Source organism: Pseudomonas sp. GW822-FHT03F08, from assembly GCF_058801265.1.
The window spans coordinates 1-57,671 of the sequence record NZ_JBXANC010000011.1; the positions used below are offsets into that span (position 1 = coordinate 1).

At 60.8% G+C, this 57,671-nt stretch carries 47 protein-coding genes (1 of these 47 running past the window's edge); 33 read left to right on the forward strand and 14 right to left on the reverse strand.

The window, feature by feature from the left end; genetic code table 11:
* The first annotated feature begins 231 nt into the window (after positions 1-231).
* Complete coding sequence (mrdA, locus tag AC1RME_RS24705; protein WP_096822118.1) at positions 232-2,124, forward strand: penicillin-binding protein 2; 1,893 nt, start codon at positions 232-234, stop codon at positions 2,122-2,124.
* 12 nt (positions 2,125-2,136) lie between these two features.
* Here mrdA and AC1RME_RS24710 read toward each other — a convergent pair whose 3' ends face one another.
* Entirely contained in the window at positions 2,137-3,096 is a 960-nt protein-coding gene (locus tag AC1RME_RS24710; protein ID WP_096822117.1) for a LysR family transcriptional regulator, read from the reverse strand.
* A 144-nt stretch (positions 3,097-3,240) separates the two neighbouring features.
* Between AC1RME_RS24710 and AC1RME_RS24715 the strand changes: the two genes are divergently transcribed.
* From AC1RME_RS24715 to AC1RME_RS24725, 3 genes are read left to right on the forward strand one after another with little or no spacing between them, the layout of a single operon-like run.
* On the forward strand, positions 3,241-4,542 hold the full coding sequence (locus tag AC1RME_RS24715; RefSeq protein WP_096822116.1) for an MFS transporter: 1,302 nt from the start codon (positions 3,241-3,243) through the stop codon (positions 4,540-4,542).
* Positions 4,539-5,294: a class II aldolase/adducin family protein gene (locus AC1RME_RS24720; RefSeq protein WP_096822115.1), complete on the forward strand. Its 756-nt coding sequence runs from the start codon at positions 4,539-4,541 to the stop codon at positions 5,292-5,294. Before AC1RME_RS24715 ends, AC1RME_RS24720 begins: the two co-directional genes overlap by 4 nt.
* Positions 5,291-6,220 (forward strand): 2-hydroxyacid dehydrogenase, encoded by a 930-nt coding sequence (locus AC1RME_RS24725; protein WP_096822114.1) that lies wholly within the window; start codon positions 5,291-5,293, stop codon positions 6,218-6,220. The genes AC1RME_RS24720 and AC1RME_RS24725 overlap by 4 nt, the downstream gene beginning before the upstream one ends.
* On the opposite strand, the gene AC1RME_RS24730 is transcribed toward AC1RME_RS24725, so the two are convergent.
* Positions 6,214-7,149: a LysR family transcriptional regulator gene (locus AC1RME_RS24730; RefSeq protein WP_064381135.1), complete on the reverse strand. Its 936-nt coding sequence runs from the start codon at positions 7,147-7,149 to the stop codon at positions 6,214-6,216. The genes AC1RME_RS24725 and AC1RME_RS24730 overlap by 7 nt on opposite strands.
* Positions 7,150-7,311: 162 nt before the next feature.
* On the opposite strand from AC1RME_RS24730, the gene AC1RME_RS24735 reads away from it, so the two are divergent.
* The 7 genes from AC1RME_RS24735 to qhpG all read left to right on the forward strand — a co-directional run bounded on the left by AC1RME_RS24735 (position 7,312) and on the right by qhpG (position 16,611).
* Positions 7,312-8,622 (forward strand): MFS transporter, encoded by a 1,311-nt coding sequence (locus AC1RME_RS24735; protein ID WP_096822113.1) that lies wholly within the window; start codon positions 7,312-7,314, stop codon positions 8,620-8,622.
* A gap of 22 nt (positions 8,623-8,644) precedes the next feature.
* Positions 8,645-9,883 (forward strand): Zn-dependent hydrolase, encoded by a 1,239-nt coding sequence (locus AC1RME_RS24740; protein WP_096822112.1) that lies wholly within the window; start codon positions 8,645-8,647, stop codon positions 9,881-9,883.
* Between the two features lie 3 nt (positions 9,884-9,886).
* Positions 9,887-10,912, forward strand: coding sequence for a histone deacetylase family protein (locus AC1RME_RS24745; RefSeq protein ID WP_096822111.1), 1,026 nt, complete (start codon positions 9,887-9,889; stop codon positions 10,910-10,912).
* 117 nt (positions 10,913-11,029) lie between these two features.
* Positions 11,030-12,934, forward strand: coding sequence for a sigma-54-dependent Fis family transcriptional regulator (locus tag AC1RME_RS24750; protein ID WP_096822110.1), 1,905 nt, complete (start codon positions 11,030-11,032; stop codon positions 12,932-12,934).
* The gene (locus tag AC1RME_RS24755) at positions 12,934-14,652 is read left to right on the forward strand and encodes an ABC transporter ATP-binding protein (RefSeq protein ID WP_096822109.1); all 1,719 of its coding nucleotides are present in this window, start codon (positions 12,934-12,936) and stop codon (positions 14,650-14,652) included. The genes AC1RME_RS24750 and AC1RME_RS24755 overlap by 1 nt, the downstream gene beginning before the upstream one ends.
* The gene (gene qhpE / locus AC1RME_RS24760) at positions 14,642-15,319 is read left to right on the forward strand and encodes a subtilisin-like serine protease QhpE (RefSeq protein WP_096822108.1); all 678 of its coding nucleotides are present in this window, start codon (positions 14,642-14,644) and stop codon (positions 15,317-15,319) included. Before AC1RME_RS24755 ends, qhpE begins: the two co-directional genes overlap by 11 nt.
* Positions 15,316-16,611, forward strand: coding sequence for a flavin-dependent monooxygenase QhpG (qhpG, locus tag AC1RME_RS24765; protein ID WP_096822107.1), 1,296 nt, complete (start codon positions 15,316-15,318; stop codon positions 16,609-16,611). Before qhpE ends, qhpG begins: the two co-directional genes overlap by 4 nt.
* 16 nt (positions 16,612-16,627) lie before the next feature.
* Here the strand turns inward: qhpG and AC1RME_RS24770 are convergent, their stop codons facing one another.
* Positions 16,628-18,118, reverse strand: a complete 1,491-nt coding sequence (locus AC1RME_RS24770) for an aldehyde dehydrogenase family protein (RefSeq protein ID WP_493091880.1) — start codon at positions 18,116-18,118, stop codon at positions 16,628-16,630.
* Positions 18,119-18,415: 297 nt separating this feature from the next.
* Here AC1RME_RS24770 and AC1RME_RS24775 point away from each other — a divergent pair, with 297 nt between their 5' ends.
* Positions 18,416-18,832 (forward strand): hypothetical protein, encoded by a 417-nt coding sequence (locus AC1RME_RS24775; protein WP_134827587.1) that lies wholly within the window; start codon positions 18,416-18,418, stop codon positions 18,830-18,832.
* A 49-nt stretch (positions 18,833-18,881) separates the two neighbouring features.
* On the opposite strand, the gene AC1RME_RS24780 is transcribed toward AC1RME_RS24775, so the two are convergent.
* A complete protein-coding gene (locus tag AC1RME_RS24780; RefSeq protein ID WP_096822105.1) occupies positions 18,882-20,822 on the reverse strand; it encodes an amidohydrolase in 1,941 nt (646 codons plus the stop codon).
* 371 nt (positions 20,823-21,193) lie between these two features.
* Here AC1RME_RS24780 and peaA point away from each other — a divergent pair, with 371 nt between their 5' ends.
* From peaA to peaD, 4 genes are all read left to right on the forward strand, one after another.
* The gene (gene peaA, locus AC1RME_RS24785) at positions 21,194-22,774 is read left to right on the forward strand and encodes a quinohemoprotein amine dehydrogenase subunit alpha (protein WP_096822104.1); all 1,581 of its coding nucleotides are present in this window, start codon (positions 21,194-21,196) and stop codon (positions 22,772-22,774) included.
* 95 nt (positions 22,775-22,869) lie between these two features.
* Positions 22,870-24,300 (forward strand): quinohemoprotein amine dehydrogenase maturation protein, encoded by a 1,431-nt coding sequence (gene peaB / locus AC1RME_RS24790; protein WP_096822103.1) that lies wholly within the window; start codon positions 22,870-22,872, stop codon positions 24,298-24,300.
* Position 24,301: 1 nt separating this feature from the next.
* On the forward strand, positions 24,302-24,625 hold the full coding sequence (gene qhpC / locus AC1RME_RS24795) for a quinohemoprotein amine dehydrogenase subunit gamma (RefSeq protein WP_008016081.1): 324 nt from the start codon (positions 24,302-24,304) through the stop codon (positions 24,623-24,625).
* 23 nt (positions 24,626-24,648) lie between these two features.
* On the forward strand, positions 24,649-25,770 hold the full coding sequence (peaD, locus tag AC1RME_RS24800; protein ID WP_096822102.1) for a quinohemoprotein amine dehydrogenase subunit beta: 1,122 nt from the start codon (positions 24,649-24,651) through the stop codon (positions 25,768-25,770).
* A 49-nt stretch (positions 25,771-25,819) separates the two neighbouring features.
* Here peaD and AC1RME_RS24805 read toward each other — a convergent pair whose 3' ends face one another.
* Together AC1RME_RS24805 and AC1RME_RS24810 are read right to left on the reverse strand one after the other, a co-directional pair.
* A complete protein-coding gene (locus AC1RME_RS24805) occupies positions 25,820-26,224 on the reverse strand; it encodes a lysozyme inhibitor LprI family protein (RefSeq protein WP_096822101.1) in 405 nt (134 codons plus the stop codon).
* A gap of 58 nt (positions 26,225-26,282) precedes the next feature.
* The gene (locus tag AC1RME_RS24810; RefSeq protein ID WP_096822100.1) at positions 26,283-27,200 is read right to left on the reverse strand and encodes an ADP-ribosylglycohydrolase family protein; all 918 of its coding nucleotides are present in this window, start codon (positions 27,198-27,200) and stop codon (positions 26,283-26,285) included.
* A 196-nt stretch (positions 27,201-27,396) separates the two neighbouring features.
* Between AC1RME_RS24810 and AC1RME_RS24815 the strand changes: the two genes are divergently transcribed.
* Complete coding sequence (locus tag AC1RME_RS24815; RefSeq protein ID WP_085713126.1) at positions 27,397-27,885, forward strand: SRPBCC family protein; 489 nt, start codon at positions 27,397-27,399, stop codon at positions 27,883-27,885.
* Positions 27,872-28,693: an aminoglycoside phosphotransferase family protein gene (locus AC1RME_RS24820; RefSeq protein WP_176504890.1), complete on the forward strand. Its 822-nt coding sequence runs from the start codon at positions 27,872-27,874 to the stop codon at positions 28,691-28,693. Before AC1RME_RS24815 ends, AC1RME_RS24820 begins: the two co-directional genes overlap by 14 nt.
* A gap of 289 nt (positions 28,694-28,982) precedes the next feature.
* On the opposite strand, the gene acnA is transcribed toward AC1RME_RS24820, so the two are convergent.
* Positions 28,983-31,724, reverse strand: a complete 2,742-nt coding sequence (acnA, locus tag AC1RME_RS24825; protein WP_096822099.1) for an aconitate hydratase AcnA — start codon at positions 31,722-31,724, stop codon at positions 28,983-28,985.
* Positions 31,725-32,088: 364 nt separating this feature from the next.
* Here acnA and rlmM point away from each other — a divergent pair, with 364 nt between their 5' ends.
* Complete coding sequence (gene rlmM, locus AC1RME_RS24830; RefSeq protein WP_096822098.1) at positions 32,089-33,162, forward strand: 23S rRNA (cytidine(2498)-2'-O)-methyltransferase RlmM; 1,074 nt, start codon at positions 32,089-32,091, stop codon at positions 33,160-33,162.
* Between the two features lie 65 nt (positions 33,163-33,227).
* Positions 33,228-33,479 (forward strand): sulfurtransferase TusA, encoded by a 252-nt coding sequence (gene tusA, locus AC1RME_RS24835; protein WP_007953079.1) that lies wholly within the window; start codon positions 33,228-33,230, stop codon positions 33,477-33,479.
* Positions 33,480-33,529: 50 nt separating this feature from the next.
* Here tusA and AC1RME_RS24840 read toward each other — a convergent pair whose 3' ends face one another.
* Entirely contained in the window at positions 33,530-34,939 is a 1,410-nt protein-coding gene (locus AC1RME_RS24840; protein ID WP_096822097.1) for an MATE family efflux transporter, read from the reverse strand.
* Between the two features lie 178 nt (positions 34,940-35,117).
* On the opposite strand from AC1RME_RS24840, the gene pdxB reads away from it, so the two are divergent.
* Positions 35,118-36,260 carry a 4-phosphoerythronate dehydrogenase PdxB gene (pdxB, locus tag AC1RME_RS24845; protein ID WP_096822096.1) on the forward strand — a complete coding sequence of 381 codons (1,143 nt, stop codon included), beginning with the start codon at positions 35,118-35,120 and terminating at the stop codon, positions 36,258-36,260.
* Between the two features lie 57 nt (positions 36,261-36,317).
* On the opposite strand, the gene AC1RME_RS24850 is transcribed toward pdxB, so the two are convergent.
* Positions 36,318-36,497, reverse strand: coding sequence for a PA1571 family protein (locus AC1RME_RS24850; protein ID WP_065260694.1), 180 nt, complete (start codon positions 36,495-36,497; stop codon positions 36,318-36,320).
* Positions 36,498-36,755: 258 nt separating this feature from the next.
* Here AC1RME_RS24850 and AC1RME_RS24855 point away from each other — a divergent pair, with 258 nt between their 5' ends.
* Positions 36,756-38,549 (forward strand): ABC transporter transmembrane domain-containing protein, encoded by a 1,794-nt coding sequence (locus tag AC1RME_RS24855; RefSeq protein ID WP_176504889.1) that lies wholly within the window; start codon positions 36,756-36,758, stop codon positions 38,547-38,549.
* An 81-nt stretch (positions 38,550-38,630) separates the two neighbouring features.
* Here the strand turns inward: AC1RME_RS24855 and AC1RME_RS24860 are convergent, their stop codons facing one another.
* Positions 38,631-40,559 (reverse strand): transglycosylase SLT domain-containing protein, encoded by a 1,929-nt coding sequence (locus tag AC1RME_RS24860; RefSeq protein WP_096822095.1) that lies wholly within the window; start codon positions 40,557-40,559, stop codon positions 38,631-38,633.
* 213 nt (positions 40,560-40,772) lie between these two features.
* On the opposite strand from AC1RME_RS24860, the gene AC1RME_RS24865 reads away from it, so the two are divergent.
* Positions 40,773-42,695, forward strand: coding sequence for an ATP-binding cassette domain-containing protein (locus AC1RME_RS24865; protein ID WP_096822094.1), 1,923 nt, complete (start codon positions 40,773-40,775; stop codon positions 42,693-42,695).
* 76 nt (positions 42,696-42,771) lie between these two features.
* Here the strand turns inward: AC1RME_RS24865 and AC1RME_RS24870 are convergent, their stop codons facing one another.
* Positions 42,772-43,209, reverse strand: coding sequence for a universal stress protein (locus tag AC1RME_RS24870; protein ID WP_047295289.1), 438 nt, complete (start codon positions 43,207-43,209; stop codon positions 42,772-42,774).
* A gap of 103 nt (positions 43,210-43,312) precedes the next feature.
* Here AC1RME_RS24870 and AC1RME_RS24875 point away from each other — a divergent pair, with 103 nt between their 5' ends.
* From AC1RME_RS24875 to AC1RME_RS24905, 7 genes are all read left to right on the forward strand, one after another.
* Positions 43,313-43,750, forward strand: a complete 438-nt coding sequence (locus tag AC1RME_RS24875; RefSeq protein WP_096822093.1) for a hypothetical protein — start codon at positions 43,313-43,315, stop codon at positions 43,748-43,750.
* 540 nt (positions 43,751-44,290) lie between these two features.
* Positions 44,291-46,438 carry a fatty acid oxidation complex subunit alpha FadB gene (gene fadB / locus AC1RME_RS24880; protein ID WP_096822092.1) on the forward strand — a complete coding sequence of 716 codons (2,148 nt, stop codon included), beginning with the start codon at positions 44,291-44,293 and terminating at the stop codon, positions 46,436-46,438.
* A 32-nt stretch (positions 46,439-46,470) separates the two neighbouring features.
* Positions 46,471-47,646 (forward strand): acetyl-CoA C-acyltransferase FadA, encoded by a 1,176-nt coding sequence (gene fadA, locus AC1RME_RS24885; protein ID WP_085608206.1) that lies wholly within the window; start codon positions 46,471-46,473, stop codon positions 47,644-47,646.
* 99 nt (positions 47,647-47,745) lie between these two features.
* Positions 47,746-47,982, forward strand: coding sequence for a DUF1653 domain-containing protein (locus tag AC1RME_RS24890; RefSeq protein ID WP_007953059.1), 237 nt, complete (start codon positions 47,746-47,748; stop codon positions 47,980-47,982).
* A 114-nt stretch (positions 47,983-48,096) separates the two neighbouring features.
* Entirely contained in the window at positions 48,097-50,727 is a 2,631-nt protein-coding gene (topA, locus tag AC1RME_RS24895) for a type I DNA topoisomerase (protein WP_096822091.1), read from the forward strand.
* A gap of 171 nt (positions 50,728-50,898) precedes the next feature.
* Positions 50,899-51,423 (forward strand): DUF6586 family protein, encoded by a 525-nt coding sequence (locus tag AC1RME_RS24900; RefSeq protein ID WP_085733483.1) that lies wholly within the window; start codon positions 50,899-50,901, stop codon positions 51,421-51,423.
* Between the two features lie 106 nt (positions 51,424-51,529).
* Complete coding sequence (locus AC1RME_RS24905) at positions 51,530-51,763, forward strand: hypothetical protein (RefSeq protein WP_003226592.1); 234 nt, start codon at positions 51,530-51,532, stop codon at positions 51,761-51,763.
* A 79-nt stretch (positions 51,764-51,842) separates the two neighbouring features.
* Here the strand turns inward: AC1RME_RS24905 and sulA are convergent, their stop codons facing one another.
* Together sulA and lexA are read right to left on the reverse strand one after the other, a co-directional pair.
* Complete coding sequence (sulA, locus tag AC1RME_RS24910; protein ID WP_096822090.1) at positions 51,843-52,316, reverse strand: SOS-induced cell division inhibitor SulA; 474 nt, start codon at positions 52,314-52,316, stop codon at positions 51,843-51,845.
* A gap of 10 nt (positions 52,317-52,326) precedes the next feature.
* Positions 52,327-52,935, reverse strand: a complete 609-nt coding sequence (gene lexA / locus AC1RME_RS24915) for a transcriptional repressor LexA (protein WP_096822089.1) — start codon at positions 52,933-52,935, stop codon at positions 52,327-52,329.
* Between the two features lie 230 nt (positions 52,936-53,165).
* Here lexA and AC1RME_RS24920 point away from each other — a divergent pair, with 230 nt between their 5' ends.
* The 3 genes from AC1RME_RS24920 to AC1RME_RS24930 all read left to right on the forward strand — a co-directional run bounded on the left by AC1RME_RS24920 (position 53,166) and on the right by AC1RME_RS24930 (position 55,792).
* The gene (locus tag AC1RME_RS24920) at positions 53,166-53,873 is read left to right on the forward strand and encodes a TetR/AcrR family transcriptional regulator (protein WP_085686822.1); all 708 of its coding nucleotides are present in this window, start codon (positions 53,166-53,168) and stop codon (positions 53,871-53,873) included.
* A 158-nt stretch (positions 53,874-54,031) separates the two neighbouring features.
* Positions 54,032-55,042 carry a beta-N-acetylhexosaminidase gene (gene nagZ, locus AC1RME_RS24925; protein WP_096822088.1) on the forward strand — a complete coding sequence of 337 codons (1,011 nt, stop codon included), beginning with the start codon at positions 54,032-54,034 and terminating at the stop codon, positions 55,040-55,042.
* A 12-nt stretch (positions 55,043-55,054) separates the two neighbouring features.
* Positions 55,055-55,792: an S-methyl-5'-thioinosine phosphorylase gene (locus tag AC1RME_RS24930; protein ID WP_085733486.1), complete on the forward strand. Its 738-nt coding sequence runs from the start codon at positions 55,055-55,057 to the stop codon at positions 55,790-55,792.
* Positions 55,793-55,834: 42 nt separating this feature from the next.
* Here AC1RME_RS24930 and AC1RME_RS24935 read toward each other — a convergent pair whose 3' ends face one another.
* Positions 55,835-57,671, reverse strand: partial view of a DEAD/DEAH box helicase gene (locus tag AC1RME_RS24935; RefSeq protein ID WP_096822087.1) — the 3' portion only. It continues 854 nt past the right edge of the window; the window shows 1,837 of its 2,691 coding nt (coding positions 855-2,691); the start codon falls outside the window, past its right edge; its stop codon occupies positions 55,835-55,837.

A 57,671-nucleotide genomic window follows, 5' to 3' on the forward strand; every position in this document is an offset into this window, starting at 1 on the left:
GTAGGTCATCGTCAAGATTAAATTCCGAAACCCCAATTGCGAAAGCAGTTGGGGTTTTGTTTTGCCCGCAGGAAAGTGCTCAAAGGGCTTTCGACCGTCGCGATGGCAACCATTGGGGAAATCCTTCTGAAATGACCGCTCGGTTTTTGGTATGGTGCAGCTCGTTTTTTAACGGACTGATGTCACGCCCAAGGATCGGCGCTCATTTTTTGTCAACGAGTTGCTGCAGAAATGCCTGAACCAATCCCCATCAAGGATCACGAAAAAGAGACGCGTCTGGTCAACAAACGGCTGGTCGCCTGTGCCTTGTTCGTCTTCGCGATCAGCTGTGCCCTGGTGGTGCGCCTGTACATCCTGCAAGTGGTTGAATTCGACTACCACTCGACCATCTCCGAAAACAACCGTGTCCACGTCCTGCCAATCCCGCCAACTCGCGGGTTGATTTACGACCGCAATGGCGTGCTGCTGGCCGACAACCGTCCCAGTTACAACCTGATCATCACCCGCGAACGTGCTACCGATGTGAATCAGGAACTGAACGAAGTCATCAGCCTCCTGCACCTGCCAGCCGAAGATCGCACGGTGTTCGACAAGGCGATGAAGCAGTCGCGCCACCCGTTTACACCAGTAACGCTGTTCTATGAGTTGACCGAAGAACAGATCGCCGTACTCGCAGTCAACGAGTTCCGCCTGCCGGGCCTGGATGTCGAACCGCAGTTCGTCCGTAACTACCCGCTCGGGGCGCACTTCGCACACTCGATCGGCTACGTCGGACGCATCAACGAAAAAGAATCCAAGACCCTCGACTCGGTCGAATACCGTGGCACGCAGTCCATCGGCAAGACCGGCATCGAACGTTTCTACGAACCGCAACTGCACGGTCACGTCGGATACGAAGAAGTGGAGACCAACGCTCAGGGCCGTGTATTGCGGGTCCTGAAACACACCGATCCGATTCCTGGCAAAAACATTGTCCTGAGCCTCGACATCAAGCTCCAGGAAGCCGCCGAAGCCGCATTGGGTGATCGTCGTGGTTCGGTGGTTGCACTGGATCCATCGACCGGCGAAGTGCTGGCCATGGTCAGCAACCCGAGCTTCGACCCCAACCTGTTCGTGACCGGTATCAGCTCCAAGGAATACTCGGCGCTGCGTGACTCCATCGACCGGCCGCTGTTCAACCGCGTACTGCGCGGTTTGTACGCGCCCGGTTCGACGATCAAGCCTGAGGTGGCGATTGCCGGACTCGACGCAGGCGTGGTTACGCCTCAGACCCGCGTCTTCGACCCTGGCTACTACCAACTGCCGGACTTCGACCACAAGTACCGCAACTGGAACCACAGTGGCGACGGCTGGGTGGACATGGATGCGGCGATCATGCGTTCCAACGACACCTACTTCTACGACCTGGCGCACAAGCTCGGCATCGATCGCCTGCACGACTACATGGCGATGTTCGGCCTCGGCGAGAAAGTCTCGCTGGACATGTTCGAAGAGTCTCCCGGCCTGATGCCTTCCCAGGCCTGGAAGCGCGCCACCCGACGTCAGGCCTGGTTCCCCGGTGAGACGGTGATCCTCGGCATCGGCCAGGGCTACATGCAGGTCACGCCGCTGCAACTTGCTCAGGCCACGGCACTGATCGCCAACAAGGGGGTATGGAATCGTCCGCACCTGGCCAAGACTGTCGACGGTGTACCGCCGGTGGACGAGCACCCGATGCCGAACATCCTGCTCAAGGACCCCCGCGACTGGGAGCAGGTCAACCACGGCATGCAGATGGTGATGCATGATGCTCGGGGTATCGCCCGGGCAGCGGCGGCCGGCGCTCAGTACCGCATCGCCGGCAAGAGTGGTACCGCGCAGGTGGTGGCGATCAAGCAGGGCGAGCGTTACAACCGCGAGAAAACCCTCGAGCGCCATCGTGACAACGCCTTGTTCGTCGGTTTTGCCCCGGCCGAACATCCGAAGATCGCCATCTCGGTGATGATCGAAAACGGCGAGGCCGGTGGCCGAGTCGCAGGTCCCGTGGTGCGGCAGATCATGGACGCCTGGCTACTCGACCAGGACGGTCACCTCAAGCCGCAATACGCGGCGCCGACCAAGGCACCGGGCGATCCTCACGTGTAATCCGCCACAGCTTCACAGCACAGGCTCACGCAGGCTGAGCATGTGCTGGAAGCTGTCGAGGAACACCGTTTCAGCCTGAGTCATCTTCTGTTCGCGATTCCACAGCAGCTGGATATCGAAATCCACCACCCCTTCCTCCGGCGGCAAGCGCCACAGCAAGCCCTGTTCGACATCTCGTCGAACCAGGTGAGTTGGCAAGCAACCAATCCCGAACCCCGCACAGATCAGACGGTATATTTCTTCGAAACTGGTGGAAGAAGCGACGATCTTGCCGGTAAACCCCTGCTGGTCGCGAAACAGCGTCAACGGCGAAAGATTACCGCCAAGCTGATCGCTGGTGAAGCTGACAAAGTTCTCAGCTGCCAACTGCTCCAGCGTCAGATTCTGCTGCCCGAACAGTCGATGCCGTTGCCCGCAAAAGTACGCGTAGCGCTCACGAAACAGTACCCGCTGCTCCAGCCGAGGCTGTGGCAGGCGACACAGTCCGACACCGACTGTGGCGGTCTTTTGCAGCAGTGAACTGATGATGTTGGAGCTGCCCATCACCTCGACTTCCAGCTCGATTTTCGGGTGGGTTTCGTGGAAATCCGCAAGAAATTCGTTGTAATGCCGCGCCTGCACACCACTGACGGTGAGGATGCGGATCTTGCCGACAACGTCGTCATGACGATTCTCGACCACGGTGCCCAAACGGGAAATATCGCCGTAGATATCCGCCGCAATCCGCAGCACTTCTTCCCCGGTTTCCGTCAGATCAAAGCGCCGTCCGCTGCGCGCAATCAACACACAATCCAGTTGTTCTTCGAGGCGTTTCAACGCCTGGCTGACCGCTGACTGGGTGATGTGCAGACGCGCAGCGGCGCGGCTCATGCTGCCTTCCTGACCGATCACCAGATACGTGCGCAGCAGGTTCCAGTCCAGCCGGTCATTGAGAAAACGCCGGCCGATCCAAGGATTCGAGGAAGAAATCATGCAGTAGCCACGCTAATAGTAAAGATAAGTTTTTGAAAATTGACTAATCCTGTCACGGAAGCGATAAAGCCCACAAGCGCCACAGAGCGCGACCGTCAGCCGCCTCGACACCTGCCCAAAACTATAAATACACAGGGTTCTTGCATGCACACCACCGCTCAGCCGCGTCGCGCCGCGGCCGCTGCCTTCATTGGCACGACCATCGAATTCTATGATTTCTACATCTACGCCACCGCCGCCGCACTGGTGCTCGGGCAAGTGTTCTTTCCCAGCAACGACCCGGTGACCAGCACGCTCGCCGCGTTCGGCAGTTTCGCCGTCGGCTTCATCGCCCGGCCGATGGCCGGCATGGTGTTCGGCCATTTGGGCGATCGCCTCGGTCGCAAGAAAATGCTGCTGGTGACCATGGCGCTGATGGGCCTGGCCACCGCTGGCATCGGTCTGCTGCCGAGTTATGCCAGCGTTGGCATCTGGGCGCCGATCGGGTTGATCGTATTGCGCCTGATCCAGGGCATCTCCGTCGGTGGCGAGTGGGGTGGGGCGGTGTTGATGGCCAGTGAACACGCGCCGGCCAAACGCAAGACCTTCTATGCCTCGTTCGCCCAACTCGGCAGCCCGGCGGGTTTGCTGCTGGCGTTGATCGCCTTCCGTCTGGTGACATCGCTGTCGCCGGAAGACTTCCTCGCCTGGGGCTGGCGTCTGCCGTTTCTCGCCAGCGGTGTGCTGATGATGGTCGGCTTGATGATCCGTTCCGGTGTGCATGAATCGCCGGAGTTCGCCAAAGCCAGGGACAACAACGAAACCGCCCAATATCCAGTGAAGGATGTGATCCGCCAGTGCTGGCGACAGATCCTGTTCGCTGCCGCCGCCGTGACCATCGGTTCGGCCGGATTCTTTTTCACCAACACCTTCATGATCACCTACGTCACCCAATATCAGGGCATCCCGCGGGCGACCATTCTCGACTGCCTGTTTCTGGTGACGGTCATTCAATTGCTCTCGCAACCGCTGTCGGCGCTGCTCGCCGAGCGCATCGGCGAAGGGCGGTTCCTGATGCTGGTGGCGTTGCTGTGCATGGTCACGCCGTACCCGATGTTCCTGTTGGTCGGCACCCAGAACATTCTGCTGATGACCCTTGGCATCGCGGTCGCGGTGGTGATCCTGTCGGCGCTGTACGCGGTGATCGCCGGGTACATGACCCAGGCCTTCCCGGTGCACCTGCGCTACTCGGGCATTTCCATCGCCTACCAGTTGAGCTGCGCCTTGGCCGGCGGCACCACGCCGCTGATCGGCACGCTGCTCGCCAGCAAGTTTTCCGGGCAATGGCTGCCGTTGGCGGTGTTTTTCACGCTGCTGTCCGCCCTGTCGCTGATCGGTGTCTGTGGCCTCGCACGCCTGCGGGCCAGGCCGGTCGTCCTTCACACAAGCAAAGAGGTGTATTCGTGAGTAAACCCGCCCACATTGACCCGATCGAATGGCAAGCCCGCTGCGAGCTCGCCGCGCTGTACCGCTTGATCGCGCACTTTCGCATGACCGACCTGATCGACACCCACATCACCCTGCGGATTCCGGGGCCGGAGCATCATTTCCTGATCAACCGCTACGGGGTGATCTTCGACCGCATGCGTGCCTCCGATCTGGTGCGCATCGATCAGGACGGGCGCATTGTCGACCCTGAATACGCCGGGCATCGAGTCAACGCCGCCGGGTTCGTGATCCACTCGGCGATTCACATGGCGCGGCCGGATCTGAACTGCGTGATTCACACCCACACCGCTGCGGGTATGGCCGTCGCCGCGCAGAAGCAAGGTCTGCTGCCGATCAGTCAGCACGCGCTGAAGTTCTACGGAAAACTGGCATATCACACCTACGAAGGCATCGCGTTGTCGCTGGATGAGCGCGAGCGCTTGATCGCCGATCTCGGCCCGCATCGCGCGATGATCCTGCGTAATCACGGCTTGCTGGTCGGCGGTTCCGGCGTGGCCCAGGCGTTTCAGGAAATCCACTTTCTGGAGCGTGCCTGCCAGGCGCAAGTGCAAGCACTGGCCGGCGGTTGCGAGCTGCATTACCCGTCGCCGGAAGTCTGCGCCCACACCGCCGAGCAGTTTGACCGCGACGAGCAGGACAACATCATCGACCTGGCCTGGGAGGCCGCACTGACCCTCATCGAATCCCAGCGCGAGTCCTATCTGTCATGAACACCGTTGCACTGATGTCACGCGACACGCTGTTGCTCAAACAATTGCAGGAAGCCTTTGCCCGCCGCGCGCCGCAGCTCTCGGCGGTGCTGGCCGACGATCCCCAAGCGGCGAATGCGCAGATCGCGGCGTGCTGGTTTCCGCTGCCGGGCAGCCTTGCCGCGTTGCCCAATCTGCAAGTGATTCACTCGGTTGCCGCCGGCATCGATCATTTGGAGCACGATCCGTCGTGCCCCGATTTGCCGGTGTGCCGGGTGGTCGATCCCGGCCATCGCCAAGGCATGACCGAGTACGTGCGCTGGGCGGTGATTCACTATCATCGCGGCTTCGATCAGGTGCTTGAGCAACAGCGCCAACAGCATTGGGAGCGACCGCTGCAACGCCCGGCCAGTCAATTCAGGATCGGTGTGATGGGGCTCGGTTCACTCGGCAGCGCGATTGCCCAAGACCTGGCCACCGCCGGTTACGACGTACGTGGCTGGGCGCGCAGCAGCAAGGTTTTGCCGGGCGTGCAGACCTTCGCCGGCGCCGATGCCTTCAACGCGTTTCTCGAGGGCGTGGAGTTGCTGATCAACCTGTTGCCGCTGACTCACGAGACTCGCGGCATCCTCAATCGCCAGACCTTCGAACGGCTGGCCAACGGCGCGGCGCTGGTCAACGTCGGGCGCGGTGGGCATCTGAACATCGAAGATCTGCAACAGGCCCTGGCCCGTGGAAAACTGCGCGGTGCGCTGCTCGATGTCTTCGAGCAGGAACCGCTGCCCGCCGATCATCCTCTGTGGAAAACGCCGGGCGTGACCATCACCCCGCACATGGCTTCGGCGGCCTCCCACGATTGCATCGCCGAGCAGATTGCCGAGAACTTCCGTCGATTGAATGCCGGTGAGCCATTGCTCAACAGCGCGGATCGACTGCTCGGTTATTGATCCGCCAGGCAAGCCTGCAAGCGTTCGATGAACAGCGTTTCGGCACGGCTCATGCGCTGTTCACGGTTCCACAACAGATGAATGTCGACATCGGCGATCCCCTCGTGGGGTGGCAGGCGCCAGAGCAATCCGGCCTCGACGTCCGCCGCCACCACGTGCTCCGGCAAACAACCGATACCGAACCCGGCGATCACCAGTCGCCGCACTTCTTCCAGGCTCGGCGATGACGCGACGATACGTCCGCTAAAGCCCTGTTGATCACGAAAAATTGTCAGCGGCGAGAGCATTCCGCCAATCTGGTCACTGGTAAAACTGACGAAATTCTCCCGCTGCAAATCGCCTTCGCCAATGTCCTGTCGACCGAACAGCGCGTGGTGCTTGCCACAGAAAAATGCATAGCGCTGACGCAGGAACAGGCGCTGTTCCAGACGCGGTTGCGGGCGGCGATTGAGGCTCAGGCCGAGGGTCGCGGTTTTCTCCTGAAGCGCGCTGACGATGTCCGAACTGCGCATTACATCGACCTCCAGATCGACCCGTGGATATTGCCGATGGAAGTCAGCGAGGAAGTCATCGAAGCGCTCGGAAAAGATCCGGCTGATGATCAGCAGCCGCACCTTGCCGATCACTTCGTCGGCCGGTTGCTCCAGCAGGCTGCTGACCTGGGACATCTGCCCGTAGATCTCGCCCGCCAGTTCGAAGATTTGCTCACCGACTTCGGTAAGGGCAAATCGCGGGCCGCGTCGGGCGATCAACTGGCGACCCAGTTGTTCCTCAAGACGCTTGAGCGCCTGGCTCACCGCCGGTTGGGTCAGGTGCAGGCGCGCGGCGGCGCGGCTGATGCTCAGCTCCTGGCCGATCACCCGAAAGGTGCGCAGCAGGTTCCAGTCGAGGCGGTCGTTGAGCAGGCGTTGCACATCACGTTCGGCCATGGCGGCTCTCGATTATAAGGTTTGGTAATAGTCGGAATAATAAATAGAAAATTGACTAATCATAGCCCCGGGACGATAAATCACCCCACGACAGGCGCCGTCAGAGCGCCTCGGATTGACCGTTTCCCTCCTGCCAGAAAAACAATCAAAGGAGCCCGACCCATGAAGCCTCACGCTTCGAACCAGCCGCGCCGTGCGGCCGCCGCTGCCTTCATCGGCACCATGATCGAGTGGTACGACTTTTACATTTACGCCACCGCCGCCGCACTGGTCTTCGGTGCGCTGTTCTTTCCTTCAGACGATCCACTGTTCAGCACCATGGCTGCGTTCGGCACCTTCGCCGTGGGCTTCTTTGCCCGGCCGTTGGGCGGGATCATCTTCGGTCATATCGGCGATCGCATCGGCCGCAAGAAATCGCTGATCATCACCTTGCTGATGATGGGCGTGGTCACGGTGTGCATCGGTCTGCTGCCGACCTACGCGCAGATCGGCGCGACGGCGCCGGTGCTGCTGATTCTGTTGCGCATCGTCCAGGGGATTGCCGTTGGTGGCGAGTGGGGCGGGGCGGTGTTGATGGCCGGCGAGCACGCGCCGAAGGGCCGGCGCAATTTCTTTGCCTCGTTCGCGCAACTGGGCAGCCCGGCGGGGTTGATCCTGTCGCTGTTGGCCTTCAGCGCCGTGACCCGTTTGCCGGAAGAGGATCTGATGAGCTGGGGCTGGCGCCTGCCGTTCCTCGCCAGTGCGTTGTTGCTGCTGGTGGGCCTGGCGATTCGTCTGGGCGTGAACGAGTCACCGGAATTCCTCGCCAGCCGCGAGCAGGCCAGCAAGCAAATCAAGAAAGAGCAGGCGCCGGTAATGGAAGTCCTGCGCACCGCGTGGCGTCCGCTGTTGCTGTGCATCGGTGCCAACACGCTGGGCATCGCCGGGGTGTATTTCACCAACACCTTCATGATCGCCTACACCACTCAGCAACTGGCGCTGCCGCGTTCGCTGATTCTCGAATGCCTGTTCTTCGTTGCGCTCATCCAGTTCTGCATTCAGCCGCTGGCCGCATGGACGGCGGAGAGGATCGGCGCCACGCGATTCCTGTGCCTGGTGTCGCTGCTGGCGATGGCTTCGCCATACCCGATGTTCGTGCTGGTCAGCTCGGCCCAGGCGCCGCTGATCATCCTCGGCATCGCGCTGGCGGTGGTGTGCATGGCCTCGTTCTATGCGGTGATCGCCGGTTACGTCAGCGGCATGTTCGAGACCCGCGTGCGCTACACCGCGATCTCGTTGGCCTATCAGATTTGCGGCGCGGTGGCCGGTGGGCTGACACCGCTGATCGGCACGCTGCTGGCGCACAGGTTCACCGGGCAATGGTGGCCGATGGCGGTGTTCTACAGCCTGATTGCTGGCATCTCGCTGATCTGCGTGCTGTCTCTCGCCCGTCGTCACGCCAGTGCCCATCGCGCGGAAATGGCCCGTGCCTAACCCGGAATTTCAGGAGAACCTCATGTTGAAAATCAATGGCGAACGCCTGTGGGCGAGCCTGATGGCCATGGCCGAAATCGGTGCGACAGCCCGAGGCGGTAGCTGCCGCCTGGCATTGAGCGACGAAGACAAGGCCGGCCGCGAACTGTTCGCCCACTGGTGCCGCGAAGCCGACATGACTCTGAGCGTGGACGCCATCGGCAACCTGTTCGCCCGTCGCGCCGGCACCGATCCGGATGCTGCGCCGGTGATGATGGGCAGCCACCTCGACACCCAACCCGAGGGCGGGCGTTTCGACGGCGTCTACGGCGTGCTCGCCGGCCTGGAAGTGGTGCGTTGCCTCAACGATCTGAATATCCGGACCCGCAAACCGCTGGAAGTGGCGGTGTGGACCAACGAAGAAGGCGCTCGCTTCACGCCGGCCATGTTTGGCTCGGCGGTGTTCACCGGAATCATGGATCTGAATGCCGCGCTGGCGGTGCGTGATGTCGATGGCGTCAGTGTTGCCGAGGCGTTGCAGCGTACCGGTTACGCCGGTGATCGTCCGTTGGGCGGTGCGGTGGATGCCTATTTTGAAGCGCATATCGAGCAAGGCCCGATCCTTGAAGACAATGCCAAGAGCATCGGCGTGGTCACGGGCGGTCAGGCGATCCGCTGGCTCGACGTGCGTGTCGAAGGCATGGCCGCTCATGCCGGCACCACGCCGATGCCTCTGCGCAAAGACGCCTTGTACGGCGTGGCGCGGATGATTCAGGCGATTGAAGGTCTGGCAGCAGATTTTGCCCCCGAAGGTCTGACCACCGTCGGTGAGTTGAGCATCAACAAATCCTCGCGCAACACCATTCCGGGGCTGGTGAATTTCACGGTCGATCTGCGTCATCACCGCGACGACGCCATTGCCGCCATGGAGCAACAAGTCCGCGCCCGCTTGCAGGCCATCGCCGATGGCCGAGGTCTGAACCTGACGATCACCCCGCACTGGATCAGCCCGGCCACGCCGTTCGACGCCGAATGTGTGGCGGCCGTGCAGGAGGCGGTGGATGCGCTGGGCTACGCTCAGCAGTCGATTGTCAGCGGCGCCGGGCATGACGCGATTCACCTGGCGCGCTACTGCCCGACGGCGATGGTGTTCATCCCGTGCGTCGGTGGCTTGAGCCATAACGAAGCCGAAGACGTGCTGCCCGAAGACGTGAAACAGGGCACCGACGTATTGCTGAACGCCGTGCTGGCCCGCGCCGGTCGAATCGAACAGGGAATCTGAACCATGCGCAGTTTTTTCCACCCCGAACAATTGCTCCATCATCCACGCAGCTATTACTCGCGCGGGCAGATGCGCACGCCGCAGGAAGTCCCGGAACGTGCGCAGCGCTTGGTGCAGGCGGTCCACGGTCTGGGCTTCAGTGTCGAGCAACCCGCCGACGCCGGCCTCGCACCGTTGCTGGCGGTGCATGGCGCGCCGTATCTGACCTTTCTTCAGGAAGCGCACGCACGCTGGAAAGAAATCCCGGAAGACTGGGGCGACGAGGTGATGTCGAACATCTTCGTTCGCGAGCCCAACGCTTTGCGCGGCATCCTCGCCCAGGCTGCGCGCTATCTGGCGGATGGCAGTTGCCCGGTCGGCGAACAGACCTGGCGCTCGGCTTATTGGTCGGCGCAAAGCGCGGTGGCCGGGGCTCAGGCGTTGATCGATGGTGAGCCGGCGGCCTACGCTTTGTGCCGTCCACCGGGGCACCATGCCCGGGCCGAAGCGGCGGGTGGTTTCTGCTACGTGAACAACGCGGCGGTGGCGGCTCAGGTGCTGCGCGACAAATTCGGCAAAGTCGCGGTGCTCGACACCGACATGCACCACGGCCAGGGCATTCAGGAGATTTTCTACGACCGTGATGACGTGCTTTACGTCTCGGTGCATGGCGATCCGACCAATTTCTATCCGGGTGTTGCCGGGTTTGCCGACGAGCGCGGCAGCGGCGCGGGGGAGGGCTTCAACCTCAACCTGCCGATGGCCCACGGTTCAAGCGAAGCGGACTTCCTCGGGCAACTGGACGTCGCATTGAACGCGGTGCGCGAGTTCGGCGCCGAGGTGCTGGTGCTGTCGCTGGGCTTCGATATCTATGAGCTGGACCCGCAAAGCAAAGTCGCCGTGACCCGGGAAGGCTTTGCGGCATTGGGTGAGCGGATCCGCAGCCTGGGCCTGCCATGCCTGATCGTGCAGGAAGGCGGCTATCACCTGGAAAGTCTCGAAGACAACGCCCGGGCGTTTTTCGTGAATGGCGAGGTGTGGCAGCGCTGAGACAATCCACCTGATGAAGTGCCCTGTGGTGCTTGCCATCGCCCTGACGTTAACGTAAACATTGGCGTCAGGGCGCTGAAGTAAAAAAGCGCAAAGCGGACCGCTCCGGAGCGCTTGATGACTCTAATAAAAACAACCGATCCCAAGTCTCACCACGAAGCCCGGCTGGCCCGGGAAAAACTCCATCTCGAAGGGCAGGTCCCGGATGGTGTGTTGCGTGCGGAGATCGATGCTTCGTGGCGGCGCAGCCTGAGCCACGGCGTGCATTTCAATGGCAAGCATGAGCTGGCGCTGGAATCGAGCGCGAGTCTCGATGTCTTGCTGGCGAGCAATCGCCTGCTGATCGATGCGGCGATACCGGCCATCGATTACCTGGCCGAGCGTCAGGGCAAGGAAGGCCTGATCATTCTCGCCAATTCCGACGCCACCATCCTCGCCGTCGAAGGGCGTGCCGATCGGCTCAAGGGCAGCGGTTTGCAAGACATCACCCTCGGCGCCTGCTGGAGCGAAGCCGCTCGTGGCACCAACGCCCTCGGTACGGCACTGGTGGAAGCGCGGCCGACGCTGATCGATTGCGGCGAACATTACCTCGATCGCCTCACGGATTTTTCCTGCACCTCGGTGCCGATCCATTGCCCTCAGGGCGAAATTCTCGGCGTCCTCGACCTGACCCGCGAAGGCCCTCTCGGCCGCGTCCATGACAGCACCGCGCTGCTGAGCATGGCGGTCAGCCAGATCGAGAGCCGGGTGTTCAACAACAGTTTTCCCGATCAGATTGTCCTCGCCTTCCACAGTCGCCGGCAGTATCTGGAATCGCCGTGGCAAGGCTTGTTGGCGGTCAGTCTCGGCGGGCAGATTCTGGCGGTCAGTGCCCAGGCCTGTCAGTTGCTGCGGGCCGAGCGTTCGGCATTGGTTGGCAAGCGCTGCGAAGAGTTTCTCGGGGTCGATGGCGTGCAATTGCTGACCCGCCTGCAACAGGGCGGCGTCGGCAGTGTGCAGACCGCCAAGGGCGAGTTTTTCTACAAGACCCTGCGGGCCCCGGCGCGCTCGGTCAACCTCGGCGGCCCGCCACGCAGCGTGGCGAAAACCGCCAAACCGCAACCGGATCTGGAAGCACTGGCCGGCAACAATGCTCGCTACGCCCGAGCCTTGCGCATGGCGCGACAGGGCCTGGCCAATGAGCTGCCGGTGCTGTTGCTCGGCGAAACCGGCACCGGTAAAGAAGTGATCGCCCGCGCGCTGCACCTGGCCGGCAGCCGTAGCGACAAACCCTTTGTGGCCGTGAACTGCGCGGCGATTCCCGAAGGCCTGATCGAGTCGGAACTGTTCGGCTACCGCGAAGGCGCGTTCACCGGATCGCGCCGTGGCGGCATGATCGGGCGCCTGCAACAGGCCCACGGCGGCACGTTGTTCCTCGATGAAATCGGCGACATGCCGCTGGCCTTGCAGGCGCGTTTGCTGCGAGTTTTGCAGGATCGCAAGGTCGCGCCGCTGGGTGCCGGGGAAGAGCAGGACATCGACGTCGCGCTCATCTGCGCCACCCACCGCGACCTCAAGCGTCAGGTCGAGGACAAGCAATTTCGCGAGGATCTGTTCTACCGGGTCAATGGCATCAGTGTGATGCTCCCGGCTTTGCGCGAGCGCGAGGACTTCAGTGCGCTGGTCGCTCGTCTGCTGTGCAAACTCGATGCGCCGAATGCTGTACTGCACGACGACCTCAATCGCTTGCTCGGCGCGTATCACTGGCCGGGCAACATTCGCCAACTGGAGATGGTCCTGCGCACCGCCCTGGCCATGCACGAGCCGGGGGAAACCGTGTTGACCCTCGACCACCTGCCCGACAGCATGCTCGACGAGCTCTCCGCCACCGAGAAACCCCAGACCGGCAGCATTCGCGAAAACGAACTGGAGATGATCCGCCAGTCCCTCGACACCCATCAGGGCAATGTCTCGGCCGCCGCCGACGCCCTCGGCATCAGCCGCGCGACCCTGTACCGCAAACTCAAACAGTTGCGCTCGTGATGCAGCGCCTGTTCGTGCGGCTGATCGACAGCCAGAACCCCGCCGCGCTGCAAGCGGCGCTGCGCTGGTTGTACGGTTTCGTGCGGCCGCAGCGGTTGGCGATTGCCGGCCTGCTCGGTCTGTCGGTGTGCGCGTCGCTGTTGGTGCTGGTGCAGCCGTGGTTGGTCAAGTTGTTGATCGACGATGGCTTGCTGGCGCGCAATTTCCCGATGCTGGTGCTGATTGCGGTGCTGATGATCATCGCCGGGTTGCTCGGCACGGCGCTGTCGGGGATCAACCGTTATCTGCACACGCGGCTATCGGGGCGGATCCTGTTTGCCCTGCGCGACGACCTTTACCGGCATCTGCAAAAACTGTCGCCGAGTTTCTACGGGCAGCGGCGGATCGGCGATCTGATGTCGCGGCTCGACGGCGATGTGGCAGAGATTCAGCGCTTTGCCGTGGACTCGTTGTTCTCGGCGGTATCGAGTGTGATTGGCCTGGTGGTCGCGATCGCGATGTTGTTCACGCTGTCGTGGAAACTGTCATTGCTGGCGCTGGTGCTGATTCCGCTCGACGTGCTGTGGCTGCGTTGGATGCGGCGCAAGGTCGAGCGTGATGTGCGGCAGTTGCGCGAGCGTTCGGCGGACATGTCGTCGTTCATGGTCGAGACCTTGCCGGTGATGAAATTCATCCAGTCCGCCGGCCAGCAGCAGCGTGAAGCACGGCGTCTGGAAAGCCTCGGGCAGGGCTACATGAACCAGTTGCTGCGCCTGCAGGTCACCGAATTTTTCACCCAGGCCGTGCCCGGCACGTTGACGTCGCTGTCCCGTGCCTGCGCGTTTTTGATCGGTGGTTATTGGGTGGTGCAGGGCACTTGGCAACTCGGTGCGCTGATCGCGTTTTCAACCTATCTGGGGATGGCGGTCGGGCCGGTGCAGAGCCTGTTGGGGTTGTACGTGGCGATCCAGCGCATGACCGTCAGCCTGGGGCGGGTCATGGAGTTGCGTGGTGAGGAACCCACGGTATTTTCGCCGGCCATGCCGAAGCCGTTTCCAACTTCGGGCGAACTGCGTTTCGACGCGGTGCACTTCAGCCATCCGGGTCGCCCAAGTACGTTGAGCGGCATCGAGGCGACGATTCCCTACGGTTTGAAAGTCGCCTTGAGCGGCGGATCCGGCGTCGGCAAATCAACGCTGATCGACCTGCTGCAACGGCATCACGATCCGCAATCCGGGCGAGTGCTGCTCGGTGAGGTGGACCTGCGTGAACTTGAACTGTTCGAGCTGCGCCGACGTATCGCCGTGGTCAGTCAGGACATCGTGCTGTTTCGCGGCAGCCTCGCCGACAACCTGGCTTACGCGGTGCCGGACGCCAGCCGCGAAGCCATCGCGGAGGTTGCACGGTTGGCGCAACTCGACAGCCTGATCGCATCGTTGCCCGAAGGCCTCGACAGCCCATTGGGCGAGCGCGGTCAGCAATTGTCCGGTGGGCAGAAACAGCGCATCGCGATTGCCCGGGCGCTGTTGCAGGATCCGTTGATTCTGGTGCTCGACGAAGCCACTTCGGCCGTCGACGAAGCGACCGAGCGCGAGGTGATCGAAGCCATCGACCGACTGTTTGCCGGGCGCACACGGATCCTCATCAGCCATCGTCCGTCGACCCTGGCCGATGCCGATCTGCGTTTCGAGTTGCTCGACGGTGTGCTCATTTCGAAAACGGTGCTGCATGAAGCCTGAATTGCGTATCGGTGTGGTCGACAGCGGGCACTCGGCGGCGCAACGGGTGCAGGTGATTGCCGGGCGGCGTTTCTCGTTGCTGGAGGACGGACTGGCGGAATCGGATCTGCGCGACGATCCCCTTGGCCATGGCAGTGCGGTGATCGAGGCGATCAGCCGCCGCGCACCCGCCGCGCAGATGTGTGTGGCCCAGGTGTTCGATCAGCGCGGCGTCACCAGTGCCTTGCAGATTTCTGCGGCCATCGATTGGCTGGTCGCGCAGGACGTACGACTGATCAATCTGAGCCTGGGTTTGCGTCAGGATCGCAGCCTGTTGCGCGAGGCCTGCGCAGCGGCGGTGGCCCGTGGTGTTCTGTTGTGTGCGTCGAGTCCGGCGCAGGGCGCAGCGGTGTTTCCGGCGAGTTATCCGCAAGTGCTGCGGGTGACCGGCGATGCCCGTTGCACCGATGAACAGTGGTCGTGGCTCGACAGTGCGCAAGCGGATTTTGCCGCGTGTGTGCATGGCACCTATCCGGGGCAGTCCGGGGCAAGCCTGGGCTGTGCAGCGTTGAGCGGTCACATCGCCGGCTATCTGCTGGAGCATCCGCAGGCGAGCAATGCCGAAGTGATCGATTGGCTGAAACAGCACGCTCGTTATCGCGGCCCTGAACGGCGTCTCGGCCCATGACTGCGATCCTGATTCTCGGTGCCGGGCCGGCTGGCGCGGCGGTGGCGTTGGGGCTGCGACGATTGGGTTACGCCGTGACGCTGGTCAGTGAATGGCGGCGGTTTGCGGCGCTCGAAGGCGTCTCGCAGCGAGTGCTGGAGGCGTTGCGCAGCGCGGGATTGAATCACGGGTTGGCGAATGCCACGTTGCCGTCCCAACGACAGGTTTCGTGGAACGGCCAGCAGCATGCGCAGAACATCGAGTGTCTGCTGGATCGCCCGGCCTTTGATCGCGGCTTGCGTGAAGATCTGCGGGTCGCCGGGGTCGAGGTGATTGAAGGGCGAATCCTGAATGTTCAGTCCTCGGCCGACGGGCATCGGGTTGAACTCGATGGCGGTCCGACGCTGACGGCGGATTTTCTGGTGGAAGCCCGGGGGCGGCAGGCGCCGGCGTCCGGCAAAGGCTTGCGCGGGCCAGAGACGGTCAGCCTGCTCAATCGCTGGCAGGGCGCGCCGGGTATGACTGCCAGTGCCGTGGAAAGCCTTGAAGACGGCTGGGCGTGGATGGCCCGACGGGACGACGGCCAATGTTATTGGCAATGGACCGTGGACGTGGCCAGCGCCGGGTTGCCAGGCAAGGCGCAGTTGCTCGATCACTGCCGCGCGCGGCGTCAGGCTTCGGATTTTGCTCAAGCGTTCTTTGCTGGCGGCGTGGAGACGGAGTTGCAACTGCACGCCCGCAGCAGCACGGCGATTCTCGCGCCACAGGTTTGCGGTGAAAACTGGATTCGCGTCGGCGATGCAGCGATGGCGGTGGACCCGCTGTCCGGCAACGGGATTTTTCAGTCGCTGTCCTCGGCGTTGCAGGCGCCGGTGGTGATCAACACGCTGTTGCGCAAACCGGAACGGGCAGCACTGGCTCAGCGTTTTCACTGTCAGCGAGTGGAGCAATTGTTCCTGCGCTTTGCGCGAATCGGTCGGGACTTTTATGCCGATGAACAGCGTTGGCTCGATCAACCGTTCTGGCAGGCGCGGCGGCAATGGCCGGACGCTGAAGCGGTCCATGCGTCAGCGGATTTTGCCGCGCTGCGCATCGAGCGGATGCCGGTGCTGCGTGACGGTTTTGTCGATGAGGCCGAGGTGGTGATCACGGCGGATCAGCCGCTGGGGATCTGGCATGTGCAAGGGGTTGAGCTGGCGCCCTTGGTGGTGCGGTTGCGCGATGAACCGGCGGACCGGGTGTTTGCGGGGCTGACGCTTGAGCAGGGACGAGCCGTTCGCGGGTGGCTGTTGGCTCAGGGGTTCAAGCCCTGAGCCGTGAGCGCAGTCATTACAACTTGATCAACACCGACTTCAACTCGGTGTAATGCTCGATCGCCGCATACCCCATCTCGCGTCCGACCCCGGACATCTTGTAGCCGCCAAACGGCAGCGCCGGATCCAGCGCGCTGTGGCAGTTGACCCACACCGACCCCGATTTGATCCGTGGAATCATCCGGTGCACCGCCGCCAGATCGTTTGACCAGATGCTCGCGCCCAAGCCGTAAGGGCTGTCATTGGCCATGCGCAGTGCATCGGCTTCGTCATCGAACGGAATCGCCACCAGCACCGGCCCGAAGATTTCCTCCTGCACCAGCGAATGCTGCTGATCGACATCGACAATCACCGTCGGTTTGACGAAGAACCCCGGCCCGAACTGCTCGCCGCCGCAGGCGATGGTCGCGCCGCTTTCGCGGCCCATTTCGATGTAGCGATAGACCCGTTCCTGCTGGCGCGCAGAAATCAGCGGGCCCATCTCCACGCTCGGGTCGAGGCCGTTGCCGAGTTTCATGGCATTGGCGATGTCGCTGATGTCGGCCACCACATTGTCGAAATGCTTGCGCTGCACATACAGCCTGGAGCCTGCGCAGCAGACCTGGCCCTGGTTGAAGAAAATCGCACTGGCCGCACCCGCCGCAGCGGTTTTCAGGTCGGCGTCGGCCATGACGATGGTCGGTGATTTGCCGCCCAGTTCCAGGGTGACACGGGTCATCGAGTCCATGGCGATCTTGCCGATGTGCTTGCCGACGGCGGTGGAGCCGGTGAAGGTCAGTTTGTCGACCAGCGGGTTGTGGGTCAGGGCGGAACCGGCCGTGATGCCGGTGCCGGTGACCACGTTGAACACGCCTTCCGGGTAACCCGCCTCCAGCACCAGCTCTGCCAGTTTCAGCGCGGTCAGCGGGGTTTCGTCGGCCGGTTTGAGCACCACGGTGCAACCGGTGGCCAGCGCCGGGCCGAGTTTCCAGCAGGCCAACAGCAGCGGAAAATTCCAGGCGACGATGGCGCCGACCACGCCCACCGCTTCGCGGCGAATGAAACTGTGGAACTGATCGCCGGGCATCAGCGGCAGCGACACCTCGACGCTGGAACCCTCGATCTTGGTCGCCCAGCCGGCCATGTAACGCAGGAAGTCGATGGCCAGCTGCACGTCCATCACTTGCGCCACCGCCGCGCTCTTGCCGTTGTTCAGGCATTCGAGTTGCGCCAGCTGTTCGGCGTCGCGCTGCATGAGGTCGGCGAGTTTCCACAACAGGTTCTGCCGCTCACGCGGGCGGGTGCGACTCCAGGCCGAATCATCGAAGGCTTGCCGGGCGGCGAGCACCGCGCGGTCGACATCTTCCGGGGTGGCGCGAGGCACCACGCACAACACTTCGCCAGTGGCCGGGTTGTGCAGCGGCATGGTCTGGCCGTCGGCGGCTTCGACCCAGTCGCCGCCGATCAGCATGCGCGGCGGGCGCTGGATGAAAGCCGAGGTGGCAGGAAGCAGATAGGGCAGGGGCATGGTGAAGACCTCTTGTTGTTCGTTGTCGTTGAACAGGTCTTGGCAATGGCTGTGCCAGATACTCGAACGTGCTGCACAGGCCCGCCGTGCAAGGAGATGGAGGGGGAAGAGGGGGCTTTGTGGAGTTCAGGTTGTCGCATTTCGCGACAGCGGCTGAGACTCAAGATACTGATTTCCAGTGGTTTGAGGCGCTGACTGACAGCAGCATCGGGCCTTCAATCAATGATGGCAAAGTGGAATTTCATCAAGGGATAGCGTATTTAATGCCGCTTTATTGAGAGGCCTGTGGGGGCATTGATGCGAGTTGGCAACATTTTACGTTCTGCGGCGCTTTTGCTGGCGGGATTGACGCTGTCGGGATGCATCCACTTCACCCATGAAAGTGCAGAAGGCAAGCCTGTTTCGGATATCGCCACGATCAATCAGATCAACCCGGCGTTAACGATCGTCAGAGTCGATGGTGAAGGCACCTGGTTCTGGTTGAGCCGGCAGTCCCAATACTTCATCGGCCCGGGCATCCATCGCATCGAGGTACGCAGAGAACTTTCCCAGCAAAGCTATACCGGGACGGTGGAAAGAACCGTGGAACTTGCAGCGGGCCGTACCTATGGGCTTGATGGCAAGACCGGATACGGTCGGTGGGATTTCGAGGTCCGCGATATCGAAACGGGACAGCGGGTTGACAAGCCTGTCCCGGAGACGGCTGCTCAGTAATTGAACTCGACCCTGCGGCCTGTTAACTGCAGGGTCGAGCGATCATCGGTCAGACGTCAGGGTTGTCGTAGACCTTGTGCCCACCTTTCCAGGTTTCGCAGACGACGATTTTGCGGATGTCGCTGGCCGGGTATTGTTCGTCGAGGGGGTTATTCTCGAGAATCACAAAATCGGCGAAATGCCCATCCTGCAACGAACCGGTAAAGGCATCCGCATGGCACTGCCACGCAGCGTCATAGGTGATGGCTTTCAGCGCTTGCTGACGGGTCAGGCACTGACTTTCGTTGAGTACCGGTTGTCGGGCTGCCTCTTTGACAAACGTACCGTCCTGGTTGCGTATGCCTTCCATCTTGCGGGTCACGGCCTGTTCCATTGAGCGCAACGGCCCCAGCGGGGTGACGGTGCAATCGCTGTGCAACGAGATGCGCAGGCCTCTGTCCAGGGCGTCCTGGCACAAGTCGAGCATCTTGCTGGCCTTTTTCTCGAAGATCGCCTGTTCGAACGCATACCCCCAATAGCCGACGTGACCGATCAGGAAGCTGGGAGAGATGCCCAGATCCTTCATTTGGTCGAGAGTGTCATTGGTCAGCATTGAGCAGTGTTCGATGCGATGGCGTTTTTCCAGGCCGCTCTGGCCGTTCAACGCATTTTTGTAGGCCTGCAAGGTGAATTCGATGGCGCGGTCACCGTTTGCGTGAATCATCAATGGCCAGCCAGTGCCGATGGCATTGTTCAGGGTGGTCTGATAAGCCGTCGGGAGTGTTGTCGGGTCCTGGGGGGCCGGGCTTGGGTCACAGAAGTTGAAGTTGCCTTTCGGCGATGTGGCCTCGCAGCAGTAATCGTCGATCTGATAACCCGTCAGCCCCTGGTTCGAGCCATCGGATATCAGTTTTACCGAGCCTTGATAAAACAGCCGGGCCGCTTCCTTGGTCACCGGTTTGTAGGGTTCGATTTTGCTGAAGTCCACACCATTGCAGGCCGCCGCATAACCGACGCGAACATTGCGCGGATGGGTCAGGCCGTAGGCTTCCAGAATCACCTTGGATACCGGGTCGACCATGGCGTCATACAGCAAGGTGATGCCTCGTTTGGAGGCGGTCTCGAAGTAGTCTTTCATGTACTTGAAGATGTTCACCACGTCCAGCGCCTGAGCCAGCGGTATCGAGAGCAGGGCTGGTGTGATGCCGGCCTCTTCCTGCAAGTTGCCCTGGGTCTCTTTAAGGAACGTGTCGAAACTCTTGTATTTGTCTCGCAGCTTCTGGCTGGCCGCGTTGTTGTGGTAGTACACGGCATTGCACGCGGGGGTATTCAGGTAAACGGTGTGCATGGAGGCGCTGATCAACAGCAACGGGTTTTTGCCGAGAATGCTGTCGAGGTTGCCGGTGTTGTCGGCATCCGGGTCGAAGTCACTATCGCAATAGAAACGGGTGAGCTTGTTTTTGCCGCCAGAGACCAGGGTGAATGGCATCAACGCTGGATCGACCATTCGCCCCAGAAACCAGCTCGAGTTGTTTTTGGGTTGCTTCAAGAGAATGTCGTGTTTCAACGTGGCCCAGTCATAGCGCTCGTTCAGTCTCTGAGTCTTTTCGTCGATCGGCCCCAGGTTCACCCATCCATCCATGACGCAGGACTGCACGATGTGCATGTGTGGTTCGATCAGACCCGGCAGCAGCGTTTTATCGCCCAGCGAACGCGTTGTGTATTTGATGCCCTTGGCCTTCATGCGCTCCTGCACATGGGCGAGGGTGCCCGAGGCAACCACATCACCGCCATGGATGCCCAGGGCTTCGACCTGTTCATCCATGTTGCCGTTTTTCAGGGGGTAGATGGTGCCGCCGGTGAAGATCAACGATTCGCTGCCGGGTTCCGGTAGCAGGCCGGCGACCTTGCCTGCGAAGGCTTTAAGGTCGACGGTGTGTCTGAGCGTATTCCATACCGGGTTTTCGCAGCCGCAATGGGTGCAGCCTTGACCCTGTCCATGTGATCCCATGATTCCATTCCTCAGGTTTTCGGTGGTTTGAGGCGTGACGCACGGAGTGTGCGAACAGCAAGCGTAGCAGGCACTTTGATATCGGACGGTCAGTCGTCGGCCACCCGGCTTTGGGCGCTGCAACTGTGCTTGTCTCAGACTGCAACAGCTGTCGCGAAATTGGACGCCGGGAGGCCACGCAAAGATTGGCGCGACACCTTGATGAACGCGTAACTGCTTGATTGAACAGCTTATCGGCAAGCTGGCACGCTCCGTGTATTGCTCACCTCAGACGTTTCGCTTGCCTCCGTTCGTGCATCGCCGCGAACGGCAGAAACCATAAAAACGATAAGCCACAACAATAAGAAAGCACCGTGCGAGGTTCGACGTTGATGAAGAGAAAACTCCGATCAGGCATGAGCGCCAGTCTGCTGGCCGTGGCCGCTTGCGTGGCCCTGCATTCACCCCACAGCCTGGCAGCCCGCGACGCCCAGACCATCCTCAAGGAAACCTGCCAGGGCTGTCACACCCCTGAAGCCGGCGACCAGTTGAGCCGCATCAGCCACCAGCGCAAGACCCCGGAAGGCTGGCTGATGAGTATTGCCCGCATGCAGACCATGCACGGTTTGCAGATCAGCGATGAAGACCGTCGTACGCTGGTCAAATACCTGGCCGACACCCAGGGCCTGGCGCCGAGCGAAACCGATGGCGTGCGTTACGCGCTGGAACGACGGCTGAACACCGTCGAGCAGTTCGACGAGAAAACCGCGCAGATGTGCGGCCGCTGCCACTCAGGTGCGCGGATCGCCCTGCAACGGCGTCCGGCTCAAGAATGGGAACGCCTGGTGAATTTCCACCTCGGCCAGTGGCCGTCGCTGGAGTATCAGGCGCTGGCTCGCGATCGCGACTGGTTCGATATCGCCCGCAAGGAAATGGTCCCGCTGCTGGCCAAGCGTTATCCGCTGGACAACCCGGCGTGGCAGGCCTGGGTCAAAACCAGACCGAAGGCTGAGGCACTGGTCGGCGACTGGAGCTTCAGCGGCCACTTGCCGGGCAAGGGTGAGCTGGCCGGCACCATGACCGTCACGGCCGATGGCAGCGACACCTTCAAGGTTGCCGTCAAAGGTCAGTACGCCGATGGCAGCCCGTTCAACGGTGACGGCAACGCGATCCTCTACAGCGGCTACGAATGGCGCGGCAACGTGACCGTCGATGGCGTGACCATGCGTCAGGTGTTCGCCGCACAGGGCAACGCCATGCAAGGCCGGATGTTCGAGGCCGAGCACGATGAGCGCGGCCTCGACTTCGTTGCCGCCAAACAGGGTTCCCAGCGCTTGCTGGCGGTGCAGCCGGGTTATGTGAAGGCCGGCAGCGAAACCGAAGTGACGCTGGTCGGTAGCGGTCTGAGCGGCAAACCGGACTTCGGCAAAGGCGTGGACGTGGTCGAAGTGGTCGAGCAGAACGCCGACCGGATCAAAGTCAAAGTCAAAGCCGCGGCCAATGCCCAGCCGGGCTTGCGCGCGGTCAGCGTCGGCAACCTGAAAGGCCCGAGCCTGTCGGTGTACAGCACGATTGCCTCGGTCAAAGTGGTGCCGGAATTCTCGGTGGCACGGATCGGCGAGGGCGGCGGTTCGACGCCGAAAGTCCAGGGTCGCTTCGATGCCGAAGCCTGGGGCAAGGGCGCCGACGGCAAGCCGTATCGCATCGGCGTGTTCCCGGCGCAATGGAAAGTCGAAGCCTTCGACGAGCGCGCCAAAGAGGATGAAGACGTCAAGTTCGCCGGCACCATGCAGGCCGACGCGGGCGTGTTCACCCCGGGCGATGCCGGGCCGAATCCGGCACGCAAGATGTCCACCAACAATGCCGGCAACCTCAAGGTGATCGCCGCCGTCGACGACGCCGGGAAATTCCTGACCGGTGAAGGCCATCTGATCGTCACCGTGCAACGCTGGAACAATCCACCCATTCCCTGATGTTGAAACGTGAGTTGTCCTGGGCCACAGCGATTCAGACACTTTTCGGAATGACCGCAAGTCCCGCCAGGCGGGGCTTGCACAGGAGGTTTGCAATGGGCGCTATCTTGAATCTGGTCGAACGCAACCTGCACGAAGTGCACGTCGACGCCGACCGCATGCTGTTCCATATCCCCAGCAGTTCGCTGTTCGCCAGCGATGAACTGACGGGCACCATCATCGATGCGTTGCGCGGGCCCGGCTGTTCCTCGGAAGACTTGATCCAGCGCCTCGGCGCGCGGTTCAACGGCGAGGAAATCAACGAGACCCTGCGCGAGCTGATCTCTCTGGAACTGGTCAGCGACGGCTCGCCGCTGACCCCGGACATCGCGGTCAAACGCGTCGAGCGCACCGCGATCAACACGGTGGTGCTCAACGTCAACACCGGCTGCAACCTGAGCTGCACCTACTGCTACAAGGAAGACCTCGACAAGCCGTCCGCCGGCAAGAAAATGGACGTCGAAACCGCCATCGCGTCAGTGGAAATGCTACTGCGTGAATCCCCCGACGAAGAACGCTTCACCGTGGTGTTTTTCGGCGGCGAGCCGCTGAGCAATCGCAAGCTGATCGAGTACATGGTCGATTACTGCGAGAAGCGGTTTGCCGAGGCCGGCAAGTTCGTCGAATTCGTGATGACCACCAACGCCACGCTGCTCACCGAAGAAACCGTGGACTACCTGAATGCTCACCGCTTCGGGCTGTCAGTGAGCATCGACGGACCGAAAACCGTGCACGACCGCAATCGCATCACGGTGGGCGGGCAGGGCACTTATGACGTGGTGCGGCGCAAGGCCGAGATGCTGCTGTCGCGCTACAACAGCCGCCCGGTCGGTGCGCGAGTGACCCTGACTACCGGCGTCACCGACGTTGAAACCATCTGGGATCACCTGTTCAACGAGTTGGGGTTTGCCGAAGTCGGGTTTGCCCCGGTGACGTCCGGCGATATCAGTAGCTTCAACCTTTCCAGCGACGAGTTGATCGAAGTGTTCGCCAGCATGAAGCGCCTGGGTCGGCGTTATCTGGAAGCCGCGCTGGAGCACCGCAACATCGGGTTCTCCAACCTGCATCAACTGATCACCGACATCCACGAAGGCCACAAAAAGGCCCTGCCGTGCGGTGCCGGGTTGAAGATGCTGGCGGTCGATCACAAGGGTGAGTTGAACCTGTGCCATCGCTTCACCGGCTCATCGCTGCCGACCTTCGGCAATGTCCACAGCGGTGTGAAACAGGTCGAGTTGAACGACTTCCTGTCCCAACGTCTGGACCGCACCAACACCGGTTGCCACGACTGCCAGATCCGCAACCTGTGCTCCGGCGGCTGCTACCACGAAAGCTACGCCCGCTACGGCGACCCGGCCCACCCGACTTATCACTACTGCGAACTGATGCGTGACTGGGTCGACTTCGGCATCGAGGTCTATACCCGGATCATGGCCAACAACCCTGCGTTCATCAGCAGCTACATCACTCCGCGCAAGGCTCACTGATATGAAACATCTCAAGGCAATCAATAACAAAGCGTTGAAGCTGGATCAGGCCGCGGATGAAAACCGCATCGAAGAAGTGGTGGCGATGAGTTCGGTCGCCGGCTGTGCCTCGACCACCGACCCGGGTTGGGAAATCGATGCGTTCGGCGGGGTGTCGTCGCTGTGCCAGCCGATGGAAGCCGACCTGTATGGCTGCTCCGACCCGTGCTGGTGGCCGGCCCAGGTGCCGGACATGATGAGCACCTACCCGGACTGGAACAAGGATGCCCAGGCGTCCAACGACAACTGGCGCAACCTCGGCACTGTCTTCCCGAAAGACAAGTGATCCCTAAGAAGAAGGATTCCAGCATGCCTAGCCTCAACAAAGCCTGCGGCCTTGCCGCACTCGCGGTCCTGAGCGCCTGTTCGCTCCCGGTTCTGGCCGATGAAAACACCGCGCTGCAGGACGGTCACGAGTACATGTTGACCACCAATTACCCGAACAACCTGCATGTCATCGACCTGGCGACCGACACCTTGTACAAGACCTGCAAGATGCCCGACGCCTTTGGCCCCGGGACCGTGCAGCTGTCGCCGGATCGCAAGACCGCGTATGTGCTGAACAACCATTACGCCGATGTTTACGGTGTCGAACTGGACAGCTGCAAGCAGGTGTTCCACGCCAGCATCACCCAGCAACCGGGGGAGAAAGCGCGGTCGATGTTTGCCTTTACCGTCAGCCATGACGGCAAGGAGCTGTACACCATCGCCAACCCGACGTTGATGCTCAACGACCACTACGAGGTCAAGCAGCCGCGTCTGGACGTTTACGCCACCGATGCCGGAATGAACGCCAAACCGGTGCGCAGCTTCCCGGCGCCACGGCAGTTGACGATCATGCAGAGCGGAGATGACGGCACGTTGTATGTGGCTGGCGCTGATGTGTACAAGGTCGATGTGAAGAGCGGAAAGTTCGACGTGCTGATCCCCAGCCGCCACTGGAAACGCCCGAATTACAGCGCGCCGGACGTGCTCTACGTGTGGAACCAGCAGACTTACCGCCACGACTTCTCGCTGCTGTACACCGCCGCCAAGTTCAAGGACAAGAAGCAGGATCCGGCCACCGCTGAATACCTGTACGGCTTGTTCAGCGTCGATCTGAAAACCGGCAAGACCGAAACCACCGATTTCGGGCCGCTGACCGAGATCTACTTCAGCGGCATGCGCTCGCCGAAGGATCCGAACCTGATGTTCGGCGTGCTCAATCGTCTGGCGAAGTACGACATCAAGCAGAAGAAACTGATTCAGGCGGCCACGCTGGACCATTCCTACTACTGCATTTCGTTCAACAAGGACGGCAGCAAAATCTATCTCGCCGGGACGTTCAACGACGTGGCGATCTTTGATGCCGAGACCATGAAACAGACCGGCAGCATCAAATTGCCGGGTGGGGATATGGCGATTACCACGGCGCAGATTTTTGTTCGGTAATCAGTATTGCCTGAGCTGCCGCAGCTGCGAGCAGCTCAGGTTCTGAATATCAGGCCCCTGGCACCGGGCAGCCCACATCCCCTTCCTCACACTTCAAATACTGCTTGAGAGCCTCGGTTCGACCCTTGGTCACACGCGTGATGCATACGCTGTAGATCATCGGGTACATACTTCCGCCCTTGACGCCTGACGCCGAAAATTCGCATTCGGCATCGCGAAACCCAATCCACGCCCGCTGAGCACTGACCAGCAGTTTCTTGCTGGCAGGTTCTTCTTTCAGCCGTGCGGTGATCTGCTGATACACCGTGTTCAACTCTTTATCCGCCGCTTTGCTCTCTTGCCCGGCGCACTGATTCATCGTCGCCTGATCGCTGGCATTGGCGCAGTCCACGGCCGCGTGGGCGACGGAAGTGAAAAGAAAGGGTGTCAGGGCCAGAAGCAGGCGTGGGGACATGAGTCATCTCGCTTTGATGAATGAAGGTGCCGAGCAGTTTAGCGACTTCGTGGCGCCATCAGGATTTGTGCTGTCTCGATGCGTTGAGCAAGCGCTCCGCTGTCGCGGCAATTTCCTCTCCGTCATGTAGTTTTTCCAGCCACCCGAACGGGATCCCCTGCACGCCGTAATGGGCGCCAGCCAACTGGCCGACGATGGCGGCCGTAGTGTCTGCGTCATCGCCCAGGTTGGCCGCGTGCAGGACGGCTGCGGCAAAACTGTCGGTGTGCTGGAAGCACCATAACGCTGCTTCCAGGGATTCGACGCAGTAGCCACTGCCGCGAATCTCCCTGTCAGACTTGTTCAGGTAGTCGCCCCGGGCAATCGCCGCCACCTTGGGCTGGCTGAAGGTTCTTAGCGGCAGGCTGCGCAGTTCCGCTTTCGATGCGCCTTCCAGGGCTTTGCCGAGCAGCTCGGCAAACAACTGGCAGGATTCGACGGCCTCGGGCGCCGCGTGGGTGGTACGTGAACTGTCGGCGGCGAATCGCCTGATTTGCCGGGCATCGGGGAAATAAAACAGTACAACGGGCACCAGACGCATCAACGAGCCATTGCCAGCACTGTAGGGATCAGTGGAGCCGGCAAACGGCTCTCCGGTGTGCTGATAGTGATCCAGCGCCTGACTCACGGTCATGCCGATATCGAAACATTCGCCGGTCGAACTCAGGTAACCCCACTGCCACCAGTTCAGATAGCGGCCCATCTGGTCAGCGGCATCAAATGCATTCTTGTTCAGCAGGCTTTCTGCCAGACACAGCGCCATCGAGGTGTCGTCGGTCCATTGGCCCGGTTTCAAGTGGAACGGCCCGCCACCGATCATGTCGGTCAGGGGCTGGAAGCTGCCCCGAGGCTGGAATTCGACGGTGGTACCCACGGCATCGCCGCAGGCCAGGCCGAGCAGGGCGCCACGGTAACGTTCGGGGAGGGAGGGCTGCATGATGACGTCCTTGTGTCGTTCAGTTCGCTGGGAACGTTATCAGTTTGGCAGCGCTGATCCGTCCGCATTCTGACGAACCGGCACCCCAAAATACTGCCGGATATTTCAATCAGACCCGACCGTTGCACTGGATTGATACAACTTCGCATTGGACATGTGGTCATACAAGCCTACTGTTCAAAACAGGAGGTGACGTATGAAACCAGTACCCAACAGCTTTGAACGTAAAATCATGCTCAGGTCGCCACGCTCCCATGTCTGGCGTGCGCTGGTCGATGCCGAGGCGTTTGGCCAGTGGTTTGGCGTGGCTCTGGAAGGGCGGCGGTTTATCGCGGGCGAGTGGACGCAGGGGCAGGTCACGTACCCCGGTTATGAGCATGTGCTCTGGAACGTGTTGGTGGAGCGGGTCGAGCCCCAGCAGTTGTTTTCCTTCCGTTGGCACCCGTACGCGGTGAACCCGAAAATCGATTACTCCCAAGAACCGACCACACTGGTCAAATTCGAGCTGCAGGACTACGAGAACGGCACGCTGCTGAAGGTCTCCGAGTCAGGTTTTGCGCACATTCCCGACGTCCGCCAAAAAGAGGCGTACTACATGGACAGCCGTGGCTGGGAGGAGCAATTGAGCCGACTCGAACACTTTCTCGCCGAGACCGACAGGGCACGCGAGCGTGAAGGTGGCTGACCACGAGTGGTTTGATCCGTGGTTGAAGCGTTGGGCGCTGGTGCCCGACGGTGTTCCGATCATCACGCCGGGCAGCAAGCTGTTGCCGGTGCGTCAGGGTGACGTACCGGCGATGCTGAAAGTCGCGGTGGACGATGAGGAAAAGTACGGCAACCTGCTGATGACCTGGTGGAACGGCGACGGCGCCGCCCGGGTGCTCGCTCAGCACGAAGACGGCCTGTTGCTGGAGCGGGCCATGGGCCGGCGTTCGTTGATGTATATGGCGCTCAATGGCGAGGATGACGAGGCCACCCGGATCATGTGCCGGGCTTTGGCGAGGTTGCATGGGCCGCGCCCCACGGAGCCGCCTGCGTTAGTAGAGCTGGCACCGTGGTTTGCCTCGCTGCGAGTGTCCGCCGCCCGATACGGCGGCCAATATTCTGTTTGCCAGCAAATGGCTGAAACCTTGCTCGCAGAGCCCCGGGATGTCGTTGTGCTGCACGGTGACATGCACCACGACAACGTCCTCGATTTCGGCTCGCGCGGCTGGCTGGCCATCGATCCGAAACGGGTGCGGGGCGAGCGTGGCTACGACTACGCCAACCTGATCTGCAACCCGGAATTGCCGACGGCCGCTGATCCTGAACGCTTTCAACGGCAAGTCGATGTGATCTGCGAAACGGCAGGGCTGGACCGCCGGCGTCTCTTGCAATGGGTGCTGGCGTTTGCCGGACTGTCTGCCGCGTGGTTCATGGAGGATGACGAACAAAACGCCGCCGCCGGACAGCTGGAAGTCGCGTATCTGGCGGCTTGCGCGCTCGATGCCTGACACGTCTAAGGGTTTTCGGAAGGGGTGCTATGGCGAATGTCTTACACGCGGTGGTAGCTTTGTCGACTATTGCCGATTGGATCCAGAGCGTAATCTAGCCTCATCAACTGAAGCACAGGGAGTGTTTCAGGATCACGGATGATCGACCATTAGCAAGGATCGCTGCCGACAGGGAGTCGATAATGGTCTTGGGAAAAACCCGCTTCGGCGGGTTTTTTTTCGCCTATGGAAAAGTACCGTGCCCAAACAGAAACACCGCCGATTGGCGGTGTTTCTGCATCTGCAGGTTTTACGAGGCGATCAACTGCCGCAACACGTAATGCAGGATCCCGCCGGACTTGAAGTACTCCACCTCGTTAAGGGTGTCGATGCGGCACAGCACTTCGATTTTCTCCTGACGCCCGTCTTCTCGGGTGATCACCAGGGTCAGGTTCATCCTTGGCGTCAGCTCGACTCCGGTCAGACCCTGAATCTCCAGGGTTTCCTTGCCGGTGAGGTTCAGGCTCTTGCGGTTTTGATCCAGCTTGAACTGCAACGGCAGCACGCCCATGCCTACCAGGTTGGAACGGTGGATTCGCTCGAAGCTTTCGGCGATCACTGCTTTCACCCCAAGCAGGTTGGTGCCCTTGGCGGCCCAGTCGCGGCTGGAGCCGGTGCCGTATTCTTGCCCGGCAATCACCACCAGCGGCGTGCCCGTGGCCTGATAACGCATGGCCGCGTCGTAGATCGCCAGTTTTTCTCCGGTCGGAATGTAGATCGTGTTGCCACCTTCTTCGCCGCCGAGCATTTCGTTACGGATGCGGATGTTGGCAAAGGTGCCGCGCATCATCACTTCATGGTTGCCCCGGCGTGAGCCGTAGGAGTTGAAGTCCCGTGGCTCGACGCCTTGCTCGCGCAAGTACCGCCCGGCCGGGCTGTCGGCCTTGATGTTGCCGGCGGGGGAGATGTGGTCAGTGGTCACCGAATCGCCCAGCAACGCCAGCACTCGCGCGCCTTTCACATCGGCGATCACCGGCAATGGCCCGGCGATGTCATCGAAGAACGGCGGATGCTGGATATAAGTCGAATCTGCCTGCCAGACGTAGGTCGCGGCTTGCGGCACTTCGATGGCTTGCCACTGTTCGTCACCGGCAAACACCTCGGCGTACTCCTTGTGGAACATCGCCGTATTGACCTGATTCACCGCGTCGGCGATTTCCTTGCTGCTTGGCCAGATGTCACGTAGGTAAACCGGATTGCCCTGCTGGTCGTTGCCCAGCGGTTCGCTGCTGATGTCGGTGCGCACACTGCCGGCCAGGGCGTAGGCGACGACCAGCGGCGGTGACGCCAGCCAGTTGGTTTTCACCAGCGGATGCACCCGGCCTTCGAAGTTGCGGTTGCCGGACAGCACCGAAGCGACGGTCAGGTCGGCCTTCTGGATGGCTTTTTCGATCGGTTCCGGCAGCGGCCCGGAGTTGCCGATGCAGGTGGTGCAACCATACCCAACCAGTGAAAACCCGAGCTGATCAAGGTACTGCGTCAGCCCGGCGGCTTTGTAGTAATCGGTGACCACCTTGGAGCCCGGTGCCAGTGAGCTTTTCACCCAAGGCTTGCGGGTCAGGCCTTTCTCCACGGCTTTTTTCGCCAGCAGGCCGGCGGCCATCATCACGCTGGGGTTGGAGGTGTTGGTGCAGGACGTGATCGCGGCAATCACTACGGCACCGTTTTTCAGGCGGTAGGTGTGGCCGTCGTACTCGTAATCCGTTTCACCGACCAGATCGGCATTGCCCACCGCGACACCGCCGCCGCCCTCGCTTTCCAGACGTCCTTCTTCCTTGCTGGTGGGCTTGAATTGCAGATCGAGGAAGTCACTGAAGGCCTGGCCGACATTCGGCAGGGAAACCCGGTCCTGCGGGCGTTTCGGCCCGGCGAGGCTGGCTTCGACGCTGCCCATGTCCAGCGCCAGGCTGTCGGTGAACACCGGTTCCTGACCGGGCAGACGCCACAGGCCCTGAGCCTTGGTGTAGGCCTCGACCAGTTTCACCACTTCAGTCGGCCGGCCGGAGAGGCGCAGGTATTCGAGGGTTACGTCATCGACCGGGAAGAAACCGCAGGTCGCGCCATATTCCGGGGCCATGTTGGCGATGGTCGCGCGATCGGCCAGCGGCAGGTCGGCGAGGCCGTCGCCATAGAACTCGACGAATTTTCCGACCACGCCTTTCTTGCGCAGCATCTGGGTCACGGTCAGCACCAGGTCAGTGGCGGTGATGCCTTCCTTGAGCTTGCCGGTGAGTTTGAAGCCGATGACTTCGGGAATCAGCATCGACACCGGTTGCCCGAGCATCGCGGCTTCCGCCTCGATCCCGCCGACGCCCCAGCCAAGTACGCCGAGGCCGTTGATCATGGTGGTGTGGGAGTCGGTGCCGACCAGTGTGTCGGGGAAGGCATAGGTGCGGCCGTCTTCGTCCTTGGTCCACACCGTGCGTCCGAGGTATTCGAGGTTGACCTGGTGGCAGATCCCGGTGCCTGGCGGTACCACGCTGAAGTTGTCGAAGGCGCTCTGGCCCCAGCGCAGGAAGGCGTAGCGTTCGCCGTTGCGCTGCATTTCGATGTCGACGTTCTGTTCGAAAGCGCTGGCGCTGCCGAATTTATCGACCATCACCGAGTGGTCGATCACCAGATCCACCGGCGACAGCGGATTGATCCGCTGCGGATCGCCGCCGGCCTTGGCCATGGCGGCGCGCATCGCGGCCAGATCGACCACGGCCGGTACGCCGGTGAAGTCCTGCATCAGCACCCGGGCAGGGCGGTACTGGATTTCCCGGTCGGAGCGGCGCTCCTTGAGCCACGCGGCAATCGCCTTGAGGTCGGCGCCGGTGACGGTTTTTTCATCTTCCCAGCGCAGCAGGTTTTCCAGCAGCACCTTCAGCGACATGGGCAGCTTGTCGATATTGCCCAGGCTTTTGGCAGCATCCGGCAGGCTGAAGTAGTGGTAAGTCTTGTCATCGACTTTCAAGGTTTTAAGGGTGTTCAGGCTATCAAGGGACGGCATTACGATCACTCCTTTCAGGCTGTTTGAAAACTACTGCGCTCGGCAATCCTGCGTTAAAAACAGGCTCGGAATGCTCTTTTACAACTCGTAGACTCCGCTTCCAAGCCTGTTTTTGCCTTGTCTTGCCTTCGCTCGCTACGTTTTCAAACAGCCTGTTTGAGTCCGCACGGCTACGGACTGAGGGGACGGGCAGAGCTATCAACGTAGCCCTGTTTTCAGTAGCTGGCTAATAACTGGACTCTATGGGCAAGTCCAAGGTTCCGACATGGGCTATCATGCGCCGGTTTTCGTGACAGGCTTTGCTTCAACGCAGGTCTGGGCATCGCGCAGGGGATGAATGATCGCCCTCTGCCCAGGAGTAAGAATGAACACCCTATTCATGCATTGCCGGCCAGGCTTCGAAGGCGAAGTCTGCTCGGAGATTTCCGACCTCGCCGCCCAACTTAACGTGGCCGGCTACGCCAAGGCCAAACCGGCGACCGCTTGCGCCGAGTTCGTCTGCACCGAAGAAGACGGTGCCGAGCGCCTGATGCGTGGCCAGCGTTTCGCCGAGCTGATCTTCCCGCGCCAGTGGGCGCGTGGACTTTTCATCGATCTGCCGGAAACCGACCGCATCAGCGTGATCCTCGCGCACATGGCCGAATTCCCGGTGTGCGGCAGCTTGTGGCTGGAAGTCGTCGACACCAACGACGGCAAGGAACTGTCGAACTTCTGCAAGAAGTTCGAAGGCCCGCTGCGCAAGGCGCTGACCGGCGCCGGCAAACTGGTGGACGACGCCAGCAAGCCACGCCTGCTGCTGACCTTCAAGAGCGGTCGTGAGGTGTTCCTCGGTCTGGCCGATGCCGGTAACTCGGCGATGTGGCCGATGGGCATTCCGCGTCTGAAATTTCCGCGCGAGGCGCCGAGCCGTTCGACCCTGAAGCTGGAAGAGGCCTGGCATCACTTCATTCCCCGCGATCAGTGGGAAGATCGCCTGCACAGCGACATGACCGGTGTCGACCTCGGTGCTGCGCCGGGCGGCTGGACCTGGCAACTGGTCAATCGCGGCATGCTGGTGACGGCCATTGACAACGGCCCGATGGCCGAAAGCCTGATGGACACCGGCCTGGTGCAGCACTTGATGGCCGACGGTTTCACCTTCAAACCCAAGCAACCGGTGGACTGGATGGTCTGCGACATCGTCGAGAAGCCGGCGCGCAACGCCGCGATGCTCGAAGAGTGGATCGGCGAGGGTCATTGCCGGGAAGCGGTGGTCAACCTCAAGTTGCCGATGAAGCAGCGTTACGCCGAAGTGAAGCGTCTACTCGAGCGTATCGCCGATGGTTTCAAGGCCCGCGGGATCAAGGTCGATATCGGCTGCAAGCAGCTGTACCACGACCGCGAGGAAGTGACCTGCCATTTGCGCCGCCATGACGTGAAGAAAGCCAAAGCCCGCTGAGCGCGCGACAGGTGACCGAACACCCGGCATTGGGCGACAATGCCGGCCAGTTTCAGGAGTGAATCATGAGTGAAATGATTGATACGCCGGTCGACGGCACCCTCGATGCTACGGGCCTCAACTGCCCGGAGCCGGTGATGATGCTGCACCAGCACATTCGTGACCTGGTGCCCGGCGGCCTGCTCAAGGTGATCGCCACCGACCCGTCGACCCGTCGCGACATCCCCAAGTTCTGCGTGTTTCTCGACCATGAACTGGTCGGGCAGCACGAAGAGGCCGGGACCTATCTGTACTGGATCCGCAAGAAGTCCGGTTGATCGGAAGGCAAAAAAAAGACCTGCATGTGCAGGTCTTTTTTTATCGCCGATCAGCCCATCGAGCGGCTGATGCGAATGCGTTTGCGCGCACTGCGCGTCAGGCGGATCGACAGCATCAGCGCCGCACAGCTCAGGCCGACGATCAGGCCTTCCCACAAGCCGCTCGGGCCGCGAGGCTCGCCGAGCCAGTCGGTCAGGCCGAGGGCGTAACCCACCGGCAGGCCGATGCCCCAGTAGGCGAACAGCGTGAGGATCATCGTTACCCGCGTGTCCTGATAACCGCGCAGGGCGCCGGCGGCGGTGACCTGAATCGCGTCGGAGAACTGGAACAGCGCCGAATACACGATCAGCATCGCGGCGATGTGAATTACCATCGGATCCGACGTGTAGATCGCCGCAATGTGCTCGCGCATCAGCAGCATCATGCTCGCCGACAGGCAGGCGTAGGCCAGCGCAGTGCCCATGCCGACACCCGCCGCGAAACGCGCTTCACGGGGTTCTTCACGGCCCAGTGCCTGACCGACCCGCACGGTCACCGCCATGCCCAGTGAATACGGAATCATGAACACCAGCGAGCTGACGTTCAGCGCGATCTGGTGCCCGGCCACCACGGTGGCGCCGAGGCTGCCGATCAGCAGCGCGATCACCGCGAAGATGCTCGACTCGGCAAACACCGCGACGCCGATCGGCAGACCGATCGCCAGCAAGCGCTTGATCACCGCCCATTGCGGCCAGTCGAAACGGCTGAACAGTTCGCTCGATTTGTAGGCCGGTGCCCAGCGCTCATAACCGGCCAGGCCCAGCGCCATCACCCACATCACGATCGCTGTGGCCCAGCCGCAACCGACGCCGCCCATGGCCGGAACGCCGAAGTGACCGTAAATGAACACGTAGTTCAACGGAATGTTCAGCGCCAGCCCACACAGGCCCAACACCATCGCCGGCCGCGTGCGGCCGAGGCCATCACTGGTGCAGCGCAGCACATGGTAGAAGGCAACGGCTGGCAGACCGCTGGCGATGCCGTGCAGGTACTGCATGCACGGGCCGATCAGCTCCGGATCGACTTTCATCAGGTGCAGGATCGGTTCGGCGCTGAACAGCATGCCGGTCGCCATCAGTCCGACCACCAGTGCCAGCCACAAGGCCTGACGCACGATCGGGCCGATCTCGCTGTGGGTGCCGGCGCCGAAGCGCTGGGCGACTTTCGGCGTGGTGGCCAGCAGGGTGCCGGTCATCAGCAGAAACACCGGCACCCAGATCGAGTTGCCCAGCGCCACGGCCGCCAGATCCTTTGGCCCGACGCGCCCGGCCATCACCGCATCGACGAAGCCCATGGCGGTGGTCGCCAGTTGCGCGATCATGATCGGCAGGGCCAGGCCGAGCAGATTCTTCAGCTCCAGGCGAACCCGGGCAGGGCGGTTGAGGGAAACGGCGTCAGGGCGTTCAGTTACGGAATTCACAGGCAAAGCGTCCACAGGGGTTGATGCGCAAGGCCGGGCATTCTACGCCGCTGACGTAATGGTCAGGAAAAATCCTCTGTTGCGGATTTGTAATCGTCCCGCCTTATCAAGAATCACAGCCTGCTGGCTCATCGCAGTGTCAGCGCCTACACTGCCGATCCGCCCAAGGAGCCCTGCCATGCTGATTGTTGCCGACGAAAATATCCCGCTGCTCGATGCTTTTTTTGCCGGTTTCGGCGAGATCCGGCGGGTGCCGGGCCGTTCCATTGACCGGGCCACGGTCGAACAGGCCGACGTGCTGCTGGTGCGCTCGGTAACTAACGTCAATCGTGCGTTGCTCGAAGGCAGCAAGGTGCGGTTTGTCGGCACCTGCACCATCGGCACCGATCATCTGGATCTCGAATACTTCAATGAGGCCGGCATCACCTGGTCCAGTGCGCCCGGCTGCAATGCCCGGGGCGTGGTGGATTACGTGCTCGGCAGCCTGATGACCCTGGCCGAAATCGAAGGCGTCGATTTGAGTGAGCGCACTTATGGCGTGATCGGCGCCGGTGAAGTGGGCGGTCGCTTGATCAAGGTGCTCAAAGGGCTGGGTTGGAACGTGAAAGTCTGCGATCCGCCGCGTCAGGCAGCCGAGGGCGGTGACTATGTCAGCCTGGAGCAGATCATCGCGCAGTGCGATGTGATCAGTCTGCACACACCACTGACCCGCAACGGCGATGGCGCGACCTGGCACTTGTTCGACGAACAGCGTTTACAGCAACTCAAGCCCGGCGCCTGGCTGATCAACGCCGCCCGTGGCCCGGTGGTGGATAACGCCGCGTTGCGCGAAGTGCTGCTGGAACGTGAAGACCTGCAGGCGGTGCTTGACGTGTGGGAAGCCGAACCGCAAGTCGATGTGGCGTTGGCTGAACTCTGCGTACTGGCGACGCCGCATATCGCCGGTTACAGCCTCGATGGCAAGCAACGCGGCACGGCGCAGATCTATCAGGCTTACTGCGAATTCATCGGTCAGCCGGCCAGCATTCAGCTCAGCGATCTGTTGCCGGCACCGTGGTTGTCGGAAGTTTCCCTGCATGCCGACAGCGATCCGGCCTGGGCGCTGGCGATGTTGTGCCGTGGTGTGTACGACCCGCGCCGGGACGATGCGGATTTCCGCCGCACCCTGTTGGGTAGCGTCGGTGAGCAACGTGCCGCGTTTGATGTGTTGCGCAAACAGTATCCGGTGCGCCGCGAGATCGAAGGGCTGAAAGTGCGGATCGAGGGGCATTCCCCGGCGTTGCAGCAGATCGTGACGGCGCTGGGCGCTGTGGCCGTTTAAATCGCGGGCAGAAAAAACCCGGCCTCCAGGGGCCGGGTCAGGAAGACGGTGGCGATATCACTTTTGTTCGGCAGGCTTGACCAATCGCTTCTCCAGTTCGCGGCAGGCGTTCTGGATCATGTCTTCAGTGATTGGCACTTCGCGCCCATCCTTATCGATAATCGAGCAACCCAGAGGTTGGCCGGGCTTGGTGCGGATCACTTGAATCTTGTCATCGCTGCTGTGTTGCAAGGACATGGCCTGTCTCCTCATCAGGTTGTGTATGCACAATAAAACCGTCAGGTGACCAGGCTGTGACAACTCCCTTCGATCTTTCCGGAACGGTATCTCCACTCAAGCAGAAATGACCGTTCGTCTCAACCCGGGCATTAGACCGATAGCATCTAGGGGGTAGTCTGGCCGGTCATAATTAACCTGACTCATTGTGATTTGCAGAGTTCCACCCCATTGAGTGTCCAGGCTGGCCCCATTAATCAGCACACGACGTGAACCTGAATGATCCCGATGCTTTCCTCGCGCCACCGCCGGGCCCTGCGCCTGACCAGTCATTTTCTTCAGCCTTATCGCTGGCAGGCCTTCGGCGCACTGCTCGCGCTGATCGTCACGGCCGGCATTACGTTGTCGATGGGGCAGGGCATCAAACTGCTGGTCGACCAAGGCTTCATGACTCAGTCGCCGCACCTGCTCAACCAGTCCATTGGTCTGTTCATGCTGTTGGTGTTGGGGCTCGCGGTCGGCACCTTTGCCCGGTTCTATCTGGTGTCATGGATCGGCGAGCGGGTGGTGGCTGACATTCGTCGGCAGGTGTTCAACCATCTGGTTTACCTGCATCCCGGGTTTTACGAGGACAACCGCAGCTCGGAAATCCAGTCACGCCTGACCGCTGACACAACATTGCTGCAATCGGTGATCGGCTCGTCGCTGTCGCTGTTCCTGCGTAATTTGCTGATGGTCATTGGCGGTGTGGTGCTGCTGTTCATCACCAATCCCAAACTCACCAGCATCGTGGTGATCGCGCTGCCATTGGTGATTGCGCCGATCCTGATATTCGGGCGCCGCGTGCGTAATCTTTCGCGGCTGAGTCAGGACCGGATCGCCGACATTGGCAGCTATGTCTCGGAAACCCTCGGCCAGATCAAAACGGTGCAGGCCTACAACCATCAGGTGCAGGACGAACAACGTTTCGCCAGCACCGTCGAGCAAGCGTTCGAAACGGCGCGCAAACGGATTTTCCAGCGGGCCTGGCTGATCACGCTGGTGATCGTACTGGTGCTCGGTGCCGTCGCGGTGATGTTGTGGGTCGGCGGCATGGACGTGATTGCCGGGCGAATTTCAGCCGGTGAGCTGGCGGCGTTCGTGTTCTACAGCCTGATCGTCGGCAGTGCGTTTGGTACGTTGAGCGAAGTGATCGGCGAATTGCAGCGCGCAGCGGGCGCTGCCGAGCGTATTGCCGAACTGTTGCGTTCGGAGAACATCATCCAGCGGCCGGAAGCCGGACTGGTGACATTGCCGGAGCGGATCAAAGGCGAGCTGGCGTTGCAGGACGTGCGCTTTTCCTACCCTTCGCGTCCCGAAAGTTTTGCCGTTGACGGATTGAGTCTGACGGTCAATGCGGGCGAAACCCTCGCGTTGGTCGGGCCGTCCGGCGCGGGCAAGTCCACGGTGTATGACTTGCTGCTGCGCTTCTACGATCCGCGCGAAGGGCAAATCCTGATCGACGGTGTGCCGTTGACGAGTCTTGATCCTTTGGATTTGCGTCGCTGTTTCGCATTGGTTTCGCAGACCCCGGCGCTGTTCTTCGGCAGCGTCGAAGAAAACATTCGCTACGGTTGCCCGACCGCCACGCTGGAGCAGGTGCAGGAAGCCGCGAAAATCGCCCACGCCCACGACTTCATCGAGCAAATGCCCGACGGCTACCAGACCCATCTGGGCGACGGTGGTCTCGGCCTGTCAGGCGGACAGCGCCAGCGCCTGGCCATCGCCCGGGCGCTGCTGGTCGACGCGCCGATCCTGCTGCTGGACGAAGCCACCAGTGCCCTCGATGCCCAGAGCGAACACCTGATCCAGCAAGCCCTGCCCAACCTGATGCAAAACCGCACCACGCTGGTGATCGCCCACCGCCTGGCCACGGTGAAAAACGCCGACCGGATTGCGGTGATGGACCAGGGCAAGTTGGTGGCGATTGGTACGCATCAGGAGCTGATCGCGAGCAATCCGCTGTATGCGCGGTTGGCGGCGTTGCAGTTCAGTGATGGGCATCTGGCTTCGACCGACCCAGTAACCGACTAAGTAACCGACCCAGTCGAGCGCCATAAAAAATGCCCGCATCTCTCGATGCGGGCATTTTTGTTTACGTCGATCTTTGCACGATCACTGATCGTCAAAGTACCGCTCATGCCAGTCCACCAGCGGTTGCGGCGAGTTGAGTTTCTGGCCGTAGATCACTGAGTAGGACAGCACGTTCTGCACGTACTGGCGGGTTTCGTCGAACGGGATGCTTTCTACCCACACGTCGAAGCTCAGGTGATCGGCGCCACGCAGCCACTGGCGTACGCGGCCGGGGCCGGCGTTGTAGGCGGCGGAGGCGAGTACGCGGTTGCCGTTGAACTGGCTGTGCACCTGGCTCAGGTAGGCGGCGCCGAGCTGGATGTTCTTGTCCGGATCGAGCACTTGCTGCGGCGAGGCCAGAGGGATGCTGAACTTGCGCGCGGTTTCCTTGGCGGTGCCGGGCATCAGTTGCATCAGACCGCTGGCGCCAACGCCGGAACGGGCGTCGTCCATGAAGGCGCTTTCCTGGCGGGTGATGGCGAACACCCAGCTCGAATGCAGGCCGCGGACCTTGGCTTCACGCACGAGGGTGTCGCGGTGGGCCATCGGGAAGCGGATGTCCAGGTCGTCCCAGTATTGCGCCTGGCTGATGGTGCGGATCGCCGGGAAATACCACTTCAGGTCGTAGGCCAGTTTGGCCTGGGCGACCATTTCATCGCGGTTGAAGTGACGGCTGACGTGGTACCACTCGCGACGCCCGTCGACGATCTGCCCGCGGGCATGAAACTCCAGCGCGCGACGTACGCCGGGCGTGTTGCGCACCTTGTTGATGGTGGCCTGGCTGAGTACCAGTGGTTTGTTGACCAGCGAATAAGGCAGCTGTGAGCGATCGGCGGCAAGGAAACCGTAGAAATCCCGTTCCCGTGCGAGGCTCTTATACAGCGTCTGCGCTTCCGGGTTCTGCGGTTGCGCCAGTTCCAGGCTGCGGGCCTGCCAGTAACGCCAGCGGTTGGTGGTGGCCAGATCCTGCGGCAGGCGGCGGGTCAACTGATAGGCGTCGTCCCAGCGCGCCAGACGCAGCAACAGGCGCAGGCGCCATTCGGAAACAGTGTTGTCGCGCAGTTCCGGGTCATATTTGGTCATCACGTCCAGCGCACGGCTGTCGAAACGACGGGCGAGGGTCAGGCCGATTTCCCGGGCGATCGCGACTTTTTCATCGCGGGAGAAATGCATGCTGCTGGCGTAGCCGTCGAGCAGGTCCATGGCCTTGTCCGGATCCTGACGCGCCAGACGGCGCAGGCCGAGGCTGACAATGTCCGACATCGGCTCGTCGGCCGGCGTGAAGCGCGACGGCTGGTTGAGCAGTTCCGGTTTCTGCGCGACATCCACCAGTAGACGCCCGCGTGGGGCAAGGGTGGTCAGGCCGTTGACCAGACTGTTGGCCAGCGGATAGTTGCGTGTCTGAGCGGCGAGCTTGGTGCGTTCCCAGCGTTTTTGCTCGGTCAACTGGCCGTCGGCAGCCCAGATCCCGAACAGCGCATCACACGCCGCCGGTTGGGATTTGCCGGTCAGCCAAAGCTTGTCGGCGTTGGCATAACCCTCGGCCTTGCGGCCGCTGCTGATCTGGTACTGCGCGTTCAGGCAGTCCAGCTCGGTGAAGTTGAGTTTCGGGTCGTAATACTTGACGAAGGTCGCCCATTCGCCGCGGTCGGCCAGCCAGCGCAACCAGCGCAGCTTCATCCAGTTGGCCTGGGGCAGGTCACCGTGTTCGGCGAGGAATTTTTCGATTTCCGCGTTGCTGGCGGTCTTCAGGCGGGCGGTCAACTCGTCGTAGGCCAGGTATGGCTCCAGCGGATAATCGGCGAGGGCCTGGCTGTAACGGAAGTACGGGCCGGTGTCGCCCTTGGCCAGGGCGCGTTTGGCCTCATCGTAATACTGGCGCTGGGTGGACAGGTCCACCGCCTGGGCGGATTGGGCAGCAGCGGCGGTGAGTAGCAAACAGGACAAAACACTGAAAAGGCGACTGCGCATGAGACATCCGGGCAGAGAAATCATGACAAGTGCCGACAGTGGCGGCACTGAATTGTCTGTAGCTTAGCCTTTTGCCAGCAGCCGGCGAAAGCTTTGCGGGCCTTGCGGCACAAGTTCGCAACAATTGTTGTGCAGAGTGCGTCAGCGGCGAAATTGCCGGCCTGCTCGGGTCCCGATTCAGGTAGAATGCGCGCCCGGTTTTTGGAGAAGCTCATGACCCTGCTCAAATTCAGCGATGTGTCCCTTGCATTCGGCGCGATGCCGTTGTTGGACAAGGTGTCCTGGCAGATCGCCCGTGGTGAGCGGGTGTGCATCATCGGCCGCAACGGCACTGGCAAGTCCAGCATGATGAAACTGGTCAAGGGCGACCAGAAGCCTGATGACGGCTCGGTGTGGCGTGCCCCCGGTCTGAAAATCGGTGAATTGCCGCAGGAATTGCCGGTCGCCGACGAGCGGACAGTGTTCGACGTGGTCGCCGAAGGCCTCGACGGTGTTGGCGCCTTGCTCGCCGAATACCATCACCTGAGCCAGAACATCGTCACCGACGCCGATCTGGACAAGCTGATGCACGTCCAGCATGACCTTGAAGCCCGTGACGGCTGGCGTTTGCAGACCCTGGTCGACAGCACCCTCAGCCGCCTGCAACTGCCGGCCGACAAGACCCTCGCCGAGTTGTCCGGCGGCTGGCGTCGTCGCGTGCTGCTGGCGCAGGCGCTGGTGTCCGAGCCGGATCTGCTGCTGCTCGACGAACCGACCAACCACCTGGACATCGGTGCGATTGCCTGGCTCGAAGAAGCACTGAAGGATTTCCAGGGTGCCGTGCTGTTCATCACGCACGACCGTTCCTTCCTGCAAAACCTCGCCACCCGCATCCTCGAACTGGATCGTGGCGGCCTGATCGACTGGAATGGCGACTACGCCAGTTTCCTGGTTCACAAAGAAGCTGCGCTGGCTGCCGAAGAAACCGCCAACGCGCTGTTCGACAAGCGCCTGGCCCAGGAAGAAGTGTGGATTCGTCAGGGCATCAAGGCTCGTCGTACCCGTAACGAAGGCCGCGTACGTGCGTTGAAAGCCCTGCGCGTCGAACGCAGTGAGCGTCGCGAGCGCACCGGCAAGGCCAACATCCAGCTGGATACCGCAGAGAAGTCCGGCAAGCAGGTGATGGTGCTGGATAACGTGAGCTTCGCGCATCCGGGCGGTCCGTTCCTGATTCGCGATTTCTCCATGGTGCTGCAGCGCGGCGACCGGATCGGTCTGCTCGGCGCCAACGGTACCGGCAAGACCACCCTGCTGAAACTGATGCTCAGCGGTCTGCAACCGACCAGCGGCAAGGTGGAAGAGGGCACCCGGATCGACGTGGCCTACTTCGACCAGCTGCGCCATCAGCTGGATCTGGAAAAAACCGTGATCGATAACGTCGCCGAAGGTCGCGACTTCATCGACATCGACGGCCAGAGTCGCCACGTGCTCAGCTACCTCGGCGACTTCCTGTTCAGCCCGCAGCGTGCCCGCACGCCGGTGAAGGCTTTGTCCGGTGGTGAGCGTGCGCGTCTGTTGCTGGCCAAACTGTTCAGCAAGCCAGCGAACCTGCTGGTACTCGACGAACCGACCAACGACCTCGACGTGGAAACCCTCGAGCTGCTCGAAGAAGTGCTGTTGACCTTCAACGGCACTGTGCTGATGGTCAGCCACGACCGGGCATTCCTCGACAACGTGGTGACCAGCACCCTGGTCTTCGAAGGTGAAGGCAAGGTTCGCGAATACGTCGGTGGCTATCAGGACTGGATCCGTCAGGGCGGTTCGCCGCGTCTGTTGGGCGTGACCGAAAGCAAGTCCGGCAAGGCTGACCTGAATTCGGCGGTGGTCACTGCCGAGCCGGCTCCGGTCGCCGCGCCTGTTGCTGCGGCCCCGGCTGCGAAGAAGAAGCTGAGCTACAAGCTTCAGCGCGAGCTGGAAGCGTTGCCGGGCGACATCGACGCCAAGGAGCAGCAGATCGCTGCTGTTGAGGCTGAAATGGCTGAAGCCGGTTTCTACCAGCGTCCGCCAGCCGAAACGGCCAAAGTCATTGCTTCGCTGGAGCAGTTGCAGGCTGAGCTGGATGCGTTGGTAGAGCGTTGGGCCGAGCTGGACGCCTGATAGCTTCCGGTCATGAAAAAGCCCGGCGTCCAGTGATGGGCGCCGGGCTTTTTTAGCTTTTCATAAGAGAGCGGGATCAGCGTTTGACCAGGTGCACCGCCAGCACATCGCAAGGCGCGCCGTGCAGTACATCGTTGGCGGTCGAGCCCAATAGCAGCGCCAGGCCGTGCCGGCCATGGCTGCCGACCACGATCAGGTCGCATTCCTGATCCTTGGCGAAATGGTGGATTTCCTGGCGTGGCTGACCATAGGTCAGGTGGCAGTTGGAGCCTTCCAGTTCGGTGTATTTGTGCTTCAGGCGCTCGAGGCGCTCCTTGGCCTGATCGAACTGCTGTTGTTGCAGTTGTGACAGATCCATTGGCACGTCACCCCCGAAGGCCATGGCCATCGGTTCGACGATATGCACCAGCGACAGCTTGGCGCCATTGCTCACCGACAGCTCTCGGGCGCGGTGGATCACAGGGTCGCACTCTTCGGTCAGATCTACGGCGACCAGGATATGGTGGTAGGGCATGAGGTGCTCCTCGTGAGGGATCAATATTGTTAAGTATGGCTGGTTTCAAGCGCATTGGTTCCAAAGTGACGCAATGGGCTCATCAAGATTCGGGAGTAGAGATATGACGGTCTGGCTGGTGGTGTCAATCCTGCTGGTGGTGTTGAGCCCCCTGGCGTGGTTGCGCCCGTCCCGTGCACAGAGTGGCCGGATAGCCTTGCGCACGGAGGCCCGGCGCATCGGGCTGGCCATGCAGCTGGCGCCTCAGGAATGGCCGCACTGGCTGTCTCAGGAGCCGCCCAATCCGTGTGCGCAATACCATCGGCCGCGGCGCAGCAAGCAGCCGGTGTGCTGGACGTACTGGCAGAAGTCCCCGGGCGTGTGGGTCAACCAGTGGCAGGAAGCCTGTGAGGACCCGCTTCTGCTGAATCATTTCGAGAAATTGCCGGGCAACGTTTTCAAGGTTGAAGCCGACAAGCAGATGATCGCGCTCTATTGGGGCGAGAAAGGCGAAGCGGCGGTTTTGCTGGAGATTGATGCCACGCTGAAAGCGCTGGCATGATTCGCGGACTTTTCGCGCTGCAACGGTGCGAAACGTCCGGCAGACGAGCAATAAAAAGCCCGACATGATTCATCGGGCGGGGTTGGCCAGGCAGGCCGGAAATTCTTTTTGGCGTTGATCCGGTCAGGTCCGGTCAGCAAAAGTGCGCCTGTTTTCCTTCGTAGTCCAGCCAGCGTAGCCTGTTAAACAAGGCCTGCAGCGAATTAGGGCGACTTTTCTAACTATTAATCTTATGAATGCCCTCACATGCAAGCATGTGTTGGCGGGCTGCGTCTTACAGAAATGACCGCAAAGTCGCATTTCAACCCGTATTTAGGGCGATTGACAATTGTCGGAAATTCCGTGAAGGTGGCGTACCCAAATCAAACGGGCGTATGAATTGAGCGTTTGTATTGCAGACTGCTCCTACAGAATCCCGACTATCGCGTTGGCGGGTGTGCCGGGTGGATTGGTGTCAGCATTGACGAAAAAGCGTCCTGCCGAGCCATTCGCCTGCGTCCGACGTGTACTGTTCAGCTTCCATATCGTGGAGATCAGTTGATGATTTACGAAGGTAAAGCCATCACGGTTAAAGCTCTTGAAAGTGGCATCGTCGAATTGAAATTCGACCTCAAGGGTGAGTCCGTCAACAAGTTCAACCGTCTTACCCTGAACGAACTGCGTCAGGCCGTAGACACCATCAAGGCAGATGCTTCGATCAAGGGCGTGATCGTCAGCAGTGGCAAGGACGTGTTCATCGTCGGCGCCGACATCACCGAATTTGTCGACAACTTCAAGCTGCCGGATGCCGAGCTGGTTGCTGGCAATCTCGAAGCCAACAAGATCTTCAGCGATTTCGAAGACCTCAACGTTCCGACCGTCGCCGCGATCAACGGCATCGCCCTGGGTGGCGGTCTGGAAATGTGCCTGGCCGCGGACTACCGCGTCATGTCCACCAAGGCCAAGATCGGTCTGCCGGAAGTCAAACTGGGCATCTACCCGGGCTTCGGCGGTACCGTGCGTCTGCCGCGCCTGATCGGTGCCGACAACGCCATCGAGTGGATTGCCGCCGGCAAGGAAAACCGTCCTGAAGACGCGCTGAAAGTCGGCGCTGTCGATGCCGTGGTTGCTCCTGAAAAACTGCAGGACGCTGCCCTTGAACTGATCAAGCGCGCCATCTCCGGCGAGTTCGACTACAAGGCCAAGCGCCAGCCGAAGCTGGAAAAGCTCAAGCTGAACGCCATTGAACAAATGATGGCTTTCGAAACCGCCAAAGGTTTCGTGGCTGGCCAGGCCGGCCCGAACTACCCGGCCCCGGTCGAAGCGATCAAGACCATCCAGAAAGCCGCGAACTTCGGTCGCGACAAGGCGCTAGAAGTCGAAGCCGCAGGTTTCGTGAAACTGGCCAAGACCTCTGCCGCGCAGAGCTTGATCGGTCTGTTCCTGAACGATCAGGAACTGAAGAAAAAGGCCAAGGCCTACGACGAAATTGCCAAGGACGTGAAGCAGGCTGCCGTACTGGGCGCCGGCATCATGGGTGGCGGTATCGCCTATCAGTCGGCCTCCAAAGGTACGCCGATCCTGATGAAGGACATCAACGAGCACGGTATCGAGCAAGGTCTGGCGGAAGCCGCCAAGCTGCTGGTCGGCCGCGTTGATAAAGGCCGCATGACCGCCGCGAAAATGGCTGAAGTGCTCAACGGTATTCGTCCTACGCTGTCCTACGGCGATTTCGGTCACGTTGACCTGGTCGTTGAAGCTGTAGTCGAGAACCCGAAAGTCAAGCAAGCCGTACTGGCGGAAGTCGAAGACAAGGTCAAAGAGGACACCATCCTCGCGTCCAACACCTCGACCATTTCCATCAGCCTGCTGGCCAAGGCCCTCAAGCGTCCGGAAAACTTCGTCGGCATGCACTTCTTCAACCCGGTGCACATGATGCCGCTGGTGGAAGTGATCCGTGGCGAGAAGTCCAGCGAGCTGGCTGTTGCCACCACCGTTGCCTACGCCAAGAAAATGGGCAAGAACCCGATCGTCGTCAACGACTGCCCGGGCTTCCTGGTCAACCGCGTCCTGTTCCCGTACTTCGGCGGTTTCGCCAAGCTGGTCAGCGCCGGTGTGGACTTCGTCCGTATCGACAAGATCATGGAAAAATTCGGCTGGCCGATGGGCCCGGCATACCTGATGGACGTGGTCGGCATCGACACCGGCCACCACGGTCGTGACGTGATGGCTGAAGGTTTCCCGGATCGCATGAAGGACGACCGTCGTTCGGCCATTGACGTGCTTTACGAAGCCAAGCGTCTGGGTCAGAAGAACGGCAAGGGCTTCTATGCCTACGAGGCCGACAAGAAAGGCAAGCAGAAGAAAGTCGCCGACCCGTCGGTACTGGAAGTGCTCAAGCCGATCGTCTACGAGCAGCGTGAAGTCACTGACGAAGACATCATCAACTGGATGATGATCCCGCTGTGCCTGGAAACCGTGCGTTGCCTGGAAGACGGCATCGTCGAAACCGCTGCCGAAGCCGACATGGGTCTGGTCTACGGTATTGGTTTCCCTCCATTCCGTGGCGGTGCGCTGCGTTACATCGATTCGATCGGTGTTGCCGAGTTCGTTGCCCTGGCCGACCAGTACGCTGATTTGGGCGCGCTCTACCATCCGACCGCGAAGCTGCGTGAAATGGCCAAAACCGGCCAACGGTTCTTCGGTTAAGCGTCCCAACTTTTGAGCGAGAGTGAAATTTTATGAGCTTGAATCCAAGAGACGTCGTGATTGTCGACTTCGGTCGTACTCCGATGGGCCGCTCCAAGGGCGGCATGCACCGCAACACCCGCGCTGAAGACATGTCGGCGCACCTGATCAGCAAACTGCTGGAACGCAACGCCAAGGTCGATCCTGCCGAAGTCGAGGACGTGATCTGGGGCTGTGTGAACCAGACCCTGGAGCAGGGCTGGAACATCGCGCGCATGGCGTCGCTGATGACCCAGATCCCGCACACCTCGGCCGGCCAGACCGTCAGCCGTCTGTGTGGCTCGTCGATGAGCGCGCTGCACACCGCTGCGCAAGCGATCATGACCGGAAACGGTGACGTGTTCGTGGTTGGCGGCGTCGAGCATATGGGTCACGTAAGCATGATGCACGGTGTCGATCCGAACCCGCACATGTCCCTGTACGCGGCGAAAGCCTCGGGCATGATGGGCCTGACTGCTGAAATGCTCGGCAAGATGCACGGCATCACTCGCGAACAGCAGGACGCCTTTGGCGTGCGTTCCCACCAGTTGGCCCACAAGGCAACCGTGGAAGGCAAGTTCAAGGACGAAATCATCCCGATGCAGGGCTATGACGAGAACGGTTTCCTGAAAACCTTCGACTACGACGAAACCATTCGTCCGGAAACCACCCTGGAAAGTCTGGCGGCTCTGAAGCCGGCGTTCAATCCAAAGGGCGGCACCGTGACTGCCGGTACTTCGTCGCAGATCACCGATGGTGCTTCGTGCATGATCGTGATGTCGGCGCAGCGTGCGCAGGACCTGGGTATTCAGCCTCTGGCCGTGATTCGTTCGATGGCAGTGGCAGGTGTGGATCCGGCGATCATGGGCTATGGTCCGGTACCGGCTACTCAGAAAGCACTGAAACGTGCCGGCCTGGGTATCAACGATATCGACTTCTTCGAGCTCAACGAAGCGTTCGCCGCACAGGCTCTGCCAGTGCTGAAAGACCTGAAAGTGCTCGACAAGATGAACGAGAAGGTTAACCTGCACGGCGGCGCGATCGCCCTGGGTCACCCGTTCGGTTGCTCCGGTGCCCGTATTTCCGGCACCTTGCTGAACGTGATGAAGCAGAATGGCGGCACCTTCGGGGTGGCCACCATGTGCATTGGCCTCGGCCAAGGCATCTCCACCGTCTTCGAACGCGTTTAAGCGTCTCGTCGATGGAAGCCGGGGCCAAGTGCCCCGGTTTTTGTTTTTGCGGATTTATTTTTGTATTTATTTTGAAAAAATTTGAGTGAGGGCCGAAGCGTGCCGATACAACCTGGGCTCTACCAACATTACAAAGGTCCGCAGTACCGCGTATTCAGTGTTGCGCGGCATTCCGAGACCGAAGAAGAAGTGGTCTTTTACCAAGCCCTGTATGGCGATTACGGCTTTTGGGTACGTCCCTTGAGCATGTTCCTGGAGTCCGTCGAAGTTGACGGCGAGCAGGTCCCGCGCTTTGCTTTGGTGCAAGCCGAACCAAGCCTTTTTTCGAAGCCATAAGGCGAGTGCGCGCAAAACCCTGCGCTTGACCTCACCTTGTAGCCACTATATATAGCGGTGCCGCGTCAGGCGCCAACCGCCTTTCACTTCTAGAATTCAGGAATTTTCTGATCCATGGGCAAATCGCTGGTCATTGTGGAATCCCCGGCTAAGGCCAAGACCATCAACAAGTATCTGGGCAACCAATACGTGGTGAAGTCGAGTATCGGCCATATCCGAGACCTGCCCACCAGCGGTTCGGCTAGCGCCAGCAAGGAGCCTGCCGCCAAGCGCGGCAAGGCCGCCGCGGGCGAAGGGCCGGTGCTCTCGCCGAAGGAAAAGGCACGTAAACAGCTCGTTTCGCGCATGGGTGTCGATCCCGATCATGGCTGGAAAGCCAAGTACGAGATCCTCCCGGGCAAGGAAAAAGTCATCGAAGAGCTGCGCCGGCTCGCCAAGGATGCTGACACCATCTATCTCGCAACCGACTTGGATCGCGAGGGGGAAGCCATTGCCTGGCACCTGCGCGAAGCCATCGGTGGTGACGACAGCCGCTACAAGCGCGTGGTGTTCAACGAAATCACCAAGAAAGCGATTCAGGAAGCCTTCTCGGAGCCGGGCGAGCTCGATATCGATCGAGTGAACGCCCAGCAGGCCCGTCGCTTCCTCGACCGCGTCGTGGGTTACATGGTTTCGCCGCTGCTGTGGGCCAAGATCGCTCGCGGCCTGTCCGCCGGTCGTGTGCAATCGGTTGCCGTGAAACTGGTGGTCGAGCGTGAGCGCGAGATTCGCGCGTTCAATCCGGAAGAATACTGGGAAGTGCATGCCGATCTCGGCACCACCAAAGGTTCGACCGTGCGTTTCGAAGTGGCGCGTGAGAAGGGCGAAGCTTTCAAGCCGCTCAACGAAGCTCAGGCCATGGCTGCGCTGGAGAAGCTGAAATCCTCCAGCTACAGCATCGTCAAGCGTGAAGACAAACCGACCAGCAGCAAACCGTCGGCACCGTTCATCACTTCCACCCTGCAACAGGCCGCGAGCAACCGCCTGGGCTTTGGCGTGAAGAAAACCATGATGATGGCTCAGCGTCTGTACGAAGCTGGCTACATCACTTATATGCGTACCGACTCGACCAACCTCTCGGCTGATGCCGTGACGATGGCGCGCGATTACATCGAAACCGAATTCGGCAAGAAGTACCTGCCGGAGTCGCCGAACGTCTATAGCAGCAAGGAAGGCGCACAAGAGGCTCACGAAGCGATCCGTCCTTCCGACGCCAACACCACGCCGAGCAAGCTCGCGGGTATGGAGCGTGACGCTGAGCGCCTCTACGAGCTGATCTGGCGCCAGTTCCTGGCTTGCCAGATGCTGCCGGCGCAATACCTGTCGACCACCGTCAGCGTGGCTGCTGGCGACTTCGAGCTGCGCGCCAAGGGCCGTATCCTGAAGTTCGACGGCTACACCCGCGTTCTGCCGCAAATCGCCAAGCCTGGCGATGACGATGTCCTGCCGGACATGGCGCAGGGCGACGTGATGAAACTGATCAAGCTTGATCCGACCCAGCATTTCACCAAGCCGCCGGCCCGTTACTCGGAAGCCAGCCTGGTGAAGGAAATGGAAAAGCGCGGCATTGGCCGTCCTTCGACCTATGCGGCGATCATTTCGACCATTCAGGATCGCGGCTACGTGACCCTGCACAACCGTCGCTTCTACTCGGAAAAGATGGGCGACATCGTCACCGAGCGTCTGTCGGAGAGTTTCTCGAACCTCATGGACTACGGCTTCACTGCCGGCATGGAAGAGAACCTCGATGACGTGGCCCAGGGCGAGCGCGACTGGAAAAACGTGCTGGACGAGTTCTACGGTGACTTCAAAAAGAAACTTGAAGTAGCCGAGAATCCGGAAGCCGGCATGCGCGCCAATCAGCCGGTAATGACCGACATTCCGTGCACCACCTGCGGCCGTCCGATGCAGATTCGTACTGCCTCTACCGGCGTGTTCCTCGGTTGCTCGGGCTATAGCCTGCCGCCGAAAGAACGCTGCAAGGCCACCGTCAACCTGGTGCCGGGCGATGAAATCGCTGCGGACGACGAGGGCGAATCGGAATCCCTGGTGCTGCGCGGCAAGCATCGCTGCCCGATCTGCAGCACGGCGATGGACGCTTACCTGCTCGACGAAAAGCGCAAGCTGCACATCTGCGGTAACAACCCGGATTGCGCCGGCTATGAAATCGAAGAAGGCAGCTATCGCATCAAGGGCTACGAAGGTCCGAGCCTGGAATGCGACAAGTGCGGCAGCGAGATGCAGCTCAAGACTGGCCGTTTCGGCAAGTTCTTCGGTTGCACCAACGCGACCTGCAAGAACACCCGCAAACTGCTGAAGAGCGGTGACGCGGCGCCGCCGAAGATGGATCCGGTGAAAATGCCTGAGCTGAAATGCGAGAAGGTCAACGACACCTATATCCTGCGTGACGGTGCTTCCGGACTGTTCCTGGCGGCCAGTCAGTTCCCGAAAAACCGTGAGACCCGTGCTCCGCTGGTGATCGAGATTCTGCCGCACAAGGATGAGATTGATCCGAAGTACCACTTCCTGTGCGAAGCGCCGCAGAAGGATCCGGATGGTCTGCCAGCAGTGATTCGCTACAGCCGCAAGACCAAGGAGCAATACGTCCAGACCGAAGTCGACGGCAAGCCGACTGGCTGGAAAGCGTTCTTCGACGGTGGTAAGTGGACAGTTGAAGACAAGCGTCCGGCAAAAGCCAAGGCTTGAGCAAACGCTGATCTGAAGGTGCGCTGATCAGGCGCCTTCAATACAAAAGGCCGCATGACAACCTTCGGGTTTTCATGCGGCCTTTTTGTTTAAAGCTTGCGGTCGGATCGGCTGATCCATGACACTGTCCGGCCTGTGTGAAGCAATTATTTCGTTGTGGAGAGTGCCGCTATGGCCCACGAACTCTATACCCGTACCAATCAGAAGATCTATTTCGCGGGTCTGTCGCTGGAAGCGCTGGCCAGGGCCGAAGAGGGGCGGGCGATGAATTCGCTGGCGCTGATTCAGGCCGGGCGCGAATCGGCGTTGTTCCATCTCTATGGTGCGCTGCTGGGGTTATGTCACGAAATTGCCGGGTTCTACAGGCTGCCGCAGGCCAATGCGCCGCGCGCTGAAACGCTGCTGACGCGTGAAGTGCTGGAGTCGATTGCCATTCCGGAGTTGGCCGAGATGGTGGAGTTGGCGGGTAATCCGGAAACCTGGCTGGCTAAATTGCTGGCCGCGCATTCGGCGCTGTTTCAGCCACCACGTGTGCCACACAAGCCAAAGGGTGATGTGACCCAGCCGCTGATTCAGGCGGTTAATCTGGATGAAGAGCAGGCGCCCGAAGAATTGAGTCGTGAAGAGCTGGAGAGCTGGCGGCAGAACCTGAAGGGTCTGGCTATCCGTTTCCGTGAAGGCTTGAACGAGTGCTGATGGCTTCCTGGCTGGCGGCGACGAGATGCGTGCTGCTGGTCAAGATCCTGAGCGAATCCTGAACGATCTCTATATAATCCCTGCCTTTCGTGGAGAACAGACCTATATGCCAACGTCCTTTCTAGAAATTGTCGAGCTACCAGACGGCCGAATCGAACTGCGCAGGGCCGAGGACGAGGGTTCTCTGGTAACTCTGGATTTCTCCGAGGATGCCAAGGCATTTCTGCAGGGCCAACACGTTGAAATTGCCAAGGCGATGCTGAGCGTCGGCGTACAAATGGCCGGTCGAATGGTTGAAGGCGAGTTTGATAAGGAAGAGGGGCCGCGGGTTCTTCATTGAACACCGCCCGTCGATTATCCCTTCGGTTCGGCTTCTCTATCCCTTGAGAAGCCCCGCGCTCGAAGTAGCGCGCATGCAGTCAGCCCAGTCGAATATTCAGGCTTTGAGCGTCCCCGGTGCGGGCGGCGCTGATCAGTTGTTGGCGTGAGCCTGAGTTGAGCGGGTTCAACCATGTCACCACCGTATGGCTACGACCCAGGCGCAGGGCTTCGCAAGCCAGTTGCTGAGCGCTCTGTGTGCCGCGCGGGTGCAACAGCAGGATGCGTTCACGATTCAATCCGGCATCCCGCAACCAGGTTTGGGTCAGGCTCGCCGGTGGCGCGATCAGGGTCAGCCAGCGGGCATCCTGGTCATCACTCAATTCGCGAAGAATCGGTGCCAGCAGGTTCAGGCAGTTCCCGGCCGCGCCGCGCAGCGACAGTTCACTGAACGCTTCGGGTTCGACATTCCATGGGCGCTCGGCTACATCCTTGAGGATGGGGGCCAGTGGTTGCGCCAGAAATGCCTCGAACAACGGCAGCTGTGTTTGCTGAGGTGCGTGTGGGAACTGCATAAAGCCTCCTTTAGCGGCGGATGACGCCGACACTCAAGCCTTCGATCACCAGTTCCTGATCTTTCAGGTTGACTTCGATAGGGGCGAACTCAGGGTTTTCGGCGATCAGCCAGACCTTGCTGCCATCGCGTTTGAAGCGTTTGACCGTCACTTCGTCGCCGATCCGGGCGACGACGATCTGACCGTTGCGTGCTTCCCGGGTCGTGTGAACCGCCAGCAGGTCACCGTCGAAAATACCGATGTCCTTCATGCTCATCCCGTGGACGCGCAAAAGGTAGTCGGCGCGAGGGTGGAAGAAGGCCGGGTTGATATTGCAGGACTCTTCGATGTGTTGCTGGGCGAGAATCGGTGCACCGGCGGCCACGCGGCCAATGATCGGCAGGGTGGATTCGTCAACCTTGGCTTCGAAGCCTGGGATTCGAATGCCGCGAGAGGCCCCCGGGGTCATCTCGATCGCGCCTTTGCGGGCGAGCGCCTTGAGGTGCTCTTCGGCGGCGTTGGGGGATTTGAACCCCAGTTCCTGAGCGATTTCCGCGCGGGTCGGCGGGTAGCCGTTGTCTTCGAGGCAGCGTTTGATAAAGGCCAGAATCTCGGCTTGGCGTGGCGTCAGCTTAATCATATTGATCGCTCTGTCTTTTTATACAGTGACTGGGATTATATACAGTGAGTCGGTCTTGGCAATGGCCGTTTTTTGCCAGGCCGCCGGACGGTCAGTGACGGCGTCGATTAATGTGGCGTCCTTGTTGTGGTTAAATACCTGACCGACCATTCCCAAAACGAACTGGCAGGCTTGACAAGGCATAGGCTGAAACGTATGTTTCAAACAAGTGTTTGTCAGGCGGAGTAGCCATGGCCCAGTCGGAAACCGTTGAACGCATTCTTGATGCTGCAGAACAGCTGTTCGCGGAAAAAGGTTTCGCCGAAACCTCATTGCGTCTGATCACCAGCAAGGCAGGGGTCAACCTTGCTGCGGTGAACTATCACTTCGGTTCGAAGAAGGCGCTGATCCAGGCAGTCTTCTCGCGTTTCCTCGGTCCGTTCTGCATCAGTCTCGATAAAGAGCTGGAGCGGCGTCAGGCCAAGCCGGAGAACAAGCCTTCGCTTGAGGAGCTGCTGGAAATCCTCGTCGAGCAGGCACTGGTGGTACAGCCACGCAGCGGCAACGATCTGTCGATCTTCATGCGCTTGCTCGGTCTTGCATTCAGCCAGAGCCAGGGCCACTTGCGCCGTTATCTGGAAGATATGTACGGCAAGGTATTCCGCCGCTACATGTTGTTGGTGAACGAAGCCGCCCCGCGCATTCCTCCTATCGAACTGTTCTGGCGTGTGCACTTCATGCTTGGTGCTGCGGCGTTCAGCATGTCGGGTATCAAGGCGTTGCGCGCGATTGCCGAGACCGATTTCGGCGTCAACACCTCCATCGAGCAGGTGATGCGTCTGATGGTGCCGTTCCTGGCGGCCGGCATGCGTGCCGAAACCGGCGTCACCGACACCGCGATGGCCACCGCGCAGCTGCGACCACGCAGCAAATCGGCGCCGACGCCTGCCAAGGTTTAACTGTCCATGGGTGGGCGCGGCAGCTGACATCCGCTAAGCTAGCCGCCCATGCCGACTCTCGTTCTGAACCCGTTTCTCATTGAAATCACCGACCTGCCGGGCAATGCCCCTGGTGGTGGTTTCGTGGGCAACGGGTTTTTCGTTTTCAAGGAATCTCTATGACTGCTGGCCTGCAAGGCTCGTTGATGGTGGACGTCGCCGGTACCTGGCTGACGGCCGAAGATCGCCAATTGTTGCGTCAGCCCGAAGTGGGCGGCCTGATCATTTTTGCCCGCAATATCGAGCATCCACGCCAGGTGCGTGAGTTGAGCGCGGCGATCCGTGCCATTCGCCCGGATCTGTTGCTGGCGGTGGATCAGGAAGGCGGTCGCGTCCAGCGTCTGCGTCAGGGCTTTGTGCGTCTGCCGGCCATGCGAGCCATTGCCGACAACCCGAACGCCGAGTATCTGGCCGAGCAATGCGGCTGGATCATGGCCACTGAAGTGCTGGCTGTCGGCCTCGATCTGAGCTTTGCTCCCGTGCTGGACCTGGATTACCAGCGCAGCGCCGTCGTCGGCACTCGTTCGTTCGAAGGCGATCCGGAGCGCGCCGCACTGCTCGCCGGAGCGTTCATCAAAGGCATGAACAGCGCCGGCATGGCGGCTACCGGCAAGCATTTCCCCGGTCACGGCTGGGCGGAAGCCGACTCTCACGTCGCAATCCCCAACGACGAGCGCAGTCTTGACGAGATCCGCGCCAACGACCTGGTACCGTTCGCCAAGCTGAGCAAGCAATTGGCCGCCGTCATGCCGGCCCACGTGATTTATCCGCAAGTCGATGCGCAGCCCGCCGGTTTCTCCCGGCGCTGGTTACAAGACATTCTGCGCGGCGAGTTGCAGTTCGATGGCGTGATCTTCAGCGATGACCTGTCGATGGCCGGCGCGCATGTTGTAGGCGATGCCGCCAGCCGTATCGAAGCCGCACTCAGTGCCGGTTGCGACATGGGCCTGGTGTGCAACGATCGCGCTGCCGCCGAGCTGGCCCTGAGCGCCGCGCAACGCATGAAGGTCAAGCCGTCGCCACGCATCGCGCGGATGCGCGGTCAGGCGTTCGCCAACACCGAATACCGTCAGGATCCGCGCTGGCTGACCGCTGTCGGCGCGCTCAAAGACGCTCAACTGATCGATTAAGGATTTTTCGCTATGACGGTTTACGCAATCATCGGTGGCACCGGCCTGACCCAGCTGGAAGGTCTGAGCATTCGTCAGTCGCTGGCGGTGGATACGCCTTATGGTGCGCCATCGGCCGAAGTCCAGATTGGCGAATACGCCGGTAAGGAAGTGCTGTTCCTGGCTCGCCACGGTCACCCGCATCGCTTCCCGCCGCACAAGGTCAACTACCGCGCCAATCTGTGGGCGTTGAAGCAGGCCGGGGCCGAAGCAATCATTGCGGTCAACGCCGTGGGCGGGATCCATCCTGCAATGGGTACCGGACATTTCTGCGTGCCGCATCAGATCGTGGACTACACCAGCGGTCGCGAGCACACCTATTTCGCCGATGACCTGGAACATGTCACGCATATCGACTTCAGCTTTCCCTACAGCGAGCCACTGCGTCAGCAACTGATTGCTGCGTTGGCCGCCGAAGGTTGCGAATACAGCGATCAAGGCGTTTACGCCTGCACTCAGGGTCCGCGTCTGGAAACCGTGGCCGAGATCGTGCGTCTGGAGCGCGATGGTTGCGACATCGTTGGCATGACCGGCATGCCGGAAGCGGCACTGGCTCGCGAGCTGGATCTGGATTACGCCTGTCTGTCGCTGGTGGTGAACCCGGCGGCGGGCAAGACCACGGCGGTGATCACCATGGCCGAGATCGAGCAGGCGCTGCATGACGGCATGGGCAAGGTGAAGTCGACGTTGGCGCGGGTACTCAAGGGCTGAGTCTGGCTCCGGAGTGACTCGAACGAACAGGCGCTGAGGATCTCAGCGCTTTTCAAACTTGTCCGGCAACGGCGCAAACAGCGCCTCGATATCATCACTCTGCAACTTCCAGTCCCCGGCCTTGCGCCCATCCAGCACGCCGGCCGCCAGGTCAGACTTTTCCTTCTGCAGATGCTGAATCTTCTCCTCGACCGTCCCCCGGGCAATCATCTTGTAGACGAATACCGGCTTCTCCTGACCTATGCGATACGCACGGTCAGTTGCCTGATTCTCGGTCGCCGGGTTCCACCACGGATCGTAGTGAATCACTGTGTCTGCTTCCGTCAGGTTCAGACCGACGCCGCCAGCCTTCAGGCTGATGAGAAAGATCTGACGCTTGCCGCTCTGGAATTCCTTCACAGGCGTGCGCCGATCCCGAGTCTGTCCCGTCAGCAACGCATAGGCGACGTTGCGTTTTTTCAGTTCATCCTCGATCAGTGACAGCATCGAAGTGAACTGCGAAAACAGCAGAATTCGCCGTCCTTCCTCAAACAACTCCTCGAGCATTTCCATCAGGCTGTCGAGCTTGCCTGAGGTGCTGCCGCGAGCGGGCAGGGTGGCGTCGTTGACCAGGCGCAAGTCACAGCAGACCTGACGCAGCTTGAGCAGGGCTTCGAGAATGATGATCTGACTGCGCGCCACGCCTTTGCGGGTGATCTCGTCGCGAACCTTCTTGTCCATGGCCAGGCGCATGGTTTCGTACACGTCGCGCTGGGCCTCGTTGAGATCGACCCAGTGGATGATCTCGGTTTTCGGCGGCAGCTCGGTCGCGACCTGTTCCTTGGTGCGGCGCAGCAGAAACGGTTTGATCCGACCGTTGAGGTGCTGAAGTCTGACTTCGCTGGCGCGTTTTTCGATCGGCACGCGGTAATCGGCATTGAAGCTTTTGACGTCGCCGAGCCAGCCGGGCAGCAGGAAGTGAAACAGTGACCACAGCTCGCCCAGGTGGTTTTCCAGCGGCGTACCGCTGAGGCACAGGCGTTGGCGGGCGTTCAGTTCGCGGGCCGCCTGGGCGGCTTTGCTGTTCGGGTTCTTGATGTATTGCGCTTCATCCAGCACCAATACATGCAGCGGTTGCTGTGCGAGGCGCTCGACATCCTTGGGCAGCAGCGCATAGGTCGTGAGGATCAGGTCGTAATCGGCCAGATGCTCGAAATGCTTTTTGCGGCTGGCGCCGTACAGGGCAACGACTTTGAGCTGAGGTGTGAAGTGCGCCGCCTCGTCCAGCCAGTTGGGGATCAGGCTGGTGGGCATCACCACCATGCAGGGGCGATCCAGGCGTCCGGCGTTTTTCTCGCTGAGAATGTGCGCCAGGGTCTGTAGGGTTTTGCCCAGGCCCATGTCGTCCGCGAGAATTCCGCCAACCTCAAGTTGCCGCAGCGACTGCATCCAGCTCAAGCCCTCGAGCTGATAAGGCCGCAGTGTCGCGTTCAGCCCTTCCGGCGCCTCGGCGCTGTAGTCGCGGATATCGCGCAGGCGTTGGGCGAAGCTGCGAATCTGCTCGCCGCCCTCCCACAGCAGGGGGATGCCTTCCAGCGAGTTGAGGCGGATGGCGTCAGCCTTGCTCAGGCGCAGGGTGGTTTCGCCCGGCTCTTGCAGATAGAACTCGCCCAGCGTCGCCAGCACCGGTTTCAATCGGCCGAGGGGCAGGGCGACTTGCAAGGGGCCGTGCTCGCTGTTGCGTTGCGGGATGTTCACCAGAATCAACTCATCGTCCCGTCGCCGGGCAAGGCGTTCGGGGTTGAGGATTTCCGTGTGCGAGCGCATCAGGTTGAGCAGGATCGGCAGCAGGCTGAGGCGTTCGCCATTGACGATAATGCCCAGCTCAAGATCGAACCAG

Coding starts and splice junctions, on each gene's coding strand:
- mrdA (WP_096822118.1), top strand. CDS start 232: ATGCCTGAACCAATCCCCATCAAGGATCACGAAAAAGAGACGCGTCTG.
- AC1RME_RS24710 (WP_096822117.1), bottom strand. CDS start 3,096: ATGATTTCTTCCTCGAATCCTTGGATCGGCCGGCGTTTTCTCAATGAC.
- AC1RME_RS24715 (WP_096822116.1), top strand. CDS start 3,241: ATGCACACCACCGCTCAGCCGCGTCGCGCCGCGGCCGCTGCCTTCATT.
- AC1RME_RS24725 (WP_096822114.1), top strand. CDS start 5,291: ATGAACACCGTTGCACTGATGTCACGCGACACGCTGTTGCTCAAACAA.
- AC1RME_RS24730 (WP_064381135.1), bottom strand. CDS start 7,149: ATGGCCGAACGTGATGTGCAACGCCTGCTCAACGACCGCCTCGACTGG.
- AC1RME_RS24735 (WP_096822113.1), top strand. CDS start 7,312: ATGAAGCCTCACGCTTCGAACCAGCCGCGCCGTGCGGCCGCCGCTGCC.
- AC1RME_RS24740 (WP_096822112.1), top strand. CDS start 8,645: ATGTTGAAAATCAATGGCGAACGCCTGTGGGCGAGCCTGATGGCCATG.
- AC1RME_RS24745 (WP_096822111.1), top strand. CDS start 9,887: ATGCGCAGTTTTTTCCACCCCGAACAATTGCTCCATCATCCACGCAGC.
- AC1RME_RS24750 (WP_096822110.1), top strand. CDS start 11,030: ATGACTCTAATAAAAACAACCGATCCCAAGTCTCACCACGAAGCCCGG.
- AC1RME_RS24755 (WP_096822109.1), top strand. CDS start 12,934: ATGCAGCGCCTGTTCGTGCGGCTGATCGACAGCCAGAACCCCGCCGCG.
- qhpE (WP_096822108.1), top strand. CDS start 14,642: ATGAAGCCTGAATTGCGTATCGGTGTGGTCGACAGCGGGCACTCGGCG.
- qhpG (WP_096822107.1), top strand. CDS start 15,316: ATGACTGCGATCCTGATTCTCGGTGCCGGGCCGGCTGGCGCGGCGGTG.
- AC1RME_RS24770 (WP_493091880.1), bottom strand. CDS start 18,118: ATGCCCCTGCCCTATCTGCTTCCTGCCACCTCGGCTTTCATCCAGCGC.
- AC1RME_RS24775 (WP_134827587.1), top strand. CDS start 18,416: ATGCGAGTTGGCAACATTTTACGTTCTGCGGCGCTTTTGCTGGCGGGA.
- AC1RME_RS24780 (WP_096822105.1), bottom strand. CDS start 20,822: ATGGGATCACATGGACAGGGTCAAGGCTGCACCCATTGCGGCTGCGAA.
- peaA (WP_096822104.1), top strand. CDS start 21,194: ATGAAGAGAAAACTCCGATCAGGCATGAGCGCCAGTCTGCTGGCCGTG.
- peaB (WP_096822103.1), top strand. CDS start 22,870: ATGGGCGCTATCTTGAATCTGGTCGAACGCAACCTGCACGAAGTGCAC.
- qhpC (WP_008016081.1), top strand. CDS start 24,302: ATGAAACATCTCAAGGCAATCAATAACAAAGCGTTGAAGCTGGATCAG.
- peaD (WP_096822102.1), top strand. CDS start 24,649: ATGCCTAGCCTCAACAAAGCCTGCGGCCTTGCCGCACTCGCGGTCCTG.
- AC1RME_RS24805 (WP_096822101.1), bottom strand. CDS start 26,224: ATGTCCCCACGCCTGCTTCTGGCCCTGACACCCTTTCTTTTCACTTCC.
- AC1RME_RS24810 (WP_096822100.1), bottom strand. CDS start 27,200: ATGCAGCCCTCCCTCCCCGAACGTTACCGTGGCGCCCTGCTCGGCCTG.
- AC1RME_RS24815 (WP_085713126.1), top strand. CDS start 27,397: ATGAAACCAGTACCCAACAGCTTTGAACGTAAAATCATGCTCAGGTCG.
- acnA (WP_096822099.1), bottom strand. CDS start 31,724: ATGCCGTCCCTTGATAGCCTGAACACCCTTAAAACCTTGAAAGTCGAT.
- rlmM (WP_096822098.1), top strand. CDS start 32,089: ATGAACACCCTATTCATGCATTGCCGGCCAGGCTTCGAAGGCGAAGTC.
- tusA (WP_007953079.1), top strand. CDS start 33,228: ATGAGTGAAATGATTGATACGCCGGTCGACGGCACCCTCGATGCTACG.
- pdxB (WP_096822096.1), top strand. CDS start 35,118: ATGCTGATTGTTGCCGACGAAAATATCCCGCTGCTCGATGCTTTTTTT.
- AC1RME_RS24850 (WP_065260694.1), bottom strand. CDS start 36,497: ATGTCCTTGCAACACAGCAGCGATGACAAGATTCAAGTGATCCGCACC.
- AC1RME_RS24855 (WP_176504889.1), top strand. CDS start 36,756: ATGATCCCGATGCTTTCCTCGCGCCACCGCCGGGCCCTGCGCCTGACC.
- AC1RME_RS24860 (WP_096822095.1), bottom strand. CDS start 40,559: ATGCGCAGTCGCCTTTTCAGTGTTTTGTCCTGTTTGCTACTCACCGCC.
- AC1RME_RS24865 (WP_096822094.1), top strand. CDS start 40,773: ATGACCCTGCTCAAATTCAGCGATGTGTCCCTTGCATTCGGCGCGATG.
- AC1RME_RS24870 (WP_047295289.1), bottom strand. CDS start 43,209: ATGCCCTACCACCATATCCTGGTCGCCGTAGATCTGACCGAAGAGTGC.
- AC1RME_RS24875 (WP_096822093.1), top strand. CDS start 43,313: ATGACGGTCTGGCTGGTGGTGTCAATCCTGCTGGTGGTGTTGAGCCCC.
- fadB (WP_096822092.1), top strand. CDS start 44,291: ATGATTTACGAAGGTAAAGCCATCACGGTTAAAGCTCTTGAAAGTGGC.
- fadA (WP_085608206.1), top strand. CDS start 46,471: ATGAGCTTGAATCCAAGAGACGTCGTGATTGTCGACTTCGGTCGTACT.
- topA (WP_096822091.1), top strand. CDS start 48,097: ATGGGCAAATCGCTGGTCATTGTGGAATCCCCGGCTAAGGCCAAGACC.
- AC1RME_RS24900 (WP_085733483.1), top strand. CDS start 50,899: ATGGCCCACGAACTCTATACCCGTACCAATCAGAAGATCTATTTCGCG.
- AC1RME_RS24905 (WP_003226592.1), top strand. CDS start 51,530: ATGCCAACGTCCTTTCTAGAAATTGTCGAGCTACCAGACGGCCGAATC.
- sulA (WP_096822090.1), bottom strand. CDS start 52,316: ATGCAGTTCCCACACGCACCTCAGCAAACACAGCTGCCGTTGTTCGAG.
- lexA (WP_096822089.1), bottom strand. CDS start 52,935: ATGATTAAGCTGACGCCACGCCAAGCCGAGATTCTGGCCTTTATCAAA.
- AC1RME_RS24920 (WP_085686822.1), top strand. CDS start 53,166: ATGGCCCAGTCGGAAACCGTTGAACGCATTCTTGATGCTGCAGAACAG.
- nagZ (WP_096822088.1), top strand. CDS start 54,032: ATGACTGCTGGCCTGCAAGGCTCGTTGATGGTGGACGTCGCCGGTACC.
- AC1RME_RS24930 (WP_085733486.1), top strand. CDS start 55,055: ATGACGGTTTACGCAATCATCGGTGGCACCGGCCTGACCCAGCTGGAA.